Annotated in this window: 53 protein-coding genes (1 of these 53 only partly in view); 26 read left to right on the top strand and 27 right to left on the bottom strand. The window is 58.7% G+C overall.

Annotated features, from left to right (window positions below):
- Positions 1–455, top strand: partial view of a nuclear transport factor 2 family protein gene (locus NLK60_RS18110; RefSeq protein ID WP_254810992.1) — the 3' portion only. It extends 97 nt beyond the left edge of the window; the window shows 455 of its 552 coding nt (coding positions 98–552); its start codon lies beyond the left edge, outside the window; its stop codon occupies positions 453–455.
- On the opposite strand, the gene NLK60_RS18105 is transcribed toward NLK60_RS18110, so the two are convergent.
- Positions 434–1,288, bottom strand: a complete 855-nt coding sequence (locus NLK60_RS18105) for a 3-hydroxyacyl-CoA dehydrogenase family protein (RefSeq protein ID WP_254810991.1) — start codon at positions 1,286–1,288, stop codon at positions 434–436. The two genes, NLK60_RS18110 and NLK60_RS18105, sit on opposite strands and share 22 nt — an antisense overlap.
- 179 nt (positions 1,289–1,467) lie before the next feature.
- On the opposite strand from NLK60_RS18105, the gene NLK60_RS18100 reads away from it, so the two are divergent.
- Complete coding sequence (locus NLK60_RS18100) at positions 1,468–3,141, top strand: AMP-binding protein (protein WP_254810990.1); 1,674 nt, start codon at positions 1,468–1,470, stop codon at positions 3,139–3,141.
- A 77-nt stretch (positions 3,142–3,218) separates the two neighbouring features.
- On the opposite strand, the gene NLK60_RS18095 is transcribed toward NLK60_RS18100, so the two are convergent.
- From NLK60_RS18095 to NLK60_RS18075, 5 genes are all read right to left on the bottom strand, one after another.
- Positions 3,219–4,379: a lipoate--protein ligase family protein gene (locus NLK60_RS18095; RefSeq protein ID WP_254810989.1), complete on the bottom strand. Its 1,161-nt coding sequence runs from the start codon at positions 4,377–4,379 to the stop codon at positions 3,219–3,221.
- A gap of 147 nt (positions 4,380–4,526) precedes the next feature.
- Positions 4,527–5,240 carry an ABC transporter ATP-binding protein gene (locus NLK60_RS18090; protein ID WP_254810988.1) on the bottom strand — a complete coding sequence of 238 codons (714 nt, stop codon included), beginning with the start codon at positions 5,238–5,240 and terminating at the stop codon, positions 4,527–4,529.
- Positions 5,237–6,055, bottom strand: a complete 819-nt coding sequence (locus NLK60_RS18085; RefSeq protein WP_254810987.1) for an ABC transporter ATP-binding protein — start codon at positions 6,053–6,055, stop codon at positions 5,237–5,239. The genes NLK60_RS18090 and NLK60_RS18085 overlap by 4 nt, the downstream gene beginning before the upstream one ends.
- A complete protein-coding gene (locus tag NLK60_RS18080) occupies positions 6,055–7,218 on the bottom strand; it encodes a branched-chain amino acid ABC transporter permease (protein ID WP_254810986.1) in 1,164 nt (387 codons plus the stop codon). Before NLK60_RS18080 ends, NLK60_RS18085 begins: the two co-directional genes overlap by 1 nt.
- 2 nt (positions 7,219–7,220) lie before the next feature.
- Positions 7,221–8,084 (bottom strand): branched-chain amino acid ABC transporter permease, encoded by an 864-nt coding sequence (locus tag NLK60_RS18075; RefSeq protein ID WP_254810985.1) that lies wholly within the window; start codon positions 8,082–8,084, stop codon positions 7,221–7,223.
- A gap of 171 nt (positions 8,085–8,255) precedes the next feature.
- Between NLK60_RS18075 and NLK60_RS18070 the strand changes: the two genes are divergently transcribed.
- Positions 8,256–9,551, top strand: coding sequence for an ABC transporter substrate-binding protein (locus NLK60_RS18070; protein ID WP_254810984.1), 1,296 nt, complete (start codon positions 8,256–8,258; stop codon positions 9,549–9,551).
- A 254-nt stretch (positions 9,552–9,805) separates the two neighbouring features.
- Positions 9,806–10,939: a lipoate--protein ligase family protein gene (locus NLK60_RS18065; RefSeq protein WP_254810983.1), complete on the top strand. Its 1,134-nt coding sequence runs from the start codon at positions 9,806–9,808 to the stop codon at positions 10,937–10,939.
- A 275-nt stretch (positions 10,940–11,214) separates the two neighbouring features.
- On the opposite strand, the gene NLK60_RS18060 is transcribed toward NLK60_RS18065, so the two are convergent.
- Positions 11,215–11,691 (bottom strand): redoxin domain-containing protein, encoded by a 477-nt coding sequence (locus NLK60_RS18060; RefSeq protein ID WP_254810982.1) that lies wholly within the window; start codon positions 11,689–11,691, stop codon positions 11,215–11,217.
- A gap of 137 nt (positions 11,692–11,828) precedes the next feature.
- Between NLK60_RS18060 and NLK60_RS18055 the strand changes: the two genes are divergently transcribed.
- Positions 11,829–12,080 (top strand): glutathione S-transferase N-terminal domain-containing protein, encoded by a 252-nt coding sequence (locus tag NLK60_RS18055; protein ID WP_254810981.1) that lies wholly within the window; start codon positions 11,829–11,831, stop codon positions 12,078–12,080.
- Here NLK60_RS18055 and NLK60_RS18050 read toward each other — a convergent pair.
- From NLK60_RS18050 to NLK60_RS18040, 3 genes are all read right to left on the bottom strand, one after another.
- The gene (locus NLK60_RS18050) at positions 12,059–12,496 is read right to left on the bottom strand and encodes a cupin domain-containing protein (protein ID WP_254810980.1); all 438 of its coding nucleotides are present in this window, start codon (positions 12,494–12,496) and stop codon (positions 12,059–12,061) included. The genes NLK60_RS18055 and NLK60_RS18050 overlap by 22 nt on opposite strands.
- 83 nt (positions 12,497–12,579) lie before the next feature.
- The gene (locus NLK60_RS18045) at positions 12,580–12,741 is read right to left on the bottom strand and encodes a DUF7559 family protein (RefSeq protein ID WP_254810979.1); all 162 of its coding nucleotides are present in this window, start codon (positions 12,739–12,741) and stop codon (positions 12,580–12,582) included.
- Positions 12,742–12,877: 136 nt separating this feature from the next.
- A complete protein-coding gene (locus NLK60_RS18040) occupies positions 12,878–14,512 on the bottom strand; it encodes a class I adenylate-forming enzyme family protein (protein WP_254810978.1) in 1,635 nt (544 codons plus the stop codon).
- A gap of 365 nt (positions 14,513–14,877) precedes the next feature.
- Between NLK60_RS18040 and NLK60_RS18035 the strand changes: the two genes are divergently transcribed.
- The 5 genes from NLK60_RS18035 (at position 14,878) to NLK60_RS18015 (ending at position 19,996) form a co-directional block, all read left to right on the top strand.
- Positions 14,878–15,336, top strand: coding sequence for a MaoC family dehydratase (locus tag NLK60_RS18035; RefSeq protein WP_254810977.1), 459 nt, complete (start codon positions 14,878–14,880; stop codon positions 15,334–15,336).
- Positions 15,336–15,764 carry a MaoC family dehydratase gene (locus NLK60_RS18030; protein ID WP_254810976.1) on the top strand — a complete coding sequence of 143 codons (429 nt, stop codon included), beginning with the start codon at positions 15,336–15,338 and terminating at the stop codon, positions 15,762–15,764. The genes NLK60_RS18035 and NLK60_RS18030 overlap by 1 nt, the downstream gene beginning before the upstream one ends.
- A gap of 71 nt (positions 15,765–15,835) precedes the next feature.
- Positions 15,836–17,164 (top strand): aspartate aminotransferase family protein, encoded by a 1,329-nt coding sequence (locus NLK60_RS18025; protein WP_254810975.1) that lies wholly within the window; start codon positions 15,836–15,838, stop codon positions 17,162–17,164.
- 8 nt (positions 17,165–17,172) lie between these two features.
- A complete protein-coding gene (locus NLK60_RS18020) occupies positions 17,173–18,282 on the top strand; it encodes an Ldh family oxidoreductase (protein ID WP_254810974.1) in 1,110 nt (369 codons plus the stop codon).
- 85 nt (positions 18,283–18,367) lie between these two features.
- Positions 18,368–19,996, top strand: a complete 1,629-nt coding sequence (locus NLK60_RS18015) for a class I adenylate-forming enzyme family protein (RefSeq protein WP_254810973.1) — start codon at positions 18,368–18,370, stop codon at positions 19,994–19,996.
- A gap of 138 nt (positions 19,997–20,134) precedes the next feature.
- Here NLK60_RS18015 and NLK60_RS18010 read toward each other — a convergent pair whose 3' ends face one another.
- From NLK60_RS18010 to NLK60_RS18000, 3 genes are all read right to left on the bottom strand, one after another.
- Positions 20,135–20,974 (bottom strand): carbohydrate ABC transporter permease, encoded by an 840-nt coding sequence (locus tag NLK60_RS18010; protein WP_254810972.1) that lies wholly within the window; start codon positions 20,972–20,974, stop codon positions 20,135–20,137.
- Positions 20,974–21,903, bottom strand: coding sequence for a carbohydrate ABC transporter permease (locus NLK60_RS18005; RefSeq protein WP_254810971.1), 930 nt, complete (start codon positions 21,901–21,903; stop codon positions 20,974–20,976). The genes NLK60_RS18010 and NLK60_RS18005 overlap by 1 nt, the downstream gene beginning before the upstream one ends.
- An 84-nt stretch (positions 21,904–21,987) precedes the next feature.
- Positions 21,988–23,130 carry an ABC transporter ATP-binding protein gene (locus NLK60_RS18000; RefSeq protein WP_254810970.1) on the bottom strand — a complete coding sequence of 381 codons (1,143 nt, stop codon included), beginning with the start codon at positions 23,128–23,130 and terminating at the stop codon, positions 21,988–21,990.
- Between the two features lie 149 nt (positions 23,131–23,279).
- On the opposite strand from NLK60_RS18000, the gene NLK60_RS17995 reads away from it, so the two are divergent.
- Positions 23,280–24,743: an ABC transporter substrate-binding protein gene (locus NLK60_RS17995; RefSeq protein ID WP_254810969.1), complete on the top strand. Its 1,464-nt coding sequence runs from the start codon at positions 23,280–23,282 to the stop codon at positions 24,741–24,743.
- A 209-nt stretch (positions 24,744–24,952) separates the two neighbouring features.
- Positions 24,953–26,413, top strand: coding sequence for an ABC transporter substrate-binding protein (locus tag NLK60_RS17990; protein WP_254810968.1), 1,461 nt, complete (start codon positions 24,953–24,955; stop codon positions 26,411–26,413).
- 166 nt (positions 26,414–26,579) lie between these two features.
- Here NLK60_RS17990 and NLK60_RS17985 read toward each other — a convergent pair whose 3' ends face one another.
- The 3 genes from NLK60_RS17985 to NLK60_RS17975 form a co-directional block, all read right to left on the bottom strand.
- Positions 26,580–27,776, bottom strand: a complete 1,197-nt coding sequence (locus tag NLK60_RS17985) for a cytochrome P450 (protein WP_254810967.1) — start codon at positions 27,774–27,776, stop codon at positions 26,580–26,582.
- Between the two features lie 98 nt (positions 27,777–27,874).
- On the bottom strand, positions 27,875–28,294 hold the full coding sequence (locus NLK60_RS17980; RefSeq protein ID WP_254810966.1) for a nuclear transport factor 2 family protein: 420 nt from the start codon (positions 28,292–28,294) through the stop codon (positions 27,875–27,877).
- A gap of 92 nt (positions 28,295–28,386) precedes the next feature.
- Positions 28,387–29,532, bottom strand: coding sequence for an MFS transporter (locus NLK60_RS17975; protein WP_254810965.1), 1,146 nt, complete (start codon positions 29,530–29,532; stop codon positions 28,387–28,389).
- Between the two features lie 261 nt (positions 29,533–29,793).
- Between NLK60_RS17975 and NLK60_RS17970 the strand changes: the two genes are divergently transcribed.
- From NLK60_RS17970 to NLK60_RS17955, 4 genes are all read left to right on the top strand, one after another.
- Positions 29,794–30,285 carry a nuclear transport factor 2 family protein gene (locus NLK60_RS17970; RefSeq protein ID WP_254810964.1) on the top strand — a complete coding sequence of 164 codons (492 nt, stop codon included), beginning with the start codon at positions 29,794–29,796 and terminating at the stop codon, positions 30,283–30,285.
- 154 nt (positions 30,286–30,439) lie between these two features.
- Positions 30,440–31,201 (top strand): SDR family NAD(P)-dependent oxidoreductase, encoded by a 762-nt coding sequence (locus NLK60_RS17965; RefSeq protein WP_254810963.1) that lies wholly within the window; start codon positions 30,440–30,442, stop codon positions 31,199–31,201.
- A gap of 100 nt (positions 31,202–31,301) precedes the next feature.
- The gene (locus NLK60_RS17960; protein WP_254810962.1) at positions 31,302–32,477 is read left to right on the top strand and encodes an acyl-CoA dehydrogenase family protein; all 1,176 of its coding nucleotides are present in this window, start codon (positions 31,302–31,304) and stop codon (positions 32,475–32,477) included.
- Positions 32,478–32,657: 180 nt separating this feature from the next.
- The gene (locus tag NLK60_RS17955; RefSeq protein ID WP_254810961.1) at positions 32,658–33,602 is read left to right on the top strand and encodes an amidohydrolase family protein; all 945 of its coding nucleotides are present in this window, start codon (positions 32,658–32,660) and stop codon (positions 33,600–33,602) included.
- Between the two features lie 110 nt (positions 33,603–33,712).
- Here NLK60_RS17955 and NLK60_RS17950 read toward each other — a convergent pair whose 3' ends face one another.
- Complete coding sequence (locus NLK60_RS17950; RefSeq protein ID WP_254810960.1) at positions 33,713–34,528, bottom strand: enoyl-CoA hydratase/isomerase family protein; 816 nt, start codon at positions 34,526–34,528, stop codon at positions 33,713–33,715.
- A 211-nt stretch (positions 34,529–34,739) separates the two neighbouring features.
- Here NLK60_RS17950 and NLK60_RS17945 point away from each other — a divergent pair, with 211 nt between their 5' ends.
- A complete protein-coding gene (locus NLK60_RS17945; RefSeq protein ID WP_254810959.1) occupies positions 34,740–35,522 on the top strand; it encodes an enoyl-CoA hydratase/isomerase family protein in 783 nt (260 codons plus the stop codon).
- 123 nt (positions 35,523–35,645) lie between these two features.
- Here the strand turns inward: NLK60_RS17945 and NLK60_RS17940 are convergent, their stop codons facing one another.
- Positions 35,646–36,782, bottom strand: a complete 1,137-nt coding sequence (locus NLK60_RS17940) for an acyl-CoA dehydrogenase family protein (RefSeq protein WP_254810958.1) — start codon at positions 36,780–36,782, stop codon at positions 35,646–35,648.
- Positions 36,783–36,991: 209 nt separating this feature from the next.
- Between NLK60_RS17940 and NLK60_RS17935 the strand changes: the two genes are divergently transcribed.
- The 6 genes from NLK60_RS17935 (at position 36,992) to NLK60_RS17910 (ending at position 42,517) form a co-directional block, all read left to right on the top strand.
- Positions 36,992–38,158 carry a thiolase domain-containing protein gene (locus tag NLK60_RS17935; protein WP_254810957.1) on the top strand — a complete coding sequence of 389 codons (1,167 nt, stop codon included), beginning with the start codon at positions 36,992–36,994 and terminating at the stop codon, positions 38,156–38,158.
- Entirely contained in the window at positions 38,155–38,541 is a 387-nt protein-coding gene (locus NLK60_RS17930) for a Zn-ribbon domain-containing OB-fold protein (RefSeq protein ID WP_254810956.1), read from the top strand. Before NLK60_RS17935 ends, NLK60_RS17930 begins: the two co-directional genes overlap by 4 nt.
- A gap of 143 nt (positions 38,542–38,684) precedes the next feature.
- The gene (locus NLK60_RS17925) at positions 38,685–39,185 is read left to right on the top strand and encodes a Zn-ribbon domain-containing OB-fold protein (RefSeq protein ID WP_254810955.1); all 501 of its coding nucleotides are present in this window, start codon (positions 38,685–38,687) and stop codon (positions 39,183–39,185) included.
- A gap of 76 nt (positions 39,186–39,261) precedes the next feature.
- Positions 39,262–40,404, top strand: a complete 1,143-nt coding sequence (locus tag NLK60_RS17920; RefSeq protein WP_254810954.1) for a thiolase family protein — start codon at positions 39,262–39,264, stop codon at positions 40,402–40,404.
- Positions 40,401–41,570, top strand: coding sequence for a thiolase family protein (locus NLK60_RS17915; protein WP_254810953.1), 1,170 nt, complete (start codon positions 40,401–40,403; stop codon positions 41,568–41,570). The genes NLK60_RS17920 and NLK60_RS17915 overlap by 4 nt, the downstream gene beginning before the upstream one ends.
- A gap of 164 nt (positions 41,571–41,734) precedes the next feature.
- The gene (locus NLK60_RS17910; protein WP_254810952.1) at positions 41,735–42,517 is read left to right on the top strand and encodes an SDR family NAD(P)-dependent oxidoreductase; all 783 of its coding nucleotides are present in this window, start codon (positions 41,735–41,737) and stop codon (positions 42,515–42,517) included.
- 135 nt (positions 42,518–42,652) lie between these two features.
- On the opposite strand, the gene NLK60_RS17905 is transcribed toward NLK60_RS17910, so the two are convergent.
- Positions 42,653–44,098: a zinc ribbon domain-containing protein gene (locus tag NLK60_RS17905; protein WP_254810951.1), complete on the bottom strand. Its 1,446-nt coding sequence runs from the start codon at positions 44,096–44,098 to the stop codon at positions 42,653–42,655.
- The gene (locus NLK60_RS17900; RefSeq protein ID WP_254810950.1) at positions 44,095–45,270 is read right to left on the bottom strand and encodes a thiolase domain-containing protein; all 1,176 of its coding nucleotides are present in this window, start codon (positions 45,268–45,270) and stop codon (positions 44,095–44,097) included. The genes NLK60_RS17905 and NLK60_RS17900 overlap by 4 nt, the downstream gene beginning before the upstream one ends.
- Positions 45,271–45,479: 209 nt before the next feature.
- On the opposite strand from NLK60_RS17900, the gene NLK60_RS17895 reads away from it, so the two are divergent.
- Positions 45,480–46,631, top strand: a complete 1,152-nt coding sequence (locus NLK60_RS17895) for an acyl-CoA dehydrogenase family protein (RefSeq protein WP_254810949.1) — start codon at positions 45,480–45,482, stop codon at positions 46,629–46,631.
- Positions 46,632–46,974: 343 nt separating this feature from the next.
- The gene (locus NLK60_RS17890; protein ID WP_254810948.1) at positions 46,975–47,919 is read left to right on the top strand and encodes a TIGR03619 family F420-dependent LLM class oxidoreductase; all 945 of its coding nucleotides are present in this window, start codon (positions 46,975–46,977) and stop codon (positions 47,917–47,919) included.
- Between the two features lie 107 nt (positions 47,920–48,026).
- On the opposite strand, the gene NLK60_RS17885 is transcribed toward NLK60_RS17890, so the two are convergent.
- The 4 genes from NLK60_RS17885 to NLK60_RS17870 form a co-directional block, all read right to left on the bottom strand.
- Entirely contained in the window at positions 48,027–48,416 is a 390-nt protein-coding gene (locus tag NLK60_RS17885; RefSeq protein ID WP_254810947.1) for a cupin domain-containing protein, read from the bottom strand.
- A gap of 90 nt (positions 48,417–48,506) precedes the next feature.
- Complete coding sequence (locus NLK60_RS17880) at positions 48,507–49,367, bottom strand: amidohydrolase family protein (RefSeq protein ID WP_254810946.1); 861 nt, start codon at positions 49,365–49,367, stop codon at positions 48,507–48,509.
- A 177-nt stretch (positions 49,368–49,544) separates the two neighbouring features.
- The gene (locus tag NLK60_RS17875; protein WP_254810945.1) at positions 49,545–51,245 is read right to left on the bottom strand and encodes a methylmalonyl-CoA mutase family protein; all 1,701 of its coding nucleotides are present in this window, start codon (positions 51,243–51,245) and stop codon (positions 49,545–49,547) included.
- 113 nt (positions 51,246–51,358) lie between these two features.
- Positions 51,359–52,114: an IclR family transcriptional regulator gene (locus NLK60_RS17870; RefSeq protein ID WP_254810944.1), complete on the bottom strand. Its 756-nt coding sequence runs from the start codon at positions 52,112–52,114 to the stop codon at positions 51,359–51,361.
- Between the two features lie 461 nt (positions 52,115–52,575).
- On the opposite strand from NLK60_RS17870, the gene rdfA reads away from it, so the two are divergent.
- Complete coding sequence (rdfA, locus tag NLK60_RS17865; RefSeq protein WP_254810943.1) at positions 52,576–53,187, top strand: rod-determining factor RdfA; 612 nt, start codon at positions 52,576–52,578, stop codon at positions 53,185–53,187.
- Positions 53,188–53,346: 159 nt separating this feature from the next.
- On the opposite strand, the gene NLK60_RS17860 is transcribed toward rdfA, so the two are convergent.
- The 3 genes from NLK60_RS17860 to NLK60_RS17850 form a co-directional block, all read right to left on the bottom strand.
- A complete protein-coding gene (locus NLK60_RS17860; protein WP_254810942.1) occupies positions 53,347–55,320 on the bottom strand; it encodes an archaea-specific SMC-related protein in 1,974 nt (657 codons plus the stop codon).
- Between the two features lie 180 nt (positions 55,321–55,500).
- A complete protein-coding gene (locus tag NLK60_RS17855; RefSeq protein ID WP_254810941.1) occupies positions 55,501–55,923 on the bottom strand; it encodes a DUF7970 domain-containing protein in 423 nt (140 codons plus the stop codon).
- Complete coding sequence (locus tag NLK60_RS17850; RefSeq protein ID WP_254810940.1) at positions 55,920–56,789, bottom strand: ParA family protein; 870 nt, start codon at positions 56,787–56,789, stop codon at positions 55,920–55,922. The genes NLK60_RS17855 and NLK60_RS17850 overlap by 4 nt, the downstream gene beginning before the upstream one ends.
- Positions 56,790–57,117: the final 328 nt, after the last annotated feature.

The raw sequence follows: 57,117 nt of genomic DNA, 5'->3' as shown, positions 1-57,117 counted from the left end.
TCGAGGCGCTTCCCTCCCTGTTCACCGAAGATACCACCCTCGATTACGGCGGGTTGGGTACCTACGAGGGCCACGAGGGCGTCAGAGAGTTCACCGAAGTAATCGAAGAGACGCTCGAGCGAACTACCCACCTGTTGACGAATCCCCTCATCGACGTGGGCCAGGGACCGGACATCGAAAGCGAGGGCGACGAAAACGCTACCAACAGCGAAAACGCCACCGAAGACGAACCGACACACGCCACGGGTCGCTGGTACGTCTTTTCGACGATCACCTACGCCGACGGCTCGAGTGGCGTCCGCGTGGGCACCTATCGTGACGAGTATCGACGTGTCGATGACCAGTGGCTCATCGCGAAAAGTCAGCTACGGTTCACCCACTCCGTCGATTACGAAGATACTGACCAGAACGGATACTGGCCAGGGTTACGGGCTCACTCGTCGTCCCAGTCGTAAAATCCGCGGCCGGTCTTTTTCCCGTAGTCACCCGCACGAACCATCTTCTTGACGTTCTGGGGAGGTCGGTACACGTCGCGGCCGAGTTCCTCCGCGAGATACTCGCCGACTTCGACGCGAACGTCCCAACCGTTGTAATCGCCGAGTTTCAGCGGCCCCATCGGGAAGTTGTATCCCTGTTCCATCGCCGTATCGATGTCTTCAGCTGAAGCGACGCCCTCCTGGACCATCCGTGCGGCCTCCATCCCGAGGACGAGGCCAAGCCGGGAACTGGCAAATCCGGGATAGTCGTCGACGACGATAGGATCTCGACCGACGGCCTCCGCAAAGTCGACCGCTCGCTCGACGGTTTCCTCGGCCGTGTGATGTCCCGTGATCAACTCGAGGAGCTTCATCTTGACGGGTGGGTTGAAAAAGTGCATCCCGAGGACGCGTTCGGGGTTGTCGGTTACGCTCGCGATCTCGGTCACCGAGAGTGAGGACGTGTTCGTGCCGAGGATGACGTCGGGGGCAGCCTGTGCGTCGAGTTCCTCGAAGACCGTCTTTTTCAGGTCCATATCCTCCGGCACCGCCTCGACGATGAGCGAAGCCTCGTCCGTGACGTACTCGATATCCGTCGTCCCTTCGACGTGGGCAAAGGCGTCGTCCGCACTCGGGATAATGTCGCGAGATTCCGCCGCCTCGAGTCCGGAACGAATGCGCTCGAGGCCGTCGTCGACGAGTTCCTGTTCGATGTCCCGAAGGACGACGTCGTATCCGTACTGTGCGGCGAGCTGGGCGATCCCACTTCCCATGGTGCCAGCCCCGATGACACCGATCGTCTGTGTTGCCATACCGAAAATGGGTGCAAGCATGGTAATAAACGTACTCCTCTCCGCTGCTCGAGGGATATCGGACGGGAAACGCGACGTGTCGAAGGACCACGCCTCGAGTGGAGGCACTGGTCAAACGGATCGCTCACGGTCGTTCGTGAGCGTTGGCTATATGTACTCCAACCGTGTCTACCTATTCGATGCAGACGTACGAGGACTTCGCGAGCTACGAGCTCCAGTATCCGGACCAGGAGGATTGGCTGCTCCCGACTGTGCTTGAAGATCAGGCGGAAGCACTCGGTGATGAAACGTTTTTACAGTGGGAGACCACCGACGAGACCGTCTCGTTCGCCGAAACGAATCGGATCGTAAACAGGCTCGCACACGGCCTGATCGAGCAAGGCGTGGAGAAAGGCGACCACGTGCTCTTGATGCTGCCAAACAGCCTCGAGTATCTCTTCCTCTGGTTTGCCTGTGCCAAGGTCGGGGCCGTTGAAGTGCCCGTCAACACCAGCTACAAGCGCGGGACGCTCACCCACGTCGCCAACCTCACCGAAGCCGACTACGGCGTGTTCCACGATTCGTTCGTCTCCCGCGTCCTCGAGGTCGAAGACGACCTGACCCACCTCGAGTCGTTCGCAATTCTCGAGGACGACGGTGACGAGTACGCCGAGGACATCGCGGCCGCTGACGACGCCTTCGATGCCGGGCGATACGAAGACCTGCTGAGCGACGAGGACTCGAACCTCGACGTCGATCTTGCCTACCACGACAACGCTTCGATCATCATGACTTCGGGCACGACCGGGCCCTCGAAAGCCATCCAGAAGACCTACTCCCATCAGTACTTCTTCGCCGAGCAGTGTGTGAACCTGGTCCAGCTAACCGACGAGGATGTCTACATGACGGGCAATCCGCTGTTTCACAGCAACGCACAGGTGCTGGTCGTCTTCCCGGCACTGATCGCCGGCGCGAAGCTCTGTCTCTTCGAACGTTTTACCGCCTCCGGCTGGGTCGACCGCCTCAACGAAACCGGGGCGACGGTGTGTAACTTCCTCGGCTCGATGATGGACTTCGTCTATCAGCAACCAGAGCGCGACATCGACGACCAGAACGACCTGCGCTGTCTGTTCGCCGCGCCGACGGCCTACGGCATCAAAGACGAGTTCGAAGAGCGCTACGGTATCGAGTACACGACAGAGGTTATCGGCACGACCGAAACCTGCATGCCCGTTTTGACCCCCTATGGCTCCGACCGACCCGAGGGCGCAGCGGGCTTGCTACTGGACGAGTACTTCGACGTCGAACTCGTCGACCCAGAAACCGACCAGCCCGTCGACCCCGGAACGATGGGCGAGTACACCATCCGGCCGAAGATACCGTGGATAATGACACCGGGCTACTACGGCATGCCCGAAAAAACCGCCGAAGCGACGCGTAACTGCTGGTTCCACACCGGCGACGGCCTCCGCCGCGACGACGACGGCTGGTACTACTTCGTCGACCGCATGGGTGACACCCTCCGTCGCCGTGGAGAGAACATCTCGACGTACGACGTCGAACAGCCGATTCTCGAGCACCCGGCGGTCGAAGAGTGTGCCGTCGTCGGCGTCAAAGCCAGCGAGGCCGGTGGCGAGGACGAGGTAAAAGCCTGGATCGTCTTCAGCGAAGACGAGTCAGCCACGCCGGAAGCGCTCACCAAGTGGGCGAACGAACACATGCCATACTTCATGGTCCCCCGATTCTTCGAGTTCGTCGACGAACTGCCGAAGACGGAAAACGAGAAAATCCAGAAGGCCAAACTCCGCGAGTGGGGCAACGCCGATTCGACCTGGGACCGCGAAGAAGCTGGCGTCACCGTCTCGAAAGATTAGTACCTTCCGACGGCCGGTTCACTCGAGGAATCGAATTTTCACTCACTTCACCGATTCTCGAACCACTTTCACCCATTTCACGCGTCCTCGAGGTACGACGCGACGGATTGGGTATTTTCGGTTGCTCTGACGATTGGGGCCGCGATATCCGACGCATCGATCCCCGGCGCTTCGGTGCCCGGACGGTCGAAGACGGGCTCGATTGCCGCTTCGATTGCCGCCTCGTCGGTTGCGTCGAGGCCACGAATCGCTTCGACCATCGTCTCGAGCGCACCCCCAGCCGTGATCGTCGGGTGTGGCCGAATGTAGAGGTCGCCGCCGATGATCGCATCGAGGATCCGGTCGTCGTCATCGAGTACCACGCTCACGTTGATCAACTTCCGAGATTTGAACGCGGCCTGCCCGAGTCGGGCGTCCGACGGGACGTTCCTGCACATTCGGGCCGTCGAGACGCGGTTTCTCCACGAGTCCGACTCGAAAAACGGGGCCAGCGTCTCGAGGTACTCGCGTTCCTCGTCGGTCCAGTCGCTCTCGACGATTGTCTCATCCGGCCCGAGTAAGGCCTCGACGTTCGCCTCGGTGATAGCGTCGATTACGGCCTCCCTGGAAACGTCGATTCCGAGTTCCTCGAGTACCTGCGAGAGCGGTTGCATCCGACCAGTAAGTGAGTCGGTGTCCTTGTCTTTGAACTTCTCTTCGGGTATCGAGACGGCGTCGTCGAGAATCGCCCCTTCTTCCGGGAAGTCCCAGATGATCGACATCGTCGCCACCCAGTAGTCCGGATGGTGAATCGTCGCCGCCGAACCCGCCATCACCTTCACTCGAGCGTCGTCTTTGACGATTTCGACGTCACCGATCGAATCGTAGTTTGCCGAAAAACCGATCGACTCGAGGCCGTCGACGGTGGCAAGTCCGCTCGCATCGGCTTCCGAGAGGATGCTCGCATCTTCCTTCCGATAGTAGAGCATGAAGTTCGGAAAGTCTGGCGTATGAACGGCCGTCCCCCCGGCGAAGGCGTACCGTCGCCCGACTGCGAAACCTTCCTCCTGAGCGAGTTCGAAATCGATGCGGTCTGCATCTTCGTGCGTGCCGATATCGAGACAGGGCTGGTCTGCATCCCAGTGCATCACCACGAGCGTCGGTTCGAACGTTCCTTCGTGCATCCGGGTCGCCATGAGTTCGTCCATCGCGTTCCAGTAGCCGACCGTCTCACCGTGTACGTCGATTCGCCTGACCATGATGTCTCATACCACAGAGTGGTGTCTATTAAACGTACTGTGAACCGCCCCGGGGTCGAGAGCCGAGGCACTCAGCCTGCATTTTCCGTAAATCGAGAGCGCTCGAGGGCGTAACACCTCGAAATGAAAAATGACGCGCCGTCCGAATCAACCGATGTAGGCGTCTTTGATGTGTTTGTCCTGGCGCAACGCCTCGGCCGTTCCCTCCCGGGCAATGGAGCCTTTTTCGAGCAGGTAGATGCGGTCAGCGTGTCGGAACGTGAACGTCACGTTCTGTTCACAGAGCAAGATGGTGACGTTTTCTTCTTCCTGAATCTGCTCGAGGGCGTTCGTAATGTCGTCGATGATCACCGGAGCGAGGCCGATGGTCGGTTCGTCCAGAATCAGGAACTCCGGACTGCCCATCAGCGCACGACCGATGGCGAGCATCTGCTGTTCGCCGCCACTGAGGGTCCGGGCGTCCTGTTCACGACGTTCGTCGAGTCGTGGAAACAGATCGTACACGAACTCGAGGCGATCGTTGAGATTATCGCGGTTCGTGTACGCACCCAGCCGAAGGTTTTCGGCGACGGTCATGAACCCAAAGAGGTCACGGCGTTCGGTACAGTAGATAACACGGTCCTCTGTCAGTTTGTCGGGCGTCAACGTGGAGACTTCCGTGCCGCGGAACCGAACCGATCCTGTGTCATACGGCTTGAAGCCCGCGATGGTGTCCGACAGCGTGCTTTTGCCAGCCCCGTTCGGGCCGATGACGCCGACGACTTCGCCCGAATCGACGTGTAAATCGACGTCTCGCAGTGCCTGCACTTTGCCGTAGGAAACGCTCACGTCCTCGAGTTCGAGCACCCGGTCGGTACTCATAGTTCCTCACCTCCGAGGTACGCTTTCTGCACTTCCGGATCGTTTTTGATCTCCTCGGGAGTCCCTTTGGCGATCATCTCACCGAAGTTGATCACGATCGCCCGGTCGATCAGTTCGAACAGCCCGCTCATGTTGTGGTCGATGACGATGAGCGTCATACCCTCGGCGTGTAACTCGAGCAAGAGGTTCGATATCTCCTCAACTTCGCCCGACGCGAGTCCGGCGAACACCTCGTCGACCAGCATGAGTTTGGGATCGGTTGCGAGCGCACGGCCAAGTTCGAGTCGGATCAAGCCGGCGTGTGGTAACTCATCGGGCATCCGGTGTAAGTCGTCCTGGAGCCCAACGCGTGCACAGATTTCTTCGGCAGCGTCGTAGGTCGTTCCGGTGATCGTCGAGAGCGAGAACAGGCCGGACCACGAGAATACCTTTCCGGACGTGTATGCGAGCGCGACGTTCTCGAGTACCGATCGATCGTACAGCGGCGCAAAGTGCTGAAACGTGCGGGCCATGCCCCTGTTGACCATTTCGTAAGGCGGCTTGCTCGTTACGTCCTCACCGCGAAACGTAACCCGCCCCTCAGTCGGCTTGTGTTTCCCGGTCAGGCAGTTGAAGGTGGTCGATTTGCCGGCCCCGTTTGGCCCGATAAAGCCCAGAATTTCCCCTTCGTCGACCCGAAAGGAGAGATCGTTCACGGCGACCAGTCCACCAAACTTTTTCGTCAAATTCTGTACGTCGAGCAACGGTTGGGTTTGCTGACCCGCGTCGCTGGATTCCGCATCCATCACCGCCATCGTCGAATTTTGTGGCATCATCAGTTATCCCTCCGAAGGAGTGCAGCCAGTTTCTCGAGTACCCGTGCGCGATACGCCTCGATCTTTCGAACGAACGCCGGTTGTTGATATCCGCCATCGGTCACTGCCTCGGGCGAGCCACCGGTCACTCGAGCGTGTACCTTTCGTCCGTACTCGGTCAGTTTCGGCAAGAGCCCACCTGGCAAGAAGAACAACATCCCGAGCATGAGTACGTAGAACAGGAACGTATCCATCCGCGTCACTGGCATGTCGAGAATCGGAACGACCGTATCGATACCGCGGATGTAGTCTCTCGCCAGATAGATGAATATCGCACCGACTGCCGCCCCCGAAATCGTTCCAACACCACCGAGGATTGCCGCGATCAAGATTTCGATCATCACCGTGAGCTCGAGCAGTTGGCTCGGCGACGCACTGCCAATGGGCGTGTGAACGAACATCGCGCCAGCGAAGCCGGCGAGGGCAGCACTCATCACGAACGCGAACAGCTTGAATTTGGCCGGATTGATCCCGACCGAGCTGACGGCGTCTTCGTTCTCCTGAATCGCGGTGTAGGTAATTCCGTGATCCGACCGCGTGATGACGAACGCAATCAGGAAAATGAACGCAAAGATGACCAGGCCGAGATAGTAGTTCACCAGGGCCGTCGCCGCAAAGTCTCCCTGTACTTCGATCAGGTTATCGGGGTTCGGCAAGCCGGTCTCACCGCCGAAGGTACTCCGGTACAGGCTGAAAAACCGTATAAGCACGAGGGGCGGCAACAGCGTGATCAATGCCAGATAATGCCCGTGTAGTCGAAGGGCTGGCAGGCCGACCATCAGCCCGGCAACCGTCGTGAGTAACACGCCTGCGATTACCGTCAACACCGGGCTCAGACCGAACTCGAGATTGAGCAACGCGGCGGTGTAGCCACCGACACCGAAAAACAGGGTGTGACCGAAGCTCACCTGTCCGGTGTACCCTGAGACGAAGTCCCAGCTAACGACGAACATCGCGAAGTAAAGCGCCGCCGTCATCGTGAGAATTTTCACCGTCGACAGACCGAGCGGCAAGGCCGCCAAGACGAGAAAGGCAACGAAACCGACGTAGTACCGTGGCGGGATATTCTGGCGGAGGAGCTGTATCGTCCCCGCCGAGCCGTCATCTGTAGATTGCGTAGCCATTATTATTCCACCTCAGCACGCCCGTACAGTCCCTGGGGCATGGCGATGAGGACGAAGAACAACACGATCAACGACGCTGCGCCAGCCAATCGCGCGTCGATCAGCGTGACCGTCAGCGTCTCGAGGGTGCCGATAATGTACGCCCCCACGACACTGCCTTTGATCGAGCCGATGCCGCCCAGGATCACGATGGTAAACGAGAGCAACAGTGGGTCGAGCCCCATTTCCCAGGAGACGCTCTGGAACGAACCGAAGAAAAGCCCCGCGATGCCGGCGAGCATTCCGGCAATGAACCACGTGTAGAGAGTGATTCGATGCTGATCGATACCAGCGAGGGCTGCTCCGCGACGGTTCATCCCGACCGCCTCGATGGCCTGACCCGTCCACGTGCGATTGATGAATAATATGAGCCCGATGATCAACGCCCAGGAGAGTAAAAACACGAACACTCGGTTGTTTTGCAGCGTCAGACCGGCGATTTCGGTCTGACCCGGCAGTAACGAAGGGATCGCTCGAGCGGTATCCCCCACGAACGTCCGGAATGCGTACTCGACGACAAGCAAGACGGCGAGCGTCAGGATAACCACCATCGTCGGGTCGTCTTCGATCGGTTTAATCAGATACTTGTACACGATCAGGCTGAAGATACCCGGAATAATGAGGGCGGCTATCGCCCCGATCCAGATGCTCAAATCGAGGACGGACCAGACGAAATACGCCGAGAATCCCCCGATCGTGATGTTCGCTCCGTGAGCAACGTTGAGCACTTCCGCGATACCGAAGATCATGGTAAATCCGATCGCGACAAGCGCATACAACGCGCTCAACAGAACGGCATTGACGGCTATGGTGACTACGTCTACCATACAGGTGTCCAACACAGTAGATGGTTAAAATTGTATCGGACCACGAGGCGACGTCTCACGGCGATTGGTTTAGGTTCCACAAACCCATGGGATAAAATAATGTTGGGCCAGGTGTGGTTACTGCTCCTGCTTACCGATATGCTTAATACTCGTGATATACGGTGATATGGTATGGCACAACAAGAGCGTGGGGTAGACCGTGCTGTAGCCACGAGTGGGATCGATAGACCGAAACGCCGAACCTTCTTGAAGACGATGGGCGTTGGTGCACTCGCCGCGACGGCGGGTTGCCTCGGCGGCGACGACGACGGAGAGGTCGGTGACACGATTCGCGTGGGCGTGTTGGCACCGCTTCCGGGGCAGTTCCCCGGCGGTACGGCCATCGCGAACGCCTCCGAACTGTGGGGTCAACAGGTTAACGACGACGGTGGTCTCCTCGGAGCCGACGTGGAAGTACTCGTTCGCAATACCGAACTGGACCCATCCAGGGCACAGACGGAGTACCGTGAACTCGTCCTCGAGGAAGACGTCGACGCGACGTTCGGCGCGTTCACCGGGGAGGTGGGGTTGGCACTCATCGACGAGATCGCCCAGCAACAGATTCCACACATCGCCGCCGGTGTCGCCGTCACCGATATGAACCAGATGATCAACGACGACTACGACACATACAAGTACTGGTTCCGGGCGATGCCCAACGGCGAAATGCTGGGTTCGAACCTGGCGACGTACGTGAGTGAGTCCTACGAGGAGATGGGATGGAACACTGTCGGGCTGGCCATCGAGGACGTCGAAGGGTTCCAGCCGATCGTCGAGTCGCTGGAAGACAACCTGCCAAGCGGCATAGACCTCGCGTTCGATACCGTTTTCGCCCCGGATACCGACGACTTCACCCCGATTCTGGACCGCGGTGCGAGCGAGGATATCGACGGGTTGCTCGCGTTCCTGTCCCAGGGTGGCCTTTCGCTACTCACCCAGTGGGCAGACCGTGAACCGTCGTACGGCCTCGGTGGCGCAGACATCAACTCGACGAACCCGGACCACTACGCGAACACCGACGGAGCCGCCGAATCGGTCTGGACGTACATCCCAGGTGCCGCACCGAATGCCGCACCGACACAGGTCACCCTCGACTTCGCCGAGGCACACGAGGACGAGTTCGGTGCCCAGCCGCCACACTCCCAGGGATACACCGCCTACGACGCCGTGCTCGCCTACCAGTACGCCGTCGAAGCCGCGGAGAGTGTCGACCCCGACGAGGTCGTTGCCGAACTCGAAGAGGTCGAGTTCGAGGGCGCGACCGGGAACATGGAGTTCTACGACGCCGACCACGAGTGGGCACACGACCCAGTCTACGGCGAAGGCAAAGTCGTGCCGCCGATGATTCAGTGGCAAGATGGCGAACAGGTCGGACTGTGGCCTGACAACGTCGCCGAAGGCGAGTTCCAGCAACCACCCTGGTTCTGATAAGGGCTTGCAGAACAGATTCCCGATTGGCAACCATATATTTCCAGTCCGTTTTTTGATGCCTCGAGGTCCAGACCGTTCTGTGGATACGACAGGCCGCTAGCGGTTCGAGTTGGCCGCGTTGCTGTTCGAGCCTTCACTCGTCGCTCGCTCAACCCCAATTTTATACTGTCTCAAATCAATCGTCACGGTGAAGCGCCACTACCGGTGTCCGGACCTCTGTCTGGACAGCAAATCGTCGCTCAAAGATTCCAATGACCACCGTACGCAAACTCTCACTCGAGATCGAGCCTGACACGTATCCAGCCATCGAACGCACCCTCATCGATTCTATCGGCGCAGGAGACGCCCCGCCGACGATTATGGAGTGGACCTTCGGTTCGGACCTCTTTCTGGAACTCGGTCCGGTCGAAGACGCCTCACTCATCGACAGAGAACGTGCTGCAGAACACGGTGTTTCCTACGGTCGACGGTACAACGTCAGTGGTGGGACCGGTTTCTTCCGGGACGACTGCACGCCCGTCCTCTACGCTTTTTTTGCCGACGAGGGCGACCGTTCGATGACCGAATACATCGACCTTGCCGGCGAGGCCGTCGCCAGCGCGCTCAGGGATGCTGGGGTCGAGAACGCGACCTACCGAGACGGCGGTGACATCGAACTGGTTCCCGAAGGTGATGGCCAACTCCTGAAAGTCGGCGTCTCCGGTGCTGGCTATCAGGACGGCGTCTGGGGTGTCTTCGCGAACGTCATCAATCGCAGCTACGAACCGGAAGAGTTCGGTATTATCGACGACGTCCTTCGCCTCCCGAAAGAGAAATTCGAGGACAAAGACACCGACAGCGCCGAAGGTCGTATGACCTCCCTCGAGGACGTCGCACCCGACGTCGACATCGATACCGTTCTCGAGGAAGCCGCCGAGAACCTCGCTGCACACGCCGGTGACGAGGTTGAATCAGGGTCGTTCACCGATGCTGAAGCCGAGGCCCTCGAGGAACATCGCGAATACTACGGCTCGACGGAGTGGTTCGAGCGCTACTCGACCGGTCGGATCATCGAAGAGGCGGACGAGGACCACGAAGTCGCCGAAGTGGCGTACAAGGGTCGAAAGCTCATCAAAGTCAGCGTCCGTGTCGACGGTGACGGGACCATCGACGCGGTGCAGTACACCGGGGACATGTACCACCGACCAGGGTTCGAGGCGATCGATCGCCTCAACGAAGCCGTGACAGGCACCTCAATCAACGACGAGGACGCGCTCCTCGAGGCCGTCTCGAGCGTCTATGCGGACGACGATATCGAGATTCCCTGGCTCACCCCCGAAGATTTCGTTCGGCCGCTCGTGCGCGCTCGAGACAGTCTGGCACCTGCAAGCGAGTTCGACCGTTAGACCGCTGCTTCGTAGCGATACGTGCGTCCGAAGACAGTATTGACGCTCTGTGTATTACTGTCGCTCTGTGTATTCGGAATCAAACGTAGACAGGGCCGTTTTGCGTTCTCGAGTACGTCCGTGAGTATTGACGTGCGAGCCGAACCCAGCACGAGCTATCGATTCGGGTCATACGTTCTGGCTTGAAGGAGGGTAGTTGCTTGCTTCCCCTGAGCCCGTGGATGGACACAGACTGCGTGCATCGATTTCACTCAGGGTCCACGTTCGGGAGGATGCTAGAGCGATTCGACCGCTTCCTCGACCTCATCAGCCGGCGGCGGTGTGACGGTATCGGGAGCGACCCAGCTAAATTGCACCTCGAGGTCGGGGTCGATGACGAACACCGAGCGGTAGGGAGTCGAAGTGTTGGCCATGCCCTCTCGCTCCATTCGGAGGTCGTAGGCGTCCATCACCTGGCCGTCGACGTCGCTGAACGTCCGGAAGGGGCTCTTTATCTGGCGGAAAAACTCGTTCTGGGCGAACGGACCGTCACGACCGACACCGAACACCGGCACGTCCGAAAACTCGTCCCAGTCCCGGCGGTCGAAGCGTTTCCACCAGTGGCGAGCAATCGCGCTAAACACGAATCCCTGGAAGTACAGCACCGCACCGCGATCGCCCACGACTTCTGATAGTTTTGCATCCTCGAACACTTCGCCATCGCACAGCAAGGCCTCGAAATCAGGCACAGTTTCGCCTACAGTTGGTGGCATGCTAGAGGTATTCTAACGACATAGATAAAAAGTTTCACCCTCGATGGAGGGATAATCACTCCCGAAGCGATTGTAGAATCGGACTGGTCGCTCAGGCGCGTAACCTTTTTGCCGTCAGTGCCCGTTGGTGGCTGTGTATGACACGCACACTGTACCGTCTGGAAGGCTGTCCATACTGTGAACGGATCGTCGACCGCCTCCAGGAACTCGACATCGAGTATCACTCCATCTGGACGGAAGCGATGCACTCACGACGAAATCGCGTCAAAGAAGTCTCCGGTCAGCGCCAGGTCCCCGTCCTCGTCGACGACGAGTACGGCGTGACGATGGCCGAATCGGCACGTATTCTCGAGTATCTCGACGCCAGTTACGGCGATTCGAGTTCGTAAGGGTTGAGCACCTCGTCGTTTCCTGGCGGGGCACCGAGTGCGAGGACGACGCCCGTCTCCTCTCCAACGTACCGATGACCGTGGGGTTCGTACGGCCCGGCCGCCCAGAAGGTGCCTGGGCCGACCGTTACGTACTCGGGGTCGTCCGCAGGGCCGAGTTTGAGCGAGAACTCCCCCTCGAGCACGAAGTAAAATTCCTCTTCTTCGGGGTGGGCGTGATAGCCCACCTCCTCTCCGGGTTCGAAATGCCAGAGCTTTGCACCCATGGTCTCGAGTTCGAGTAGCTCATCGATAGCCTGGATGCCGACGTTTGGTCGGACGTCGTCGACCTCCGAGAGGTCGACAATCGGTGCGTCATCTCGGTGAAGAACGCGGTTTTCTGGGCGATGCGGTTCGGGGTCGTCTAGGAAGTCCATTGGTTGTGTTTCCGTATGCGGTATCGGTCGAAGCCGGTTCGATCAGATCGTCCGCGGGTGAGCGGTGGGGCTACCGTCCGTGATCACTGTGGCCAAATTTCCTCGAGGTCTTCAGACTGACAGTACGGGCAGACGTAATCGTCGACGGTAATGTCGTCTGGCATCTCGTGGGAGTGGTGCAGTTCGAACATATCCATGCCACAGTCGGGATTGTGACAGACGACATCGTGCGGTGGTCGCGGCATATCTGACACCTCGAACCGAAGGGTAATAAATATCGTGTCAGAATATCTCACACAGACTACATTGTAGCTCACTCTGTGGCTCAAGTGGATCGAGTACTATCTGGCGACGACAAAATAGCAACGATGAACGGTATTTTCACTTCTCGATCGGTTGGCCCCGCTCCCACTCCTCGACGTCGGTGCGGACGATTTTCCCCGTCGTCGAGCGCGGGAACTGCTCCGGTTCGACGAACTCGAGGTACTTCGGTAGTTTGTAGCCTGCCAGTTGGGCCTCGAGTCGGTCGTAGAGTGCTTCCCTGAGACCCTCGGGGTCATCGGTTTCAGTCGTTCCAATAACGGCTCGAGGAACCTCACCCCACTGCGGATCGTCCGCGCGGACGACGACTACCTCCTCGACGGCCTCGTGTTCGATGAGTATTCCCTCGAGTTCCGCCGGGTAGACGTTTTCGCCGCCTGGTTTGATGAGGTACTTGCGTCGGTTGAGGTAGCTGTAGGTGCCGTCCTCGTGTCGTTCGAAGATGTCGCCGGTCCGGTACCAGCCGTCAACGAACACCTCCTCGTTTGCATCGGGGTTATCGACGTAGCCGCTGAACAGCGCGGGTCCGCTCACGATCATCTCGCCGTGGTCGTCGGTCGCTGGAGCCATGTTCTCATCGACAAGTCTCACGTTCCCGAACGGACTCTCGACTTTCGACAGTGACGCCTCGGTGGGAGATTCTCCAACTGGAAGTTTGCTTCCTGAGGCGCTGTGGCCAACTTCCGTCGAACCGTAGGTGTTCTGAAACGGCGCGTCGAACAGGTCCGTTATCCGCTCGATGCGAGCCGGTTCGATCATATCGGGGAGCGAACCCATCGTCCGAATCGGCGGAAAGGTGGTCGGATCGACTCCCTCGTCCTCGATGTAGGCCCACATGCGTTCGAGCACCCCGGGAACGAGAAAGAGCCAACTGATCGGGCGAGAGGAATCACGAATCGCGTCGACGATTGACGCCGGTTCGAAGCCATCGATCGGATAGTACGTGCCACAGAGGACGGCCGTCACGACGATCCAGTCGAGACCAGCCATGTGGAACATGGGACCCCAGGCGGGGTAGTTGTCCCCCCGCTCGAGTTCGTAGTCGAGGATGACCTGAATCGCCCGGGCCATCTCCGCTCGGTGGCTGACGACAGCACCCTTTGGTAACCCGGTGGTCCCGGAGGTGTTGATGATCGCAAACCCCTGTTCAGCCCCGACGGTGATGTCGAGGCGAGGGTCGGACGGATCACCCCCGTCACGAACTGAGACGAAGTCTAGATCTGCCTCCTCACCCCCATCGTACCCGACCGTAATTGGATCCGATTCGGCGTCGGCATCGACCCAATCAAGCCGATCCTCGAACCGGTCTGAGACCACGAGGAAATCCGGGTCCGCGAGGTCGATACAGTGAACAAGTTCCTCGCGCTCGAGCCGCCAGTTGAGCGTCGCGATCAGCGTGCCGGTCCGCGCACAGGCATGGGCGACTTCGACCGTTTCCCCCCGATTTTCGGCGAGGACGGCAACGGTCGACTCGTTCGGCTCGAGACCGTGCTCGAGCAGGCCCGAAGCGAGTTTGTCCACGCGCTCATCAAGTGTCGCGTATCGCACCGTTCGGTCACGCTCGAGGTCGACGACCGCTCGCCGGTCGGGATACATTCGAGCGGTTTTTCGAAGTTGATCGCCGATTGAAAACCGGCTCGATTGCTCGACGAACGATTCGGGGTCTGCCACCCCGAGGTCGAAATTATACGCCATCGTCTGCATCTCCGCAGGAACCCACTTAGCCGTTCGGTCTGACAGGGTTCGTTGTCGTGCCTTCCCGGTCAGCGACCATCCCGGTTCGTCGCTGGCCGATAAACAGTTACAAGAATTCCTTTAAATCCCTCGAAGACTACAATTGCATTCGTTTCGTCCTCCCTGAGTGGTTCGTCAAGCCTGAACGTGTAAACTGGACCGATAGCGGTTGCCGGGTTCGGCTTACACGTCAATGCTTGACGGAGTACTGAGGACTCCAATAGCGTTCTTTTGCTTCGAGCGAGCGAGTACTCGGTCGACGACGGACAGGCATCGTTCTGGAGACACGTATCTTTATAGCGTATTCGGCGCAACGACTAGCCGTTATGGATCCTACGGAACTGGAGGGGACCGAGCTTCCCTCCGGCGAATACACCGTCGAACGCTGGAAGGCGTTTCTCTGGGCGGATGCCACCAGAAACGACACCGACGCGTTCAGATACGACGACGATGCGATAGAGGCGGGCGAAAACGGACAACTCGTTCCCCATACGCTCTGTCAACACATCGCCTTCGAAGCCACTGGGGGCATCGAATCGACGATGGGCAGACTCTCCGATGACTGGACCAGTGGCGCTGCACTCGGTCAGCTTCGGGCAACCTTCCACGGCCCACTCGAGGTCGGACAGACCGTCCACGTCGAAGGGCACATCGCCAACGTCGAACGGAAAGAGGGGTCGAGCGGTGGGCTGACCATCGTCACCCACGCCTACAACGTTCGAACGCCGGACGAGGAACCGATCTACGATATGGAAGCCGACATGATTCTCATGGAGGGTGCCTGATGGAGCTCTCGAGTCTCGAACCCGGGGACGAACTGCCCCCGGTTACCGTCGAGGACCTCCAAGGGTCGGATATGAAACTCGGTGCAGCACTGCTACAGGACCCGTACCCACCACATTTCGACGAACGAACGGCCGAGGAGATGGGCTATCCGCGACTCCTCAATCAGGGGCCGTTCAACCTCTCGTACCTGCTCCAGTGTGCGCTCCAGCCAGCGGCCTCCCCGACGGCCCTCGAGTCCTTCGACACCCGGTTTCACGCGATGGTGTTCGAAGGCGATACCGTCACCGCGAGTGCAACCGTCGATTCAGTCCGAGCAGGCGAGACGGACGGGGCACCCGAAGCCGTCACCTTCACCCTCGAGTTGACCCGCGAGGATGGCACCGTTGCCGTCGATGGAACCGCCACCGTCCGCGTCTCAGACGAGTAGGTCGACCCACGAGCTTTTGTGGCATGATACCGCGGCACAAGAATTAAGCGCTCACTTCGCCGTGTTGGTGTATGGACGACCCAGACAGCCACGCGAGTCGTTCGGCCACACTGGTCGAGCGCGCACGGGCGTCGACCCCAGGCGGGATCAATTCGACCTCGAGGACGCAACTGATGCAGACTCGAGACGGCGAACCGGTCTGTTTCGAGAAAGCCGCCGGAGCGGAACTGTTCGACGCCGACGGCAACCGCTACATCGATTATCTCAATGGCTGGGGGCCGGTCATCCTCGGACACTGTGACGAGGACGTCAATCGGGCCGTGTGTTCGGCTCTCGAGCAACGAGATATCGTCGGTATGAGCACGAGCGAACTCGAGGTCGAAGCAGCCGAGTTAGTGGTCGAACACGTCCCCAGCGCCGAACTCGTCCAATTCGGGACGACGGGGTCAGAAGTCGTCACGCACGCGATTCGCTGTGCAAGAGCGCACACCGGTCGGTCGAAGATTATCAAGTTCCAGGGCCACTACCACGGGTGGTACGACCCCGTCGCGATGAACTACATCTCGAAACCCGAAAACCTCGACACCAGAGACGTCATCTCGACCGGTATCCTCGACTCCGCGGTCGAAGAAACCATCGTCCTCCCGTTCAACGACCTCGAGGCCGTCTCCGAGGCTGTCTCGGCTCATGAAGACGAAATTGCTGGTATCATCCTCGAACCGGTAGCTCACGACATGGGCTGTGTTCCACCCCGTGAGGGCTATCTGCAGGGTCTCCGTGACATCTGTGACGAGCACGGCATCGTCCTCATCTTCGACGAGATTATCACCGGCTTCAGACACGCCATGGGCGGTGTTCAAGCGCTCGAGGGCGTCACTCCCGACCTGACGACCATGGCCAAAGCCGTCGCCAACGGCTACCCAGCGTCGTTGCTCTGTGGCCGCGAGGAGTTCATGAACCAGTTTACCACCGGCGAGCGAGGCGGTGGCGTCTACTTCGCCGGCACCTACAACGCCCACACCGGTTCGATGGCGGCCGTCGTCGAGACGATTCGCCAACTCGAGGCACGGAACGTCCACGAAACGTTCGATAAACACCGCGAACAACTCGTGTCCGGTCTCGAGGACCACATCGAAGACGCTGGCGTGACCGCTCGAGTCCACGCTTACGGCGGCGTCTTCGGGACGTATTTCAGTGAGGACCCAATCTACCAGTACCGAGACCTGCTCGACCACGACAGCGACCGGTTCCAGGCGTACCGCTGGGAGATGGTCGACCACGGCGTCATGATGGTGCCGAAGTTCCCCAGAGCGAACCTCTTGAACGCGAGTCTCACAGACGAGCACATCGCGGAAACGCTCGAGGCTGCTGGCGAAGCGCTTCGCGCAGTGAGCGACTAAGGATGGAGATGTACGTCGAAACAGCGACGGTCGAAACCGCCGCCACGCGAGTGCTCGAGGCCCTCGGTACACCCGAATCGACGGCAACGATTGTCGCACAGTCGCTCACTCGATCGGACGCGCGGACCGGCGGCACACACGGCGTGGGCCTGTTACCGTTGTACGCTGCCATGATCGAAGACGGGGCAATCGAGGCGGCAGCCACGCCGTCTGTTCAACGGGACGGTTCGACCGCCTGCGTCGATGGACACGACGCCTTCGGGCAAGTCGTGGGTCGCGAAGCGACGGCCGTCGGAGTCGACGCAGCCCTCGAGTCGGGTGTGTCAGTCGTCGGCGTTCGAAACGGGTGTCACCTCGGCCGACTGGGCGAGTGGGCCGAACGCGCCGCCGATCACGGACTCTGTTCGATCATCTTCTCGAACACCGGTGGCGGTGCAAAGAACGTCGCCCCCTACGGGGGGCACTCCCGAGCACTCTCGACAAACCCCGTCGCGTTCGGCGTGCCGACGTTCGGCGCTGCTGACTTCGACATCGTCGTCGACTTCGCGACGAGTCAGGTCTCCGGAAGCGTCATCCGCGATGCCGCACGAACCGGCGTGGACCTGAAGGCTGCCTGGACGACGACCGAAGACGGAACACCAGTCGACTCCGCCGGAGCGTTTCTCGAGGGCGACGGAGCACTGTTGCCACTCGGCGGACGTGAAACCGGACACAAGGGTTACGGCCTCGCCGTCATCGCCGAGGCGCTTGGGGCGATGGCCGGCGGTTCGGTGGTCGGTGAAACGGAGCCTGACTGGTTTTCCAACGCCGCGACGTTCGTGTTCGTCGACCCGACCCGATTCGGACCGAGAGTCGAGTTCGAACGGCGACTCGAGGCCGTGATTACCCACCTTCATGAGAGTGACGATGACGTACGGTTACCGGGTGAAGGGGCCACCCGCCGTGGACGACAGGCACAGGAGAAGGGCGTACACCTCGAGGTGCACATTCGAGACGCGCTCACGTCACTCGCGACGGACCTCGGAGTCGAGTTACCCGGACCACTGGCGAAGCACCAATCCGACGTATCGACTGGAGATGGCGATGGTGACGACCAGGACGACGTTCGTACCTGGTGAAGAATGGAAGGTGGCAACCAGTTTCAATTTTGACGGCACGCAACCGAGCATCTATATAATCCTTCATGCAAGATAGTGCCATACGATGGAGTTCAATTTCGAACTCGGTATCGACGAGCAGGAATCGTTCGTCTCCGAGAGTGGGCGCTTTAACGTGGGTGACCTCCTCCGGAAGGCCGCGCGAAAATACGCCGACAACGTCGCGGTCTCCGAACCGAACCGTGACGTAACCTACGGCGAACTCGACGACCGGGTCAACCGACTGAGTAACTCGCTGCTCGAGCGCTACTGTGAACCTGAAAACGGGACTATCGCGTTCCTCGCCGAAAATCGTGGCGAGGTGATCGAGGTGATGTATGCTGGCGCGAAAACCGGCTGTCTGGTCCCGGGTCTGAACTGGCGACTCGAGCGCGAAGAACTGCTTCACTGCGTCGATCTCGTCGAACCGGACGTGCTCGTCGTCTCCGAACGGTTCCGGGAGAAAGCCGGCTGGATCGAAGCCGACGCGGAATCGGACCCCGAGATCGTTACCCTCGACGGGGACGACGGCGACATCACCTACGAATCGCTTATCAACGATGGGAGTCCGGACGAACCGCTGCCCGACCGTCACATCGACCCCGAACAGGGCCTGGTCGTTCTCTACACGTCCGGGACGACGGGACTTCCAAAGGGAGTCGTCATCAGCCACCGGGCGTGGCTCGCTCGCGGGTACACCTACATCATCGACTTCGATATCCAGAAAGGTGACTGCCAGCTCGCCTGGCCACCCCTGTTCCACATCGTCTCTGCGGACTGGTTACCCGCGATAGCAACCGTCGGCGGCACCTACTATCCGGTCGACGGTTTCGATACCGAACGCACCATCGAAATCCTTCAGGAAGATGGCGGCGGCATCGGCTGGCTCGTCTTGCTCCCCGGCGTCGTCGAACGGCTACTCCAGTACATCGACGAGCACGACGTCGACGTGGATTCCTTCCGGCCGGTTCGAAACATCGGGGCGCTGGTCGACCTCGTCGACCCGAAAAAGGTCGAGCGAATCACCGAAACCTTCGACATGCCGTTCAAGAACTCCTACGGAGCCACGGAAAATGGCAACGTGCTGAGTGCCGGTAACGACATCCCCAAAGGTGTCCGTCCGGGGCGTGAGGAGCTTGCCAAGGTCGAATCCTCCTTCGTGGATATGAAACTCATCGACGAAGACTGGAACGAAGTGAAAGAACGTGGTGAACTCGCAACCAGAGGCCCAACGATTTGTAGCGGTTACCTCAAAAATCCGGAAGCCAACGCCGAGGACTTCAACGACGGCTGGTTCCGCACCGGCGACATCTTCGAGCACAACGACGACGGTACCTACAGCTTCATCAACCGCCGCAAGTACCTCATCAAATCCGGCGGCGAGAACATCTACCCGGCCGAAATCGAACAGGTGCTGCTCGAGCACGAACTCGTCGAAGAGGCCACCGTCGTCCGCGTGACGGACGAAAAGTGGGGTGAAGTACCCCGTGCCATCGTCGGTAGTCACCACCCCGACGAAATCGACACTGACGAACTGATGGACATGCTCGACGAGCAGGTCGCTCGCTACAAGCTCCCTCACTTCCTGGACGTCGTGACTCCCGATCAGTTGCCACGGTCGACGACCGGAAAGATCGTCCGCGACGACCTCGAGGAGTGGGACGTCGACGACTCGACTCGAGTACGGCAGGTATAGGTTCACGACAGCGGACAGCCTTCCTGGAATAGACGCCCAAGTTATCTTCTGAGACTGCAATAGTAGCAAGCCCCGAATTAGCCACAGAGAGGTCCTCAGGACGGGCACTCCTGTAATCGAGTGCGACGAAACGGAAAGCTACACGTTGAACGCTGATGAGAGCTGTTTGTTCGCGATGAGGTAGAGGACCGCTGGCGGCAGGCCGATTATCAGCGTCTGAGCCATGAATATCGGCCACTCGAGGGTGCCGCCGGCACCAGTCGAGAGGAACAACTGGACGACGGCGGGCCGTGGGCCCGTACCAGTGGTCAGCATGTTAGAGAACAGAAAGTCGTTCCAGCCGGTGAGAAACGCCAGGAATCCAACGGCCGCGATAGCCGGCATCGAAAGCGGCAACACGACTCTAAGAAACGCACCGAACTGTGTACAGCCATAGACCTGTGCTGACTCCTCGAGGTTTTCCGGGAGTTCCTCGAAGAAGTCCCGAAGGATCCAGAGCGCGAAGGGGGTCACGAACACCTGGTACGCGAGCCACATGCCAGGGAGCGTATTGTAGAGACCGAGCGTCGCCCAAATATCGGCAATGGGAATAATCAGCAAAATGTATGGGAACAACAACGCCAACACAATCCCATAGAACAGAGGCTGTTTGCCGGGGAAATCCATCCGACCGAAGACGTACGCGCCGGGGATAGTGATTAGCAGCGAAAGGACCGCAGTTCCCGTCGCTATGAGGAAACTATTGAATAGCTCCTCTGACAGCATATCATAGGCGTCTACCCACGGTTGTATCGTCGGTTCCTGTGGGAGCCACTGGAAGGTAGCCGTGTACACTTCAGATTGCGGGCGGAAAGATACCGAAATGACGTAGAGTATCGGCACCACGACGACAAGGAGACTCACAACGAGGACGACATACTGGATCGTTTTGAAGACCACGTCGCTTGCATCCATCCGTTTGAGCGCCCCACGATCCATTAGAAATCACCTCGCATTTGTTCGAATTTGTAGATGAACGGAATAATTGCCACCAACGTGAAGACGAGCAGGACGATACCGACAGCATAGCCGACCCCGAACGCCGCGTTTTCCCACGCCTGTCGATACAACAATATAGCGAGGACCGAGGTTTCGAAACTCGGCCCACCGCCAGTCAGTTGCAACGGTTGTGAGATCTTGGCCAGATTCCAGACGAAGCGAATAATGATGGCGACGAGGATCGCGCTCTTGATCTGTGGAAACGTTACCCGCCAGAACATCTGCACTCTATTAGCACCGTACACTCGAGCCGTCTCGTAATGTTCGTCTGGGATACCCATACGGCTGGCGAGGATAAACAGGAACATGAACGGCCAGAACGTCCACGATGCGACGAGTGTTATAACGACTAAAGCAGAATCTCCACTGACAGTCCAGTAAATAGCCTCAGAAATGATCCCACGTTCGATCAGATACTGAAAGAACGGACCGATAGAAGGGTCGAGTAGATAGAGCCACATCGTGCCCGTAACCACCGGCGGCATCGTATACGGAATCAGGTAGATAGCACTCAAGAGACCCTGAAACCGGTTCAGGTTGGCTACAAGTAATGCGAGGCCGAGCGCCATCCCTAACTGGATCACCGTTGCAAGGGAGTAGATAATCGTGGCACGCACCGAGATGTAAAACAGGTCCCAGGTGAACAAGTGACGGTAATTATCTAACCCAACCCATCGCGGATCCTCGAGAAACACCCATTCGTGAAAACTGATCCAGATTCCGCGAAGGAACGGAACCCACAGGAGCAACACCAAGAACAGAATCGTCGGCAGGACCAGCGCATACGCAAATCGGTTTTCTTTAATTTGTGTGATAGCGTGCTCAAAAAATTGGTTCGTTCGCGTCACTGTTTTTGTCTGTATCGACATTGGTACTCATTTACCTCCAGGTAACGGCTCCGTCCACCGGACGTTTGCAGCGATCGTAAAAAGTGGTTGCGTGGAGATCATATTTCAAAGAAGGCGGTCACCCGAAGCATCGAATAGCCAGAGTTCATCGGGGTCGAACGTCACCGAGAGTCGGTCTCTTTCCCGATCGATCTGACGCTGTGGCGTCACTGCGGTGATATCAGTGTCGTTTGCCCGCATATGGATGACGTCGCGTTCACCGTGAGGTTCGACTACCTCGAGTGTGGCTTCGAACAACGTCTCCTCAGCGTCAAGCTGGAGATGTTCGGGACGGATTCCCAGTGTCACTGCGTCCCCTGCATCGACAGCAAGACTCTCCAGATGGACAGCCGTATGCGGGATAGTAAACACATCGTTGACGAGACCTGCATCCGGTTCGACAACGCACTCGAAGAGATTTACCGAAGGAGACCCGATGAACGTTGCGACGAACAGGTTCTCAGGTTCATTGTAAATCTCGTGTGGCGTCCCAATCTGCTGAATGTGCCCGTCGTTCATGACGACGATCGAATCCCCAAGCGTCATCGCTTCCTCCTGGTCGTGGGTCACGAAAATCATCGGGGTCTGTAAGGTTCGCTGTAACTTTTTGACCTCCACGCGGAGCGTATCACGAAGATTTGCATCGAGGGCCGAAAACGGCTCGTCTAGCAAGAATACATCCGGCTCCATGACCATTGCGCGCCCAAGGCTGACGCGCTGTTGTTGTCCACCCGAAAGCGCAGTGGGCTTCCGGTCGAGATAGTCACCGATACCGAGCATCGAAGCGACCTCTTCGACCATCTCGTTCTTTTCATCTTTGGGCATATCTGTTTTCATGTCGAGACCAAAGCGAATGTTTTTCCGGACACTCATGTGGGGATACAGAATAATATCTTGAAACACAAACGCGATATCCCGGTCCTTGGGTTTCTCGTAGGTTACTTCCTTTCCGGAAATACTGATTTCACCGCTATCGGGAATCTCGAGTCCGGCGATTGAGCGAAGTGTGGTCGTTTTCCCACAACCTGATGGTCCAACGAGGACGACGAACTCGTCGTCATCGATAGTCAGCGAGATATCTTCACAGGCCACGATCTCGCCAAACGTTTTTCGTAAATCCCTGATGTGGACCCGACCCGTGTCCGATTTGGGAGCGTCCGCACTACCATCGGAAGTAACCGAGACGGTTTGCTCATTGCTAACGTCCATAGGCGACGTGATACCGCACACCTATTATACCTTTTGCCGATTTGGCTGTGATCCCCGATAAATCTGGCCAATGTGTAATTATGAATACGAATATAGTTTGTATATATGCCTAACATTGATATGGTATGTCGGCACTTACCAAATGAGGTATGTCTAACCAGTACCAACCGGAATTGAATCGACGAAACGTACTCAAAACGACGGGTTTCGGTCTCACCACTGCCACCCTGGCAGGGTGCATTGGCGGAGATTCTGATGATGATGATGATAACGGTAACGGAGACGATGTTGGCGGGAACGGAACGAACGGAGACGACAGCGAGCCCGAAATCGAAGTCGACCTCACAGGTGTCGATTTTACCTATTGGAACGCGATAAATGTCCAATCTCGAGCGGCCAGACGGGCGTCAGAACGGCTAACGAACGCGTTCGAATCACAAACGGGAGCGACGATTGACGTTAGTTGGGAAGGCTACGGGAACGTAATTGGCGCGGCATGGCCAGAAGCCTTCCAACGCGGCGATTATCCGGTGTTATACGATTCCGTCTCCCAGTTTGGTGGGACCTTCGTGCAGGGCGACTGGATATATCCTGCCGAAGAATACCTCGATGAACTACCGGATGAAATCGTCTCCAACATCGACTGGTTACTCGACTCGATGCGTCATCAGTATCGAGGTCTGGCTGACGACACGCTGTTCGAGATTCCGTTTGGATTTTCGGCAGAGATTCCGTTCATCGGCCGTATGGACCACTTCGAGCAAGCCGGTCTCAATCCTGAAGACGATTTTCCACCGTCGAACTACGACGAACTGATCGAAACGGCATCCGCGCTACAGAACGATGGACCGGCCTCGTATGGATTCCAAATTCACGGGGACCCACTGGATGTGTCAACCTCGATTGTTCCCTGCTGGACAGTAGCCAGGGCCGGAGAAGATGGGCTCTTGCTCAACCAGGATATGACAGACACCAATATCGACAACGACGTCTGGGTCGAAACCTTCCAAGACTACGTCGATATCTTCCGCGAACACGAACTCTCGAATCCAGGTACACCTGCGGCTTCCGACGAAGAAGTCGTTCCACAAATGATCGGCGAAGACGTCGCGATGAGTCAGATCGACTTTCTAAACCAGCCGACGTTGATGGAACAGGGCGGCTCGCTCATGGACGAAGGAACGATCCGGTGGGCCCCCTCGTGGGAGGGTGATGCAGGTGAGCGCGGTATTCAACTGCCCTTTACGCTCGGCGTGACCCGGCCGCCTGAGGGAGTGGACGAAGACGAATATGCCAAAAAACAGCAGGCAGCTATCGAATTTATCGCACTCATGTTATCGGAGGAAGTTCAGTTGCGAATGTTCGAAGATTACGGGCTCCTTCCCGTCAGACAAGACGTCTGGGAACTCCTTCCGGAACGGAACGACCGATTGTTCGAATCGATGATTGCGATGGCTGAAGGCTCGAGTTACGCCTGGAGCGCCCATCCGCAGATAACCGGCATCATGTATTCCTGGAGCGTTCCGTACTTCCAGGAGGCCTTACAGGGGAACATGACGGCTCAGGAAGCATGTGAGACTGCGGCTGCAGAGATCAGAGATAACGTCTTCTGACCGGGTTTTTGTCCACAAATCCCGTCGATTATCCGGATATGTCGGTATCGAACGAACACGCACAGTGTCTCCAAAGTCGGCTATCGACAGGCGGTGTGGCTCATTTGTTTCGCTATTACGCTAACAACGACGCTCAATTCGATCAATCCTCAAGAGTTTTCGTGTAATAAACCCCAAAATTAATCATGTATGTTACCCCTTGTCGATGTATGCCAGAGAGGCACAAGCATACGCTGAATCGACGGAACGTACTGAAAGTAACAGGTGCCGGTCTGGGTGCCGTTGGGCTCGCAGGATGTACAGGCGACTCTGACGATGATGGTGACGATACAGCCGCCGGAAATGGTGATACCAACGGCAACGGCAACGGTGACGACCCAGAACCGGACATCGATGTCGATTTGAGCGGTGTGGAATTCGAGTACTGGAACGCCCAGTTTTCACAGTCAGCAGCGGCCAGACGTGCAGCCGAACGATTACACGCATCGTTCGAATCGCGGACCGGAGCCTCGGTGGAAATCAGCTGGGAGGGGTACGGGAATATTGTCGCGCCGACGTGGGCGGAAGCATTTCAACGAGGCGATTATCCGGTGTTGTACGATTCAGTCTCCCAGTTTGGTGGGACCTTCGTCCAGGGAGACTGGGTGTATCCAGCCGAAGAATACCTCGATGAGTTCCCCGACGAAATCGTCGACAACATCGACTGGATTCTCGATACGGTCCGACACCAGTACCGAGATTTCGGTGACGATGTACTCTTCGAAATCCCCTACGGTTTCAATATGTTCTCGCCATTTATCGCGAGAACCGACCACTTCGAAGCGGCCGGCCTGGATCCTGAGGAAGATTTCCCACCAACAAACTACGACGAACTCATCGATGTTGCGACGACGCTCCAAGAAGACGGACCAGGAACGTACGGATACCAGATTCACGGTGACGTCCTCGACATAACCGACGTGCTGATTCAATGGACGCTCGCAGACGGTGGTGCAAATGGCCTCTTCCTGAACGAGGACGTGACCGATACCATTATCGATAACGACGTCTGGGTCGAAAATCTTGGCAACTACGTTGACGTATTCCAGGAATATGGGCTCTCTAATCCGGGAACACCCGCGTCGGCTGACGAAGAAGTCGTGCCCCAACTCGCAAGTGGAGAAATCAGTATGAGCCAGATCGACACACAGAATTTGCCAATGCTGATCGAATCCGCACCCGACTTGCTCGACGACGGGTCGATCATGTGGGCACCTGCCTGGAGTGGACCTGAAAATCAACGAGGAAGGTTCACCACGATGACCTACGGTATTACCCGCCCTCCCGAAGACGCCGACGAAGACGACTGGGAGCAGCGCCAACAGGGTGCGATGGAATACATCAAGATGATGCTCTCAGAGGAGGTCCAGCTAAGACTGTTCGAGGATTATGGATTAATGCCCGTCCGAGAGGACGTCTGGGAGCTCTTGCCGGATAGAACAGACAACGCCTTTGCAACCCAGATCACGATGGCCCAGGAATCAGATTTCGGTCCAACAGCCCATCCACAGTTACCCGCGTACCTCTACGGTACCATTCCCGGTCACTTTCAGGAAGCCCTCCAAGGGAACGTCTCCGCAGAAGAAGCGTGTCAGAACGCTGCATCAGACCTCCGCGATCAGTTGTTCTGAGAGGGGACCGTTTTCGAAACCCTCTGCTCGAGCAGCGGTAATCAATTACACGAATTCCATCCGCCAAAAGCGGGAGTCATCGTCCCCCTTACGAGTGATCGTACAACGGCGTACACCGGACCGACGAGACCCAATGATCCATCGGTAGGCATGCCGACCGCCCTGTTCAGGAAACGGTGACGCGGATCGGAAGTTCGACCGGACCGTAGATTTCGGGACTGATGAACGGCGTAATCTCGTCGGCACACAGTTCGATCGTATCGACCCGCTCGAGGAACTTCGAGAGCATAATTTCGGCTTCCATATTTGCGAGGGGCGCGCCCAGACAGTAATGAATGCCCTTACCGAACGCGACGGGCTGTTTGTGGTAGGTCTGGGTAGGGTCGAACGAGTCCGGGTTTTCGAAGGCTTCTTCGTCACGGTTAGCCGAACTAATCCAGCCGATTACCTTCGCACCTTCGTGAATGTCGACGCCAGCAAGTTGAGTATCTTCCGTTGCGAACCGTTTTCCTGGCATCACCGGCGATCGGTACCGAAGAACCTCCTGTAACGACTCCCGGAGTGGCATTTCCCCCTGGCGTAGTGGCTCGATGCAATCTTCCTCGAGGAACGTCCACATCGCGTTAGCCATGTACGTCGTCGTCGTCACGTTACCAGCAACCAGCAACATACCACACTGTGCGACCGTGTTCTCTCGGTCGATCGTATCCGATTCCTGTTCTTTTCTGACGAACTTCGTAATGAGGTCGTCACGGGGTTCCGCTTCTCGCTTTTCGATCTCGATTCGGAAAAACTCGTTAATTTGCTCGAGGGCACGGTTACGGCGAGCCTCCGTTTTTTCTTTCGCTTCAGGAGTGAGTTCCGGTGGCGCTTCGGCGAGCGTAGTCGACCACTCACGGAACGTGTCCATCTTCTCAGTCGGGACCCCGAGCATGTTTGCGATGATCATAATGGGGAGCGGTTTTGCGATAGCGTCGACGAACTCAAGTTCCGTCGTTCCGGATGGAGGCAATGTTTCGTCCAACAGCTGTTCAGCCTGCGTTTCGAACGCATCGGAAAACGTTCGAATTTCGCCCGGCATAAAATACTCATCAGCCATTCCTCGCAGTTCTGTATGTTCTGGCGGGCCACGGCTCATCATCGCTCCGTCGATAAACGACGTGTTCCGCCTCGTAAATCGCTTCCAGTCAGTGAGTACCTCAGTCACCAGATCGTACTCGAAGACGTCGAACGCATCACGCCGTTCGTCGTACCGAATCGGTCCTTTTGCACGCATATCCTTGAACCAGGGATACGGGTCACGTTGACCCGATTCGGTAGCGATTTCCAGGGGTGTCCACTCTGGTTGAATCTCTTTGCTCATAGCATACTAGTATCAAGACTCACGTAGTAAATCTACCGGTAAGATAACATAGCACATACGCCTCAGTGGACCTCGATGAAGCAGGTGCTTGGACAGTCTCACGGCGAGAGTTTGTGATAGCCGCCGGTGTCGTGAGCAACGGTGGCAACCATTCGATCAAACTTCCACGATCCGTCCACTCGACGATACTCATCAGTGTACGACCCCAGAACGTGCCCCTGCGTTCCATCAGTCGCGATATAAAAGACGAGCATATACCACTCACCGGAGGCAGTATTACCATCTATCTCGAGTTCCGGCATCTGAGCCGTGTGCATGCTGTACTCGTACTCAACTCGGTCACGACCGTACTCGTAGACCGCCTGACGGCCGTTGAGGGTTTCACGAGGATACACTACTTCGGTATCCGTTGTAAACAGTTGGGCGTACTCCTCCCACTGTCCGTAATCGATAGCTCGAGCGTAAGCCGCCCGAAGTTCGAGGAGTGCGCGGTACGCATCAGAGTCTTGTCCTGTCATCGTGTGTGATGTCAGCGTACGCCATGATAAACGTGTCGTCAATCGTTCTCACGCCCCCATCACCCGCTCTCGAGTGTATCCACCCCAGTGACTCAATACCGGTCTGGAATGCGAAACAGGGGAATCAACATTGCCACCAGTAACATAGCCAGCAAGAAAAACACGTAATCGAACAAGCCTCGAGCCGCAACTGCTCCGAAGACGGTCGGACTCGCACCGCCAATAGTGATCGCAATCGTTCGAATGACCCCAAGACCCGATCCCTGAACGTCTTCTGGAAGTGCGTTCGTTAAATGAGAGATGATGACCGGATTGTACGCCAGGATCGAACTCGCCGCAACCGTGACGAGGACGAGTGGGACGATACCCTCTACGAGCGGGACAAGAACGAGCGCAAACGCCGAAAGCGAGATTATGGTAAACAGTGGACGGCGAACGCCATAGGAGTCGTACAAGACGCCGGTGACCGGCTTAATTGCCACACCCAGTCCAAAATACAGCCCGTAAAGCAACCCTGCCTGGTCGGCGGTGAGCCCGTTCTCTTCGATTAGATACGTCGGGTAGAAAGCCATAAACACCATCCAAACGGCTGTCAGGGCGGTAAATACGATTGCTCCATTGAGTAGTGCAGGTTGGGTAAGCGTGGCCAGTATCGATCGAAACCTTTTGAGGGAGGTCATTTCGCCCGTCGATGGCTCAGCAGACGTCCGTGCCGGGAGAAACATCCAGAGAACAATCGCTGCGAGGATGAGCAATGGGATAGTGAATCCGAGTCCGTACTGCCAGCCGAGCCACGCCGTCAGGAACCCCGCGGCTACCGGAAGGAGCGCTTGACCGCCGTCTGCGGCGGCGTCGGCAATGCCGTTTGCTACACCGACGTTATCCGGAAAGATGTCGTTCATTGCGGTAAATCGCGCCGTTCCGAACAGGGAAGTTCCGAGACCCACGAGCATCGTCCCAATAAATAGTGCGGGTAACGATCGGGCGTACACTACAAACGCTACCGCAAAACAGGCGGCCAGCGTGCTAAGGACCATTACGCGGCCCTCGCCGAGACGGTCAGATAGTATCCCAGCCGGCAACTGACCAAGCCCATAAATTACCCAGAGCCCGGAAACGAGTAATCCCGCTGTCGCAAGGTCGAAATCGTAAACGACGCGGAGTTCGGGTAACAGAATTGGATAGATCGTCATCAATCCGATCGAGAGAAACCAGCCAACAGAGATCGCGAACAGCACGAAGCCCCGTCCTTCATCAAGGGTGGACGATGCCCGTTGTTTGAGAGTCTGTAGTGTCTTCACAGGTGGATCTTCCGTCGATAAAACAACAGCCGATACCGTATTGAATGTTGTGTGTTTACAGACCTCGTTAGATTCAGGTGGTTACAATAACAGCCAGTGAACGTCATTGGACACCTGTGGGAGATAGCGTAGGAGACAGGAGTGTGCCTATGCACCATCCGGAACAAGAATTAAGACAATTCGCCGGGACTCCCAGACATGGATCTCGAGGCGACCGTTCAATCGTTACACGATAGAGAGCAACTCAAGATGCTTCGACATCAGTATGCCAGATACATCGATACGCGCGAGTGGAACGCCTTCAAAGAACTGTTCGTCGAAGATGCCCAGTGTACGTACCAGGGCCTCGGTACGTTCGACGGCCACGAAGGAATCCTGACGCTAATCGAAGAGTACGTCGCCCCCGCTTTCGAATATTCCTGCCATCTACTGCACAACCCGATTCTCGAGGTCTCTGCAGAAACGGCAACGGGCGAATGGACGCTCGAGGCACTGATGGCGTACGACGACGGCCGATTCGAGTGGCGACAGGGCCAGTACAGCGATGAGTACGTAAAAACAGAAGACGGCTGGAAATTCGCCAGCGTTTCACTCGACTCTCAGGCGCAGCAGTTCTGGTCCTACGACATGGTCGACCACGAAAGCTACGGACGAATTCCACGTGTCGGAGAACACGCTTCGGGATTGTAGTCGACGCTTCGCGGTCACCGACCCGGGTCCTCGAGCACCGCAATCCCACGTAGAAGTGTGTTCGATAGCCAACGTTCAATTCGACGTGATACACAGATCAGTCGACGGGTCAAGTATAAGTTCCTCCGCCGAATCTGTCGATTCAGACTTTCGCATGTTAGTCAAAGGCAAGACAGCAGTTATCACGGGCGCTGCGTCGGGTATCGGTCGTACGACAGCAGAGACATACGCCGAACAGGGGGCCAATGTCGTCGTCGCCGATGTCGACCGGGAAGGGGGCGAAAAAACGGTTGAGGGAATCGAGGAGGCAGGTGGCGACGCGACGTTCGTCGAAACGGATGTGTCGGTCGCCGCTGACGTTGAATCCATGATACTAACGGCCCTCGAAACCTTTGGCGGTATCGACGTGTTGTTCAATAATGCTGGGATCGAAGGACCGCTCTGTGAGTTCGATAGCTACGAAGAAGACGCGTTCGATCGAGTCGTTTCGATTAATCTCAAAGGTGTTTTCCTCGGCATGAAATACGGAACCCAGGCGATGCTCGAGGACGGTGGCGGGGCCATTATCAACACCTCATCAGTGGCGGCCGACGCGGGCGTAATCGGCCGTGGGGCCTACGCTGGGACGAAATCCGGCGTCAACGGGATGACTCGAGTAGGTGCCATCGAGTACGCTACAGATAACATTCGAGTAAATGCAGTGTTGCCAGGGATCATCGAAACACCCATGCACGAACGTGCTGCAGACCAGAAACCTGCCGACCGACTCTCGCGATATGCCGTCTCCGAATCCATGCCCGGAAAAGGCGGCCCGGAAGATATCGCCAATGCCGTCCTCTTTCTCGGATCCGACCTCGCAAAGCGAATTACCGGGGTTACGCTCCCGGTCGACGGTGGTCTCTTGCAACAACCCTAGAATTCGTCTGTCTCGGTTTTCTGTTTTTCTCGAGTGCGCGGTCCCACACAGCCCCCGACTCACAAGTTTATATACAACCGTTACAGATATCCATACGTCGATGGACTACGAGCTTTCAGCGGAGCATCAGATGATGCAATCCGCCGTCAAAGAGATTGCAGCGGACTACGACAAGGACTACTGGCAGGAGATCCACGAAGACCAGCTCGTCCCCGAAGCGATTTTCGAGGACCTCGCCCAGGGTGGCTGGTTCGGCATCCCAATCCCGGAAGAGTACGGCGGCCACGGGATGGGGCTGTTGGACACCATCATCGTGATGGAAGCCCTTGCAGAAGCCCACGCCTGGGAGACCACCTTCCGGTTTACCATGAGCACCGTCTTCGGTGGCACCTCGATCATGCAAAACGGCACCGAAGCACAGAAAGAGCAGTACCTGCCGGGAATCGCCGCCGGCGAGGATGTCTGGGCGCTCGGACTCACCGAGCCCTCCGCTGGCCTCAACGCGACGAACATGACCACCAGTGCCGAAAAGGACGGTGACGAGTGGGTCATCAACGGCCAGAAGCAGTGGACATCGGGCATGGAGTTCGCGGACAAACTGTTGCTCGTCGCCCGAACGGAGCCGCGAGACGAGGTCGAGAAACGAACTGAAGGCGTCACGATGTTCATCCTCGATCCGGACATGGATGGCATCAGTTACAACGAAATCCCGCTCGACATCTACTTCACCGAACCCACCTACGACCTGTTCCTCGGCGACGTTCGCGTCCCCGAAGAATGCGTGCTCGGCGACGTTGGTCAGGGACTGTACCAGATTTTCGGGATGCTCAATGCCGAGCGACTCACGGCCGCCGTGTCGGCCTGGGGTGGCGGGAAAGAAGCTCTCGACACGGCCGTCCAGTACGCCAAAGACCGCGAAGTCTGGAGTGAGCCAATCGGTGCCCACCAGGCGATTCAGCACCCACTCGCGGACGCCCACGCGGAGATGGAGTCTGCACGGCACGATATTCGGCGAGCCGCGTGGTTGGCAGACCAGGGCCGCGATGGTAGTGGCGAAGCGGCCAACATCGCCAACCTCCAGGCGGGGAAAGCAGCCTGGAACGCGTGTGAAGCCGCGATGACGACCCTCGGCGGGATGTCCGCCTCTCAGGAGATGGGGGTCGCTGCCGCCTGGGGTGTCGTGCGCCACCTCAGAACCGGGCCCGTCTCCGAGGAGATGATCCTGAACCACATCGGCCAGCACTCCCTCGGCCTGCCACGGTCGTACAAAACGTAACGCGACACACCACGCTTTTTCCGAGATACGAGCTCTCGAGTCCGTTTTCACGCTCGAGGTAATCGTCGTCGCCAGGTTGCGGTCGGCGTCACATTCCTTACAGCAGACAGGCTATCACACAGCCCACGGCAAGCAGGCCACCGGAAGCTATTCAATCGTCTCGGTCAATACTCGAGGTATATGCCACCGATTATCGACATCCACTCGCACCTGTGGGCCGAAGACTGGCTCCCGGAAACGTTCTGGGACGCGTTCGTCGACATCGCCGTGCGACAGAACGAAAAGCGCGGTAAGACGGTCGACCCGGAGCGAATTCGGGAGAGCTACCTGCCGACGTACTGGGACCCGACCGGCGAAAAATTGCTGACGCGGATGGAGGAGGCGAACATCGACCACCAGGTCGTTTTCGGTGTGGACTTCGGTCTCGCCCTAGGCGAACCCGAGACGCCGGTTCAGGAGGTCAACGAGACCATCAGAGACTTTCGCAACGACAATCCCGACCGTATCTCTGCGTTCGCGACCATCGACCCGCGACGCGAGGGTGCAGCCGAACACATCGACACCGCGCTCGGCGAGTGGGAGATGGACGGGTTGAAATTGCACCCCACTGCCGGCTTCTATCTGCACGACGACGAGACCTACGAGGTCCTCGAGGTCGTTCGCGACCACGGGAAACCTGTCCTGACCGACACGGGCCCGGTTTTCGCCCCCCTCTATAGCAAATACTCCCACCCGACGAACCTGGACGAAGTACTCTCGGATTTCCAGGATCTCGACATCATCGCCGCCCACATGTCCTTTGGGTGGTGGCGGGACCTCCACGCGATCGCTGATAACAAAGTCAACTCGGGACTCCACGTCGATATCAGCGGCTGGCAAGCGGAGGTCAAACACCACCCCGAGGAGTTTGCAACAGCCCTCCGCTGGCTGATGGACGACGTCGGCTCGGACCGAATGTTCTTCGGGACGGACGACCCGGCGTTCGACCCGGTCCATTCGAAAGAAGAGTGGATCGAGACGCTTCGTGAACTGCCAGAACGGGAGGTCGAACCGACGTTTACCGAGCACGAAATCGAGATGTTGCTCGGCGGGGCCGCAGAAGCGTTCCTCGAGAAGTACGAGTAACGAGACACACCATCGCTTTTTCAGGGCCTCTCCTGTGAACGGACGCGACTGGTTTCGTCCAGGTTCAGAAACGATAGAAAGCAACCACTCGAGGGAAGTCTCGAAAGAGACTACTTTCCTTTCCACTCCGGTTCGCGGTCCTCGAGGAACGCCGAAATTCCTTCGTCGACGTCCTCGGTCGCGAGAACCTGTGCGAACAGTTCGGCTTCGTACTCGATACCGTTGTCGAGCCCCATCGAGCCGCTGGCACGGATGGCGCGTTTGGCGAACTCGAGGGCAATCGGACTGTTAGCAGCGATCGACGCCGCGAGCTCGCCCACGGTATCGTCGAGTTCGTCGGCAGTAGCGAGTTCGTCCACCAGGCCGATTTCGTGGGCCTCTGCGGCGTCGATCAGGTCACCGGAGAGAATGAGTTGCATTGCTTTCCCCTGGCCGACCAGCCGTGGCAATCGCTGAGTACCCCCACCGCCAGGGAACAACCCGAGCGTAATCTCCGGCAGACCGAGGTTTGCTCGCTCGCTCGCAACGCGAACGTCGGCCGCCATGGCCAGTTCACAGCCCCCACCGAGGGCGTGTCCGTTAATCCGGGCAATCACGGGGACGCGACACTCGGAGACGTATTCGTAAACGCGCGGCCGTTTGCTCACTTCGCGTTGCTCGAGGGCGGTCCGCTCGTGCAGTTCGGTTACGTCGGCCCCGGCGACGAAGGCACTCGCCTCGTCCGACCCGGTCAGGACCACGACGCGCGTGTCGGATTCGTCGATGGCGTCGAACGTCGTTTTGAGTTCGGCTCGAACCTGCGCGTTCATCGCGTTTCGCGCCTCGGGCCGGTCGATGGTGACCGTCGTGACGTGTTCGGTCCCGTCGTTCGGGGTGACGGTCACGTTTTCGAACTCCGCGTCCAGCGTCGAGAGATCGACTGACATTACTCGAGGCGAGGGCGTCGGAGCCTATAGGTGTACTGGACGCCCGTGAGCCACCCGGGGCGAGTACCCTCGAGCCGGCACAAACGCTTTTACCGACCGGCGAGTGGGTCCGGGTAGGCACGATAGCGATGACACATACCACACAGCACTGCATCACTCCTGGGACAGTTCTCGAAGACGAACGCGACTTGTACCGGTGCCTCGAGTAACGATGGCGTACGACGAAATTACGTCCGAGACGGACGGTGGAATCACGACGATTACGATCGATCGCCCCGAAGTGAAAAACGCGTTCACCGAACGAACGCTGGCCGAACTCAACGACGCGATCAGAGCGGCCAGCGAAGACGACGGCGTATACGCGCTCATCCTGACCGGAGCCGAGGACGCCTTCTGTGCCGGCGCGGACATCCGTTCGATGCCCGACTGGAAAGACGGTTCCAAAGAGGACTACGCCGGCTTTCTCTGGACCGCACAGAACGTCGTTCGACAGTTACGAAACGCACCGATGCCGACGATTGCGGCCGTCGACGGCCCCGCTATCGGCGCCGGGTGTGACTTCGCGCTTGGCTGTGACCTGCGCGTCGTCTCCCCGGACGTACTCATGCGACAGGGCTTCGTGAACGTCGGGCTGGTCCCGGGAGACGGCGGCGCGTGGCTCCTCCCGAAACTGATCGGCGAATCGAAGGCTCGAGAGTATCTCCTCACCGGTCGTGACATCACCGCCGACGACGTCGAGGAACTGGGCCTGGCCGTCGAAATCGCCGACGATACCATCGAAGCCGCCGAATCACTCGCCGAAGAACTGCTCTCGAATCCGGCACCCGCCGTCCGGATGACCAAGGACCTGATCGACCCGTCGCTATCGTTCGAGGACTACTGCGAGCGCGCCATCGAGTACCAGTGGGCCTGTGTGAACGACGACGAACACGCCGAGGCCATACAGGCGTTCGCTGAGCGTCGGGACCCCGAATTCGACAGAGAGTACAGCTGAACCTCGAGTTTTTCCACGGATTATTCGAGACGACGTCGGAGGCCGGGCCAATCACGGGAAAACACGATGCGTGAACTCGAGGGAGACGCTCGTGGTTGGGGAAAACAGAATGTGGACGTCGAATCAGGTCAGCGAGGGCAGTCCGTCTTTCTTCAACACGCTTGCGATGGTGTTCTTTTGTATCTCGTCGGTCCCGGCAGCGAGGCGACGACCGCGTGCAAGCCGGTAGAGGTACTCGAGGGGGTGTTCTTTCTGGTAGCCGTTCGCGCCGTGGATCTGCAGGGCCTCGCTGACGACCGATTCGACCATCTCGCCCGAAGTGAGCTTTGCGAGCGAGGCGTCTAGTCGGTCAGGAATGCGACCGCGTTCGTGGGCGTTGACGGCTGCACGGTAGGTCAGCGCGCGCGATCCCTCGAGTTCTTTGACCATATCCGCGAGTTTCCACTCGATACCCTGGAAGTCACCGATCGGCTGGCCGAACTGTTCGCGCTGTTGGGCGTACTCGAGGGCGTGGTCGATGGCACAGCGGGCGATGGCGTTCGAGAGCGTCGAACTGCCGAGACGCTCCCAGTTGAGCGCCTTGAGCTGGTTTTTGAACCCATCTTTCCCGCGCGTGAGGACGTGTTCTTCGGGGACGACGACATCTTCCATGTAGAACTGGGTCTGGACGTGGTCGGCCATGTTGGTGTAGTGCTGGGCGACCTCGATGCCGTCCCAGTCGAAGTCGAGGACGAGCGAGCCCAGGCCGTCGTCGTATTTGACCCAGACGACGGCGGCGGTGGCGTCTTCGATGTGGCTCACCCAGATCTTTTCGCCGTTCAGTATCAGTTGGCCATCTCGTTCTTCGACGTGGGTGTGCATCGAGCCGACGTCCGAACCGGCCTCTGGCTCGGAGATAGCGACGGCGATGCTGTCGGTTCCCGCGGTGACCCCAGGGAGGTATTTGTCTTTGACTGCCTCGGAACCGAACATCTCGATGGCCCGTGGGGCGACCATCTGCTGATTGTAGAGGTATTCGGCAGTGTCCGGACAGACGCGGCCGACTGCTTCGATCGAAAGCATCGCCTCGAACTCGGACATCCCACCGCCGCCGTACTCTTCGGCGATGTTGATGCCCAGAAAGCCCTGCTTGGCGAGCAGTTTCACGTTTTCCGTCGGCTGTTCGCCGTTCCAGGTGAAGGCGTCATCTGCGAACTCCTGCTCGGCCAGTTGCTCGAGCGCGGAGACGACCAGTTGCTGTTCGTCTGACAGCGAAAGCATTACTCGCCCTTTCGCGTGCCGATAGTTAAGCCTTCGCGTGGGCGGTCGTGGCTGGTCAGATCAGGAGGCTCGCATCGAGTGTCTCTTCTGACGTGGATAGGACGTGCCGAAGTATCGCTTTTGGTATGGCGCACACGCCTCGAGTGACGCCAACCGTGGCTCTCGCCAGGGTATCAAGACTTATCGTGGCCCATCTGTTCTGTGTTGTCATGGAAGACGTCCACATAGCGGGCGTCGGGATGACCGAGTTCGGTAGGTATCCCGATCGTACCGGTCGTGAATTGTTCGGCGAAGCCGCGCACAAGGCACTCGCGGACGCCGACATACCACGAGACGATATCGAAGCATTGCTCTATGGGAACTTTATGGGCGGATTTGCCGAAGGACAAAACCACCAGGGGCCGTTGATGGCCGACGCTGCAGGCCTGACGGTTCCCGCGACCCGATACGAAAGCGCCTGTGCCTCGAGCGGTCTCGCCGTCAGGGAGGCCGTCACGAAGGTTCGCTCCGGGGAAGCAGACGTGCTCCTCGTCGGCGGCATGGAACGGATGACGAACAACCCGACGTCCGTGGTGACGGAAGCACTCGCAACCGCCGGCGATGACCTCTACGAGAGTCGTGTTGGCCTCACTTTCCCCGGCGCGTATGCCCTGATGGCAGACGCCTACTTCGACGCCTACGGAGCCGAGCGAGCCGACCTGGCTCACATCGCGGTCAAAAACCACGCGAACGCCGTCGACAACGAACTGGCCCAGTATCGCACGGCGATCGGCGTCGACGACGTCCTCGAGGCCCCGATGGTCGCCGACCCGGTTGGCCTCTACGACGCCAGTCCGATCACCGACGGCGCGAGCGCGCTGGTCGTCGTGAGCGAATCGTACGCCGAAGCGAACGACCTCGAGACCGAGGTTGCCATAACCGGTACCGGACAGGGAGCCGACAGCCTCTCCCTGCAGAGTCGCGAGTCACTGATTCGAACGCCTGCAGCCGAACAGGCAGCCGAGGAAGCCTACGAGGACGCCGGGATCGGTCCGGACGACGTCGACGTTGCCGAGGTACACGATTGCTTCACCATCGCGGAGGTACTCGCCCTCGAGTCGCTTGGCTTCTACGAACCGGGAACGGGCTACCGAGCCGCCCGTGACGGGGAGACAACCCGTGACGGCGACCTGCCGGTGAACCTCTCGGGCGGGCTCAAGGCCAAGGGGCACCCGGTCGGCGCGACCGGCGCTGCCCAGCTCGTCGAACTCACCAAGTTGCTTCGTGGCGATCACGTCAACAGCGACGCCGTGACCGACGCCGAGACGGCCGTAACCCACAACGCGGGGGCGACCGTCGCCAGCGCCGTCGTCCACGTGCTCGAGGTGGTTCGATGAGCGACGACTCCCCAACAACGGCACACGACGACTTCCTCGAGGCGCTCGCCGAGGGCGAGGGCTACTTCCTCGAGTGCCCGTCGGGACACGCAAGTCTGCCGCCACGATACGCGTGTCCAGAATGTGGCGCTACAGATCTCGTGGAGCGGCCACTTCCCGAATCGGGAACGATCACTGCCTCGACGGTCATCCGCGTCCCAGCCCCTGCGTTCGCCGATGAAGCGCCGTACGTGCTTGCCATCGCCGAGTTCGAACCGGTTCGGCTCACCGGAAAACTGCTCGGGATCGACCCCGACGAGGAGGACGTCGAACCGGGGACACCCGTCTCCGTTACGACGGACCGCGTCGGCGAGGAGCACGTCATCGCGTTCGAGTTGCGGTAACGAACGCTGGTTTTTCACGGTTGTTGCCGGACTATTCGAATTCTCCAAACTGCCGAAATTGACGCTCTCGAGGGCGGAGTGACGAAAAAAGGCTACCCAAAGGAAGGTTTTTATATGCCCGCTTCGAGTTGTTACTCGATAGAATGGCCGACGAATTAGATCCATCAGTCCAGACAGATGCGATAAACGCGGAGTACAAGTATCCGTTCCACTGGGACCTCGATTTCTCGCTGAACATCGGTGAGGACAACCGGAAGTTCTTCGAGGGCATGGAGGAAAAACGCATCCTCGGAAAGAAGTGCCCCGACTGTGGGGCCACCTTCGTTCCACCACAGGCGGTCTGTGTCGAGTGCTACGTCGAGACCGACGAGTGGGTCGAAGTCGAACAACGCGGCGTCGTCGAGAGTTACACCGCGTGTTTCTTCGAGTTCGAGGGACTTCCCGAGCCGCCGTACATCACCGCAGCCATCCGGGTCGCCGATTCGGACATCTGTATGCTACACTTCATCGACGGTATCGAGTACGAAGACCACGACGAACTCGTCGAGAAACTGCACAAGGGAACGGAAGTCGAGCCCGTCTGGGCCGACGAACGCGAGGGGCACATTCGTGACATCAAACACTGGGAGCCAGTAGAGAAATGAGCGAGGGTACTGAGACCGACCACATCACCACCACCGATACATATGACCGAATTTCAGCGATCGGAGGACCGAACGAATGTCTAGAGTAGCAATCGCCGGGCACGGCACGTACGGCTTTGGGAGCGATACCAACGGGCGGTCCGACACCGAGATGGTGCTCGAGGCGTCGATGGCTGCACTCGAGTCAGCGAACCTGAGCCACGAGGAGGTCGACTCCATCATCTACACTGGCCAGGACGCATACGATGGATCGGCGATCAGTGACGGACAGCGCGTCTCAGCCGCGGGCGGCTACCGAAAGCCGTTCATGCGCATCCAGAACGGCGGCGGGGCCGCGATCCACCAGGCGGTGGCTAAAATCAACTCCGGAAAGGCAGACGTCGTCTCCATCGTCGCGGCCGACTCCGTCTACGCGGACCCCCGGGTCCTCAGCTGGACGTCCCACGAGGCGCTCTACCACCGGACAATCGGACAGAACAACGACCAGTCGTTCGGGCTTCTCGCGACGGTCCACCAGGAAGAACGCGGCGTCAGCGACGAAACACTCGCCCAGGTGGCGGAGAAGAACTACCGCGCGGCGGCGAACAACGACGTCGCTCACCGACAGGAGGCGTACTCGGTCGAGGACGTCCTCGAGGCCGACCGGGTCGTCGGGCCGCTCACCGAACTGATGCTCCGGCCGAACTCCTTCGGAGCCGCCGTCTGTGTCCTGGTGAGCGAGTCCTTCGCCGAGGAGCGCGGAAACGCCCGCTCCTGGATCACCGGCACGGGACTCGCCACGGGCAAGTACTGGTATCGGGACATGAGCGGACGACTCGAGCAGCCGACCCTGCAACAGGCTGCATCGACCGCGTTCGAGGAAGCTGACGTCACCATCGACGACGTCGACGCGGCCGAGATCGCCGCCTACTCGCCGACACTCGAGATGACGAGCTACGAGGCCATCGGCCTCTGTGCGGAAGGCGAGAGCAGTTCCCTGATCGAAGACGGTGTGACGGCACCGAACGGCTCGTTCCCAGTGAACCTCTCGGGTGGTCCACTCGCGACGAGTCCGCCAAACGCAGGCGGAATCTATCGCGCCATCGCCGCCTCACAGGTCATCGAGGGCGATCTGGGTGATGGGTCGGCTGAACGCGTGTTGCTCGCCGACAACGACATGCACCTGGGCGAACCGGGTCGCACTGATGCTGTCATGGTTCTCGAAGGTGGTGCTGCATGAGCCGCGACGTCGCCGTCGTCGGCGTTGGCTACTCCGAACCGGAGAGCTTCACCGACTACCGATTTTCAACCCAGAGCAAAGAAGAGCAGGCGTTCACGGCGGTGACCAACGCCCTGGATCACGCAGACATCGACGCCGACGACGTCGACGCAACCATGTTCTGCACCGTCGACGGCTTCGAAGGCACCTTCCGCGTCGAACGGACCCTCGAGGTACTCGGTCTGGGTAACGACGTGCCGGTCCTGAGCGTCAACACGGGCGGGACCGCCGGCGGGAGCGGCGTCAAAGTCGCTCACGAGTACATCGCTTCCGGTAAGTACGACGTGGCCGTCGTCTATGGCTCGCCGTCGTTCGACTCGGTCGTCGAAGCCCAGCCGGTCATGAACACCAACGCGGATCCGCTGTTCGAGCGCAACTTCGTGACGGCGATTCAGATGGGGGCGCTGCCCAGTTCGGGCTATATGGAGATTTCAGGAGCAACGGAAGAGGACTTCGCCGAAGTCGCCGCCAAGAACTACCGGGCGGGAGCTCGCAATCCGTACGCACACCGCAACGAGGAGCGAACCGTCGAGGAAATTCTGGACTCCCCGATGGTCTGCTGGCCGCTTCGCCGAGCGATGACCTGCCCTGTCTCCTCGGGGTCGGCAGCGATGGTCGTCGTGAGCGAAGACATCGCGACCGACGTGCGTGACAACCCCGTCTGGATCGACGAAATCGACAGCACGAGCAACACGTTCTGGACCGGCTACCGGACCTACGACTGGTTCCCGAAACTCAAGGAACTCTCCGACCAGGTATACGAAAACGCCGACATCGACGACCCGCTCGAGGAGTTCGACGTCGCCGAGACGTTCAATCCCTACATTCCGTTCGAGATGATGGAGTACGAGGCGCTTGGCTTCTGTGAGAAAGGCGAGGCCAAACACCTCGTCCGGGATGGCGTGACCGACCGGGGCGGCGAGTTACCGGTCAACATGTCTGGCGGCACCCTGTGTACGAACTCCGGTATCTGTGCGTCGCTCTCGCGACACTCCGAAGTCGTCTTACAGCTCATGGGCGAGGCCGGCGATCGGCAGGTCGAGGGCGCGAAGAAGGGACTTTCACACTCCTGGGGGGCGAACCTCGGACAGTTCCACCAGATGGCCATCTTCTCGACCGAACGGTAATTTTCAGCGTTCAGGTTTTGTTTTCCGCTATTCTCGAGGACTCGAGCCAGGTGACCATTCGACCCAGGTGACCACTCGAGACGGACGGCCCTTCGCTATGACATCATCAAACGACCAGAAACAATCGGATTTACAAGCACCTTCCGCGTAGAGACGCGGTAGCAATGGCAGGACAAGAGTTCGATATCGATGGAGAGACGGCAATCGTCACGGGGGCATCGAGCGGCATCGGCCGAGCAATCGCCGAGCGCTACGCCGAAAACGGCGTCGACGTCGTCGTCTGTGCCCGGTCGGTCGACGACCTCGAGGCCGTGGCCGACGGCATCAACGAGAGCGACGCACCCGGTGAAGCGCTGGCCGTCGAGTGTGATATCACGGACTGGAACGCCGTCGAGGCGATGGCCGAAGCCACCGTCGAGGCATTCGGCGGCATCGACATTCTCGTGAACAACGCCGGTGCGAGTTTCCGCGCTCCGTTCGAGGAGTTCAGCCAGAACGCCTGGCGGACCATCGTGAATATCAACCTCAACGGGACGTTCAACTGCACCCAGGTCGTCGGCGAGTACATGCGCGAGGCCGGATCGGGCACCATCATCAACGTCTCCTCGGTCGCCAGCCGCGATGGGGCACCCGAAATGGCCCACTACGCCGCCTCGAAAGCCGGGATGAACAACCTCACCCGCACACTCTCTTACGAGTGGGCGAAGTACGGCGTCCGCGTCAACTGCATCGCGCCCGGCCTCATCGCCACCGAGGGCGTCGAGAGCCAGATGGGCATCAGCGTCGACAGTATCGACCTCGAGGAAGTCGACCGACAGATCGGGATTCCCGACGAAATCGCGACCGTGGCGCAGTTCCTCGCCAGCCCGGCCGCTCGCTACATCCTCGGCGAAACGATCGTCGTCGAAGGCGTGCCCCGTATCGCCAGGACGCGACACCACGAGTAAGCGACTGCCGGGCCCAACTATATTGTCAATAGCATATAATTAGAGGACAGTAGTATTTGGTATTATTTTACTACCGAATGGTTTTGAATTGGTAGTAAACGGGAGAGTCAGATCGAGAGTGCTATGGACCGTACGCTACTCGAGCGGTCGCGCCTTGATTCCGTATCGGGTGACGCCCTCCTGGGTGTAGATGCGACGGATCGTCGCTTCGACTCGGTCACCCACGTTGACACTCTCCGGGTCGGCATCGACGATCAACAGGGGTGCACTCGCCCGTTCGTCGCTCTCACCTGGGCCGTCGAAGGCCACAATTGCGGTCGCATAGTCGCCAGCTCGAGCCTGCAGTTCTGCGAACTCGGGTGGCGCTCCGCCCTGTGAGATCACCGAGACGGTTTCGATTGTCCCCTCGCGCTCGAGTTGGACCGGTTCGTAGTCCACCAGTTCGTGACAGCGTCGACACGCACCCTGAGGGAGGAAGTTGAGTGCGCCGCACGACGGACATTCGCCGGCCTCGAGTCGGTAGCGCTGGGGTGTCGAACGCTGCCAGGATGGGACGCTCACGTACGCACCGCCGCCTGCGGGTTCGCCGCCAGTGATTTCACCGCGAAGGCGGAGTGAATCGGCGTAGCTGATCGTCTCGTCGCTCTCGAGGTCGACCTCGCCAGAGACGGCGCCTGCATCGTCCGATTCTCCCGCCTCGAGGGCGAGTATCGTGGACACGGAACCGCTGCCGTAGCCGACGCCAAGGATGGTTTCTTCGCCGGCGGCGAGCGCGGAGGCGAGCGACAGCGGGACGCTAGCCGCGCCGAGGTCGCCCAGGTCGTGGACGACCGCGTGCTCGGTCATGACATCGGTGTCGACACCGAGGATGCCCGAAGCGCGGTACGGCAACTTGCCGTTCGGTGCCTGCACGGCCACCGCATCGGCACTCGCGGGGTCGAAGGATTCGCCCAGCCCGTCGATAGCTCGACCGATGGTCTCGGTGAACGCTTCGCGCTCGTAGGGCGTGATCCCGAGCGAGTCGACCGCACTCGAGCCGGCCTCGCGGAACCGGGTACCGGGATAATCGAGCCCCGCATCGGCTCGAGCCAGGCAACGCGCACCCCCCGACGATTCGAGGACGAACGCCGCGGCCCCGGCACCCGCTGCGTGGGCCTGGGCGCTGTCCGGTTCACCACGCGATGCGTCACTCGCGACGACCAAGTGCGGCCCGGCGTCCCCCTCGAACGCATCCGCGAGCGCGGCCACACCAGCGTTCGTGCTCGCACCCGCGGTTTCGTGGCGCGTCGAGTCGCCCGTCCCCAGGAACGCTCCCAGTCGAACGGCGAGTTCCGCCTCCTCGAGCGGTGGCGTCGTCGTCGCGAACGTAACCGCCTCGAGTTCGGCTGCCTCGAGATCGGCTGCCTCGAGTGCACGCCGCGCGGCCTCGCCGGCCATCGTCAGCGTGTCCTCGTCCGCGCCGGGAACCGCCGTCGAACGGATGCCTGCGCCGTCGAAGCGCCCCCAGGCCTCGCTCACAGCCTCCGCCGGGAGCCGGGCCTGTGGCACGTACGCGCCGACGGCGGTGATCGTACGGCTCATGCGTCCACCTCCGGCCCCTCGAGAACGTGAACGACGGCCGCGCCCCCGCTGCCGCCGACGTTGTGCGTGAGCCCGACCTGCGCATCCTCGACCTGTCGGTCACCCGCGTCACCGCGCAGTTGCTTGAACGCCTCGTAGACCTGTCCCGCCCCCGTCGCCCCGATCGGGTGGCCCTTCGATTTGAGACCGCCCGAGGTGTTGACGGGCAGATCGCCCTCGAGCGTCGTCACGCCGTCTTCGATCAACGTACCGCCCTCGCCCGGTTCGCAAAAGCCGAGGTCCTCGTAGGCCAGGATTTCGGCGATAGAGAAACAGTCGTGCACCTCGGCGAAGTCGATAGCGTCCGGGCCAACCCCAGCCATCTCGTAGGCCGTCTCGGCGGCTTGCTTCGTCGCCGGGAGACTGGTGTACGAATCGCGCTGGAACAGCCCGACACCGTCGCTCGCCGCACCGACGCCCGCAATACGGACTGGGTCGTCCGTGTACTGCTCGACGACGTCCTCGCTCGCGACCAGCACGGCGGCCGCACCGTCGCTCGTCGGACAGCAGTGATACAGCGTCAGCGGGTCGGCCACGACACCAGCACCCTCAGCCTGCTCGAGCGAGCACTCGAATCCGAGGTGAGCGTCGGGGTTCAACGCACCGTTGGCGTGGCTCTTGACGGCGATCTTCGAGAGCTGTTCGCGCTCGGTGCCGTACTCTGCCATGTGGGCGCTGGCGATCTGGGCGTAGACCCCGGAAAACGTCGTCCCCGCCATCCGTTCCCACTCGGTCTCACCGGAGACGCCGAACCAGTAACGAGTGGTGTCACTGCTCAGGTCCGTCATCATTTCGACCCCGCCAGCGAGCACGACGTCTGCCATTCCCGAGCGGACGGCCTGGACGGCCTGACGAACGGCGTACCCGCTTGCTGCGCAGGCGTTCTCGAGGCGGGTCGTCGGCACGCCGTGGAGCCCCACGTGTTCGGTAACCGCGGGCCCGGAAAGCCCGAGTTGTCGGCCACCGATGCTGATCATGCCGATAAACGCCTCGTCGATATCCCCGGCGTCAATGCCGTTGTCGACGCTCGCCGTCGTCGACTCGAACGCGGTTCGAAACATCGATCGGTAGCTTTCGGTCGGGAACGCCCCGTACTGGCTCCCGCCTGCACCGATCACGTATGCATCGCGCATACCAGTGACAGTGACCCGCGGCCGCTTAAGTGTGCTCACACGCGACGAAGACTCGAGCGCATCAAAAACACGCTATCAATCTCATCGATAGCAGCGATGGCCCTCGAGATGAGCCGCCCAGGACACGACAGAGGCGGTCGGTGACAGCGGCCGTACGTGGGGGCCACGACAAGGTATAAGTTTGTCCCACCGGAATTCTACGTCACTCAATGATATCCAATCCCGGGCTCGAGGAGCGACACGAGGACCTCCGCGAGGAGGTGCAGGCGTTCTGTGACGAGACGATTCGTCCCGTAGTCGAGGAACACGAACGCGAGGGACGATTCCCGCTCGAGGTCGTCGACCAACTCGGCGACGCAGGGCTGTACGGAATCACGATTCCCGAGGAGTACGGCGGCGAAGGCATGGACTACCGGTCGTTCGAAGTCGTCGTCGAAGAGCTCTCGCGCGTATGGAAGATCCCCGCGGGCGTCGTCTCCCTGTCCTGTTCGCTCGTCGGCACCGCACTCGCGGAGTTCGGTACGGACTGGCAACGCGAGGAGTGGCTCACGCCGATTTTCACCGAGAATCAGGTCACCGCCGTCTCGTTGACCGAGCCGCAGGCCGGCAGCGACGCTGGCTCCATCGAATCGACGGCCGTTCGCGACGGTGACGACCTCGTGATCAACGGTCACAAGGTCTGGACCTCCCACGGCGAGGTCTCCGATTTCCTCATCATGACCGCCCGAACCGGTGATGAAGGCACCCACGACGACGTCAGCCTCATCGGTATCCCAGATCCACAGAGCGTCGACGGCCTCGAGTTCGTTCGCGACATTCCGTGTATGGAAGGCGACGCCGTCGTCGAAAACGAAGTCGAATACAACGACGTCCGCGTCCCCGCGGAGTACATCATCGGCGAGGAAGGCCGGGGCTTCAGATATATCATGCAATCGCTCGACGTGGGCCGAATCGGTGCGGCCGCCCAGGGCGTCGGCATCGCCCAGGGCGCGATGGATGCGAGCGTCGAGTTCGCCGACGAGCGCGAACAGTTCGGGAAACCAATACGGTACAATCAGGGCGTCTCCTTCAAACTCGCCGACATGGCGATGAACGTTCAGGCCGCCCGCCTGATGACGCTGTGGGCCGCCCAGAACCTCGATGCCGGCGAGCGCGTCAGTCAGCAAGCCGCGATGGCGAAAACGTTCGCGACCGACGTTGCCATGGACGTCACCACCGAAGCCGTCCAGGTCCACGGCTCGAGGGGCTATTCGAAAGATTACCCCGTTGAACGGTTCATGCGCGAGGCCAAGGGTACCCAGATATACGAGGGAACCAACGAGATCAACCGCGAAGTTATCAGCCGAAACCTCTACGACTAGGCGGGCAATCAGTGGAGAGGCGGGCAACCATCTGGCATTTGCATCCGTTTCAATAGTTATTTGATAGTTGTTTACTATAGATTGTGGATAAAAACTCGAGCCGGCCAAAGTAGCCTCGAGGAAAGATCCACACCTTCTGAGGCGTACTCGGGTCGAGTTTCGGTCAACACTCGGGTCAGGTGTTGAAGCGTACTCGAGTCAGATTTCGGCCCTGCACTCGAGTCCGCGAGACAACCAGCACCCGTCTGGTGGTGTGACCAGCACTCGAGCAGATTTCAGTTGTCAACAACCGATACACCTTCCGCAAGAGATATGCTTCCGGGGCCGGAAATTTTGCCTATCGATGTCCGCTACAAGAGACATAGAGTTCGGTGTGATGCTCTCCTCGACGAGCAACAACTACGGACTCAGTGACGACGAGCTGCCAGCGGTGTTTCGGGAGATGGGGATGGCAATCGAGGACCACGGCTTCGACGTCCTCGTCGCCGGCGACCACATCGCCTACCCCGAAGAGATTCCGACCGACTACGAGTTCTCGAAATCCGGCGAACCGCCCTTCGGCCACACGACCAGCGTCTACAACGTCTTCCAGGTGCTGGCCCAGGTCGGCGCGCTCACCGACGATCTCCGCCTGGGGACAAACGTCTGTGCTGTTCCGTATCGCCACCCAATCGATCTCACCAAGCAAGTGCTGTCGCTCGATTCGCTCACCGGCGGCCGCTTCGACTTCGGCGTCGCGCCCGGCTGGCTCAAAACCGAATTCGACGCGCTCGACGTCCCGTTCGAAGAGCGCGGCTCACGGACCGACGAGTTCCTGGCACTCTTCAATCGCGCTCGAGAAGAGGGCGAACTCTCCTTCGACGGTCGTCACCACTCGTTCGACACCGTCGGCTTCCATCCCGAACCCGCAGGCGACATTCCGATCTGGGTCGGCGGCTACTCCGGGGCGACCTTCCGCCGGATCGCCGAGTTCGCCGACGGCTGGACGACGCTCTGGGACACCCCCGAAGAGGTCGTCGCCGCCCGTAAACGGATCATGAACGCCTGGACTGACTACGACCGTGATGGCGAACCAGAAATCGCCGTCCTTCGGCCGGTGAACGTCCAACCTGGCGAGTCGACCGACCGCGTGCTGACCGGCGACCCGGACGACATTATCGAGGACGTTCAGGCGTACATCGACGCCGGCGCAACCCGACTCATCGTCGACTTCTTCACGACCGATATCGACGCCCAGAAAGAACAACTCGAGTACATGGGCGAGGAAATCATCCCGTCGTTCTCCTAGGGAACAGCTACCCGATTACGGTCGTTTCTTGCTGTCTCTGTCGTACCTCGAGCCCGCAGAAAATCGATCAGCGTCCACACTTCCGGTACACGTCGAGAGTGGAGTGGTTACGACTCGCCCTCGAGTTCGTCTTCGAACACGGCATCGTCACGCAGATTCGGCGCGCCGACCGCGAAGATGTAGGTTTCCTCCTCGGCGATAATCTGGCGCATTGGCCCCGCATCGACGACGATGGTGTCGCCCGACTCGTAGGGGAACTCCTCGCCGTCGACCTCGAACGTCCCGCTCCCCTCGACGATAAAAAAGACTTCCTCCTGGTCGATCTGTTTGTGCCGACGAACGGCGTCGCCCGGTTCGTAGTGGAAGTAGTTGAACCGCATCTCGTTGGGCCGGTCTTCACCGGCCGCCTTGAGTTCGTAGCCGAGCGTCTTGACCGCCGGCTCTTCGTCCGTCTGGGTGCGCCACTCGGCGTCCTCGAGGTTGATTTTCGAGTACATCGGGTGTACCATCACACCGCGAAACCGTAAAGATATCCCGTTCGCGTCGACCGACACTGATCGCACGAGTGAGCGACACCGTTCGAAACGCTACACGCCGAACAGGTCCCTGGCGTTCTCGTACAGGAGTTTGCGTTCGACGGCCGGGTCGAGTCCCAGCGCATCGATCTGCTCGAGTGTCTCCGGATACTCGAGCACGGGGTAATCCGTCCCGAAGACGACCTTGTCCTGCCCGCGAGTCCTGATGAACTGAGTGATGTTGTCCTCCCAGTATTTCGGGGCGTGGGCCGTCGCGCCCAGATAAAGATTGTCGTGTTTCCACACCAGCGCCTCGAGTTCTTTGGACCACGGCCACCCGGTGTGGCCGCCGATAATGTCGAGTTCCGGGAAATCGATCGCGATGTCGTCGAGCAACAGAGGCTTCCCCATCTTGCTCGGCATCTTCATCGCGGAGTGACCCACCTGCATCATCACCGGCACCCCGAGTTCGGCACACTTCGCGTAGAACGGGTAGTACTGTCGGTGGTTGATCGGTCGGTCCCAGCCGTAGGGTTCCAGAAGAGCCGCGACGAAGCCGTGGTCTTCGACGTACTCCTCGAGGCGGGCGACGCCAGTCATCCCCTCTCGGGGATTGATGCCTGCCATCCCTTTGAGGCGGTCAGGATGCTCCGAAACGAGGTCCGCAACCATCTCGTGTGGAACGTCGATTTCCATTCCCCCCTTCGGGTTGCCGAACTTCAGCGCCGGGATGAACACCTGATCGACGCCGTGTTCGTCCATGATCGAGACGAACTCGTCGGCCGACATTCCACGGTCCGGGTCGTACATGTCGTGTTTGCCAAAGATCTGTGCGGCGACTTCCTGCGCCTGAGACTCATAATAGAGTCGCGTCCCTTCCGTGGTGAAGATGTTACACCAGACGTCGATGATTTTCCCGTCGCTTTCGACCATACGGTGGCCACGCAGTGAACGGTTATGAAACCACCCGGTCCAGTAGCTCAAACCGCTCGAACCGTCGGCCAATCAACCGAAATTTCGTCACTCGAGACCAGAACTCGTCACTCGAGCGAATAGTGTACCGAGAACTGAAAGACGATACCCCGTATCAGGCCAGGCCGATCTGCTGTATCAGGCTAGACCGATCTGTTCGCTATAGGCGCCGTAGTTATCTTCGAACACCTGCATGATTTCGCCCATCGTCGCATAGGCTTTCACCGCCTCGACGATGGCTGGGATGGTGTTCTCGTCGGTTTCGATCGCCGACTCGACTGCCTCGAGCGCCGCCGTGACCGCCTCCTCTTCGCGCTCGGCTTTCGTTCGCTCGAGGCGCTCGAGTTGCGTTTCCTGAGCACTCTCATCGACGTGGAGAATATCAGGTGAGGTATCTTCGTCGATGGTGAACTTGTTGACGCCCACAACGATTTCTTCCTCGCGCTCGACGCGTTCCTGGTACTCATACGAGGCCTCCTGAATTCCCCGCAGGAAGTAGCCGTCGTCGATCCCGTTGAGGATGCCGTCACGGACCGAGCCGTCGCCCATCTCGAGAATTTCCTCGATGTAGGCCATTGCCTCCTGCTCGATTTCGTTGGTGAGCGATTCGACCGCAAAGGAGCCGCCGAGCGGGTCGACGATGTCGGCTGCCCCTGACTCTTCGGCGATGATCTGCTGCGTTCGCAACGCGACGCGCACTGCTTTTTCGCTCGGCAGCGCCAACGCCTCGTCGAAACTGTTCGTGTGCAGCGACTGGGTGCCTCCGAGCACACCCGCCAGCGCCTGCATCGTCACTCGAGCGACGTTGTTGATTGGCTGCTGGGCTGTCAGCGACTGGCCTGCGGTCTGGGTGTGGAACTTCAGCCGTTTGGATTCGGCTCGTTCGGCATCGTACCACTCGTCCATCACGCGAGCGTAAATGCGTCGGGCTGCACGGAACTTCGCGATCTCCTCGAAAAACGAGTTGTGACAGTTGAAGAAAAAGGAGAGTCGCGGGGCGAACTCGTCTACCTCGAGGCCGCGGTCCATTGCATCCTCGACGTAGCCGAAGCCGTCGGCGAGCGTGAACGCGAGTTCCTGAATCGCGGTCGACCCGGCTTCGCGGATGTGGTAGCCGGAAACAGAGATGGGGTGAAACTTCGGCGTCTGCTCGGTCGAGAATTCGACGACGTCGGTCACGAGTTTGAGCGCCGGTTCGGGGGGAATCACCCACTCTTTCTGGGCGATAAACTCTTTGAACATGTCGTTTTGCAGCGTCCCGTTGATCTGTTCACGGGGGACGCCTTGCTGGTCGGCCAGTGCGACGTACATCGCGTAAATAACGGCAGCAGACGGGTTGATAGTAAAACTCGTGGAGACGTCGCCAACGTCGATTCCATCGAACAGAATCTCCATATCCCGCAAGGTGTCGACGGCGACGCCCTCCTGTCCGACCTCTCCATCGCTCATCGGGTCGTCAGAATCCAGGCCCATCAGCGTCGGCATATCGAACGCCGTCGAAAGACCAGTTTGGCCCTCCCCAATCAGGTAGTGAAAGCGTTCGTTGGTCTCCTCTGCAGTGCCGAACCCCGCGAACTGACGCATCGTCCACGTCCGCCCCCGGTACATCGTTGGATAGGGGCCGCGAGTGTAGGGCTCCTCGCCGGGAAAGCCCAGATCCTCGAGGAAATCGAGCTCATCGACGTCGTTGGGCGTGTACAGCCGGTCGACCTCGAGGTTCGAGATCGTCGCAAAGCGGTCTTTGCGCTCGCCAAACCGATCGAGTACCGGCTCGAGCGTCTCCGATTCCCAGTCTTCGCCAGCCGACTGTATCGACTCGAGTTCGTCGTCATCGTACATACCCATATTCGGGCGAGGAACCTCATAATACTACGGGAACACGCAGTCAGCGACAGTCTCTCGAACGACGAGAGATGAGATGACAATGAGAGCGCGTAGCCGTCAACCTGCTACTACGAATACGTAATGTTGACCTGAATCACGTTCGCCGTCCGCAACAACATGCTCGGAATTTCCTCCTCGAGCACCTCGCCGGTGATTCGGTGGGCCGGCCCACCGACGGTGATCGCACCCTGGATACGCCCCTTGCTGATGATGGGGGCCGAAACGGTGTTGACGCCGTCGACTCGCTCTTCGAGATCGGTCGAATAACCACGTTCGCGAACCGTCTCGAGTTCCTCGAACAGCACCTCCGGATCCGTGATCGTGTTCGTCGTCACCGCCGGTAACCCGTGTTCGTCGATAATCGCTTCGACACGCTCTCGAGGGAGATGTGCCAGGATGGCCTTGCCAGGTGCCGTGGTCGACAGCGGGAACCGTTGACCTGCATAGACATCGAGCTGTAACGCGTTCTCGCCGGTTGCAATGTGCATGAGGACGCCCAGTCCGTTCTCCTCGATCATCAGACTCGAGTGCTCGCCAGTCTCCTCCGCGAGTTTTTCGATTTCGGGTCTGGCGGACTGGTAAATTTTCATCCCCTGGCGTTGCGACTCGCCCAACTCGAGAAATTTGGTGCTGATCGTGTACGCGCCATCGTCTTCGACGAGATAACCAGTTTGCAATAGTGTCTGGAGATAATCGTGTGCAGTGCTCTTTGGCATCTCTACTGCGTCCGTTATTTCGGCGAACGTCGCCCCATCGAGAGCAGCGACTGCCTCGACGAAATCGAGCGTCGTTTTGGCTGTTTTGACCGGGACGGGTTCGTTCATGCGTGACAGGGTATTTGAAATCAATCATAATAAAACTATCCGGTAATCTCGGACAGAGAAAAATCAATGATAAAATATGCCTTTTTTGGAAATCCGGCCACCCCTGCATAATTATCGTGTTCCACTCACCCACAATTATATAGTGTTGCTTGGTAACATAGAACAATATATGTCCGAGAATACCGGAACAGTAGTTTAGCCTTGAAATCAATTTTCAATGGTTCTCAGAGTAGATTTGACCCCTTTTTGATTACTGCGGGAAGAATCCCGCGAATATTGTCCGGGAATACCGGAACAAGAATCGTAGTGAAGTTTATACGCGTTTCCGTTTCGGCGTGTGTTTTAGCGGGGAGACACACAGCGACTCCAGCCATCCCACACGTTCGGCAAAATCGGACCTGATAGAAGGCCCGTGTAATCGAAACCATTTTCCACACACTACTGATATGTACACGTATCCAATGTCATCCCATGGTGGTCCCGGACCGAGGCCAAAAGTTGTTCGCATTATCGAACAGTACGCCCTCGAGGGGATCGGCGACGAACTGGAACACAAGTGGACGAGAGACGAAGACCGAATGAGCCTCAGAGCGCTCGCCGACGAGTTCAACGAACGCCTCGTCGAGCGAGCCCTACACGACGCAGCGGTCGATACACTGACTGAAGACAGTAGCCATATCTATGCCGTACTCAACGGTGACGCTGGAACCAGTGGCGAACAGACACAACTGAAACGGCGACTCGAACGTGACGGTGTCGACGTCGATGCCCTGACGAGCGATTTCGTCACCTACCAGGCGATTCGATCGTATCTCACAAACATACGCGAAGCGTCGGCTCCAACCAAAGACGACGAGACCATCAGGGATAACGCTGCAGACACCATCGCACAGCTTCGAGAACGAACAGCAGCAGTTACGGAAAGTAAACTCGCTGGTCTCGAGTCGAGCGATCGGCTCACACTTGGAGAGCACCGCGTCCGAGTCGACGTGCGCGTGTTCTGTGAAGACTGCGGGAAACAGTACGACGTCGGAACGTTGCTCGAGAACGGTTCCTGTGGATGTAACCAGTGATTTCAGAGACACCCAGCGACTCTGGATCCCGAAAGACCCCAAACAGATAACAAAGATACGCCTGTTACGTGCAACTGTCGAGAGTACGAGTCAGGAAACCAAGATCAACGCGTTTCAAATGAAGGCAACCCATCACAGGCGTACGTTTGATTGTTGTTATCAGATAGACTCGATGAAAGTGTGTTCGTCGTCGAGTGCTCGAGCGTCTTCCGGCAGCAAGGCAACGACGAGGTAATCGCAGTACTCACCGAAGTATTCCACCAGTGAGGCAATCCGATCCGAATCGAGCGACTCGAGAGAGTCCAACAGGACGAACGGTAACTCCTCGTAGACCTCGTGGACGAGGTATCCAGCCAGGGCGAAAATCAGGCCCGTCACTTCTCGTTCGCTCTCACTCAGATGTTCGATGGTATCCTCGTAGGTTCGGCCGTCAGCAGCGCTTCGAATCACGTGGAGATCGAACTCGCCACGGTTGACCGTCCGCCGGCCTTCTCGAACTGTCCGTTCGACGCGTTCCAGCCAGATTCGCTCGATATTCGAGTAATCGAGTACCTCGAGGACCGTCGCCATGTGCTCGTTGAACGACTCGACAGCTTCTCGTTCGATGCGTTCGATACGGGTTCGCTGATTTTCGAGTTCGTCCCGAATGGACTCCAGGCGATCTTCGAGCGTTTCCTCTCGGGCGAGAGATGCTTCAATTTCGTCGATATCGTCACTCACCGATTCTCGCTCGCGTTCGAGTCGCCCAAGCGTGAATTCGAGATCGTTTGCCTCTTTGTTCAGTTCGAGCATCTGTGGCCCGTCGTCGTCGCTTTCCTCGGCAACTGCCGCCTCGAGTTCCTCGACAGTCGACGACACATCGTCAATTTCCCCCTCGAGTTCATCTCGGCGGTCCTGTAACGACTCGAGACGGTCCTCACGGGTCACGATCTCCGTCGAAATCTCGTCCAATCGGGTTTCTATCGACCGTCGACGCTCACGGGTCGACTCCAGTTTTCGTCGTTGCGAGCGAAGCTCCCGAATCTGTTCCTCGAGATCTTTCTGTTGATTGAGTTTCGACGCATGTAGCGACCGCATCTGCTCGAGTGTCGACTCGATCTGGGTGCGGTCGACTTCGCTCCCACAGGTCCAACAAAGCACCGAATCGTCACTTTCTAACAACTGGTCCGTCACTTCGTCACCCGCTCCACCAGCGTCGCCTTGCAAGAGTGCCTCTCGCACTTCAGGGTGGGTCCCCTCGAGCATTTCCTCGTTAAACTGGACGATATCCTGCAACTGACGAACCGCCCTGTCGAGTGACTTGGCTCGAGACTGAAGCGTTTCGATTTCCTCGTCGATTTCGTCTTCCGCACCAGGGTCAGAAGCAGGCAACTCCGTTTTCTCGTCCGTCAATTCCTCACGATCCTCTCGAAGTGCCTCGAGACTCTCACGTTCAGTCTCGATATCGAACTCCACGTCTTCGAGTGATGAACGCAGATTGCTCAGTTCGCCCAATCGTTCATCGAGTTCGTCCTCAGCGTCCGATCGCTCGGTCGCTTCGTGGTCGATTTCCTCGATAGCTTCCTGTACAGACGACAGTTCCTCACGTTTGCCTGCAATTTTCTCTTCCAGTTGAGTTCGTTCCTGTTCGAGTTCGGGGAGTTCCCGCTTCAACGATTCTAGCTTGTCGAGTTCCGAAGATATCTCGTCCTTCTCCGATTTTAACCGCTCTATCTCCCGTTCAATGGCCCCAGTGTCGACCGGCCGAAGGACGAGTTCGCGAAGATCCCCCTGAGTCGTGACAGTTCTACGCGCCTCGTTTGATTCGAGCAGGAAAGCAAACAGGTCAGCCAGCTCTGCATCCTCCAGATACGGTTCTCCATCCATTCGAATCTCGTTTCCAGCACGCTCGAGATGTCGAATGTACGTTTTCCCCTCGAGTTCGAGTTCGGCGTGTCCTGCTTCGGCATCCGCTTTTAACGAGGCTCGCTCACTCCCAAGTGCCGCCATAAACGCTTGCAAGAGCGAGGTTCGGTTCGTCGCATTGCGACCGGAGAGGACAGTGATCCCGGGTTCGACGTCCACTTCAGTGCGATCGATGCCACCGATATTCTCGACTTCGAGCGTGGCAGATTGTAGCAGTTCTGAAGACATATGTAGAGACAAGAGCACCGAACATAAAAAGGTACTCGAACAGTCCAATAACGGGATTACAGAGTGTGACAATTCGAGACGGTGGAGGCACAGATCCACTGAAAGGATATAGCGGTATGTGGTGTGTTAAATCAGGTAACGAATACAAAATCGGGTTAACGAATACAGAATTAACTCATATTAGATGTCGACTCCCCACTCACGGAGGACCGCTTCCGCATCGTCCAGGTTCTGCATCCCAGCCAGGTAAATTGCTTCACGGGCATCCAACCGGTACACATCACCGAGTCGATCCTCGAGTTCGCGTTCGGCCTCTCGAGCCTGTTGGTCAGTACCCTCACGAACGAACAGTTGATGAACGCTGTCGCGTTCGTCCTTGACGTTGTTACGGCGCAGTGTATATGGTAAGTCTGATCGGTCAAACTGACCAGTATTACCGCCAGAAGGCGCCGAGTTTATCGGCTCTTCGGACACATGACTCGAGTCTTTCCGGGATGCGTTATCGCTAGTCCCTTCGGGCGTCGTTTCCCCAGTCTCAGTACTCTCTTCTTCGTCAGTGCCCTCGTCGTCCTGTGCGAACGGATCTGTCGCACCGGATTTCATGCTGGTACCTCCGGCGACTCGAATTGCTCGACGATAAACGCAGCCAGTTCGTCGAATTTCTCGAGCGTCGGTTGCTCGTAGTCGCGCAGATCACGATGGGCCGCATTTTCGTCTAATTCGTAGGCACTCACTTGATTGTCCCAGGCGTCACCCAGCATCGACCCGCGTTCGCCCAGCGTAATCGGAGCGACAGGGATATCTTCGTCCTCGAGCGCCTGGATATACTTTTTATTAATGTTCGTGCCCTTGACCTTGTTCGGGACGGCACCGAGTACGCCAACGTCGACGTCACCGAGGGCAGATTCGAGACCTGAAATAACTTCCCTGAGTCCGTCGACGCTTTTCTCGCCCTTCGGGGACGGTTCGAACGGAATCAAGAGGTTCGACGTCGCATACACTGCATTGTACAGGTGCTGGCCTTCAGACGCCGGTGGGTCGATGACGATTACGTCGTACTCCTCCGGGACCGACGCTTCGATCAGTACCCGACGAAGCTGTTTTTCCTTCTCGAAGACGTACTCCGGATCCGGATTTGTATCTTCCTCGAGGTCGGCAGCTTTGTTGAGGAGATCAGCGAGCGTCCCCAGCATATTATGGCTCGGGATGATATCGATGCCTTCAGCAGTGCGGACGATATCCTCGAACGGTCCGCGCGGGCGACCAATCATGTGTAAGACAAGATTGTCAACCTCCCCATCTGCTTTCATATCGTCGACGCCGAAGTGATGGGTGAGCCCACCGTCCTGTGGGTCCATGTCGATCGCCAGTACTCGCTGACCGCGGTTGACGTGTGCTCGAGCCAGATTGACGGCAAAGGTCGTTTTACCGACACCACCTGCCTCCGACCAGACCGTATATGGGATCATACAGCCAGGACCATTGCACTACCAGACCATAAATACTAGCCAACCCAGACAGTAATACTCGTCAGTAACACTGTCTGAGCATACTATCCAGCACCACTATACAAACAATACGACCAACAACACTGGCCAACTTGTCCAAAACACGCCGAACATCGACTAACACGATCTCGTCGGGAAAGAAGCCAGCACAGGCATATACACCTGAAAAATACCACAACACCCTACTCATCCCGCCCGCAAGGCCAGACACAACAAACAAACCAACTAGCATTACCCACCAGGAACACCACACAGACAAACCACCCGCACATACTTTACAGACATACCA

Origin of the sequence: Natronosalvus amylolyticus (assembly GCF_024298845.1) — an archaeon.
Lineage (GTDB): Archaea > Halobacteriota > Halobacteria > Halobacteriales > Natrialbaceae > Natronosalvus > Natronosalvus amylolyticus.
This window is presented reverse-complemented; position numbering and strand designations above follow the sequence as displayed.

Bases quoted from the DNA above. Each gene is read 5' to 3' on its own strand.
- NLK60_RS18030 (WP_254810976.1), top strand. From the start codon at position 15,336: ATGGAGCTCTCGAGTCTCGAACCCGGGGACGAACTGCCCCCGGTTACC.
- NLK60_RS17920 (WP_254810954.1), top strand. From the start codon at position 39,262: ATGTCTAGAGTAGCAATCGCCGGGCACGGCACGTACGGCTTTGGGAGC.
- NLK60_RS17870 (WP_254810944.1), bottom strand. From the start codon at position 52,114: ATGAACGAACCCGTCCCGGTCAAAACAGCCAAAACGACGCTCGATTTC.
- NLK60_RS17885 (WP_254810947.1), bottom strand. From the start codon at position 48,416: ATGTACTCGAAAATCAACCTCGAGGACGCCGAGTGGCGCACCCAGACG.
- NLK60_RS18045 (WP_254810979.1), bottom strand. From the start codon at position 12,741: ATGCCGCGACCACCGCACGATGTCGTCTGTCACAATCCCGACTGTGGC.
- NLK60_RS17940 (WP_254810958.1), bottom strand. From the start codon at position 36,782: ATGCTTTCGCTGTCAGACGAACAGCAACTGGTCGTCTCCGCGCTCGAG.
- NLK60_RS18000 (WP_254810970.1), bottom strand. From the start codon at position 23,130: ATGGACGTTAGCAATGAGCAAACCGTCTCGGTTACTTCCGATGGTAGT.
- NLK60_RS17895 (WP_254810949.1), top strand. From the start codon at position 45,480: ATGATATCCAATCCCGGGCTCGAGGAGCGACACGAGGACCTCCGCGAG.
- NLK60_RS18095 (WP_254810989.1), bottom strand. From the start codon at position 4,379: ATGGTCAGGCGAATCGACGTACACGGTGAGACGGTCGGCTACTGGAAC.
- NLK60_RS17905 (WP_254810951.1), bottom strand. From the start codon at position 44,098: ATGAGCCGTACGATCACCGCCGTCGGCGCGTACGTGCCACAGGCCCGG.
- NLK60_RS18100 (WP_254810990.1), top strand. From the start codon at position 1,468: ATGCAGACGTACGAGGACTTCGCGAGCTACGAGCTCCAGTATCCGGAC.
- NLK60_RS18050 (WP_254810980.1), bottom strand. From the start codon at position 12,496: ATGGACTTCCTAGACGACCCCGAACCGCATCGCCCAGAAAACCGCGTT.
- NLK60_RS18010 (WP_254810972.1), bottom strand. From the start codon at position 20,974: ATGGATCGTGGGGCGCTCAAACGGATGGATGCAAGCGACGTGGTCTTC.
- NLK60_RS17890 (WP_254810948.1), top strand. From the start codon at position 46,975: ATGTCCGCTACAAGAGACATAGAGTTCGGTGTGATGCTCTCCTCGACG.
- NLK60_RS18035 (WP_254810977.1), top strand. From the start codon at position 14,878: ATGGATCCTACGGAACTGGAGGGGACCGAGCTTCCCTCCGGCGAATAC.
- NLK60_RS17990 (WP_254810968.1), top strand. From the start codon at position 24,953: ATGCCAGAGAGGCACAAGCATACGCTGAATCGACGGAACGTACTGAAA.
- NLK60_RS17880 (WP_254810946.1), bottom strand. From the start codon at position 49,367: ATGGTCGAAAGCGACGGGAAAATCATCGACGTCTGGTGTAACATCTTC.
- NLK60_RS18020 (WP_254810974.1), top strand. From the start codon at position 17,173: ATGTACGTCGAAACAGCGACGGTCGAAACCGCCGCCACGCGAGTGCTC.
- NLK60_RS18090 (WP_254810988.1), bottom strand. From the start codon at position 5,240: ATGAGTACCGACCGGGTGCTCGAACTCGAGGACGTGAGCGTTTCCTAC.
- rdfA (WP_254810943.1), top strand. From the start codon at position 52,576: ATGTCATCCCATGGTGGTCCCGGACCGAGGCCAAAAGTTGTTCGCATT.
- NLK60_RS17860 (WP_254810942.1), bottom strand. From the start codon at position 55,320: ATGTCTTCAGAACTGCTACAATCTGCCACGCTCGAAGTCGAGAATATC.
- NLK60_RS18015 (WP_254810973.1), top strand. From the start codon at position 18,368: ATGGAGTTCAATTTCGAACTCGGTATCGACGAGCAGGAATCGTTCGTC.
- NLK60_RS18055 (WP_254810981.1), top strand. From the start codon at position 11,829: ATGACACGCACACTGTACCGTCTGGAAGGCTGTCCATACTGTGAACGG.
- NLK60_RS17950 (WP_254810960.1), bottom strand. From the start codon at position 34,528: ATGTCAGTCGATCTCTCGACGCTGGACGCGGAGTTCGAAAACGTGACC.
- NLK60_RS17915 (WP_254810953.1), top strand. From the start codon at position 40,401: ATGAGCCGCGACGTCGCCGTCGTCGGCGTTGGCTACTCCGAACCGGAG.
- NLK60_RS17910 (WP_254810952.1), top strand. From the start codon at position 41,735: ATGGCAGGACAAGAGTTCGATATCGATGGAGAGACGGCAATCGTCACG.
- NLK60_RS17955 (WP_254810961.1), top strand. From the start codon at position 32,658: ATGCCACCGATTATCGACATCCACTCGCACCTGTGGGCCGAAGACTGG.
- NLK60_RS18005 (WP_254810971.1), bottom strand. From the start codon at position 21,903: ATGTCGATACAGACAAAAACAGTGACGCGAACGAACCAATTTTTTGAG.
- NLK60_RS17930 (WP_254810956.1), top strand. From the start codon at position 38,155: ATGAGCGACGACTCCCCAACAACGGCACACGACGACTTCCTCGAGGCG.
- NLK60_RS17985 (WP_254810967.1), bottom strand. From the start codon at position 27,776: ATGAGCAAAGAGATTCAACCAGAGTGGACACCCCTGGAAATCGCTACC.
- NLK60_RS17960 (WP_254810962.1), top strand. From the start codon at position 31,302: ATGGACTACGAGCTTTCAGCGGAGCATCAGATGATGCAATCCGCCGTC.
- NLK60_RS17945 (WP_254810959.1), top strand. From the start codon at position 34,740: ATGGCGTACGACGAAATTACGTCCGAGACGGACGGTGGAATCACGACG.
- NLK60_RS18065 (WP_254810983.1), top strand. From the start codon at position 9,806: ATGACCACCGTACGCAAACTCTCACTCGAGATCGAGCCTGACACGTAT.
- NLK60_RS17875 (WP_254810945.1), bottom strand. From the start codon at position 51,245: ATGTACGATGACGACGAACTCGAGTCGATACAGTCGGCTGGCGAAGAC.
- NLK60_RS17965 (WP_254810963.1), top strand. From the start codon at position 30,440: ATGTTAGTCAAAGGCAAGACAGCAGTTATCACGGGCGCTGCGTCGGGT.
- NLK60_RS17995 (WP_254810969.1), top strand. From the start codon at position 23,280: ATGTCTAACCAGTACCAACCGGAATTGAATCGACGAAACGTACTCAAA.
- NLK60_RS17925 (WP_254810955.1), top strand. From the start codon at position 38,685: ATGGCCGACGAATTAGATCCATCAGTCCAGACAGATGCGATAAACGCG.
- NLK60_RS17855 (WP_254810941.1), bottom strand. From the start codon at position 55,923: ATGAAATCCGGTGCGACAGATCCGTTCGCACAGGACGACGAGGGCACT.
- NLK60_RS18040 (WP_254810978.1), bottom strand. From the start codon at position 14,512: ATGGCGTATAATTTCGACCTCGGGGTGGCAGACCCCGAATCGTTCGTC.
- NLK60_RS17980 (WP_254810966.1), bottom strand. From the start codon at position 28,294: ATGACAGGACAAGACTCTGATGCGTACCGCGCACTCCTCGAACTTCGG.
- NLK60_RS18085 (WP_254810987.1), bottom strand. From the start codon at position 6,055: ATGATGCCACAAAATTCGACGATGGCGGTGATGGATGCGGAATCCAGC.
- NLK60_RS18080 (WP_254810986.1), bottom strand. From the start codon at position 7,218: ATGGCTACGCAATCTACAGATGACGGCTCGGCGGGGACGATACAGCTC.
- NLK60_RS18060 (WP_254810982.1), bottom strand. From the start codon at position 11,691: ATGCCACCAACTGTAGGCGAAACTGTGCCTGATTTCGAGGCCTTGCTG.
- NLK60_RS18075 (WP_254810985.1), bottom strand. From the start codon at position 8,084: ATGGTAGACGTAGTCACCATAGCCGTCAATGCCGTTCTGTTGAGCGCG.
- NLK60_RS18070 (WP_254810984.1), top strand. From the start codon at position 8,256: ATGGCACAACAAGAGCGTGGGGTAGACCGTGCTGTAGCCACGAGTGGG.
- NLK60_RS17970 (WP_254810964.1), top strand. From the start codon at position 29,794: ATGGATCTCGAGGCGACCGTTCAATCGTTACACGATAGAGAGCAACTC.
- NLK60_RS17850 (WP_254810940.1), bottom strand. From the start codon at position 56,789: ATGATCCCATATACGGTCTGGTCGGAGGCAGGTGGTGTCGGTAAAACG.
- NLK60_RS17900 (WP_254810950.1), bottom strand. From the start codon at position 45,270: ATGCGCGATGCATACGTGATCGGTGCAGGCGGGAGCCAGTACGGGGCG.
- NLK60_RS18105 (WP_254810991.1), bottom strand. From the start codon at position 1,288: ATGGCAACACAGACGATCGGTGTCATCGGGGCTGGCACCATGGGAAGT.
- NLK60_RS18025 (WP_254810975.1), top strand. From the start codon at position 15,836: ATGGACGACCCAGACAGCCACGCGAGTCGTTCGGCCACACTGGTCGAG.
- NLK60_RS17935 (WP_254810957.1), top strand. From the start codon at position 36,992: ATGGAAGACGTCCACATAGCGGGCGTCGGGATGACCGAGTTCGGTAGG.